Source organism: Microbulbifer hydrolyticus, assembly GCF_009931115.1.
GTDB classification, from domain to species: domain Bacteria; phylum Pseudomonadota; class Gammaproteobacteria; order Pseudomonadales; family Cellvibrionaceae; genus Microbulbifer; species Microbulbifer hydrolyticus.
In genome coordinates, this window is record NZ_CP047491.1 from 4,096,028 (window position 1) to 4,153,698 (window position 57,671).

The window sequence follows — 57,671 nt, forward strand, 5'->3', positions numbered from 1 at the left end:
CATGAACGCCTCAATCGCCGGCAATGCCTTTTGCTCCAATGCGGGCGCCAGCGATTCTTCTTGCCCGCACACCTGAATAGCGGCAGCACCCTCGGCAACGATTTCCAAAAGTGCTTCCACAATCAGACTGCGGCGTTGTTGTTCAATATATTTGGCTTTGACCGGTAACATGGTTTCGCCCGCCGCAAGGTAGGCGCGACTAAAGCTCTCTACGCCCACGGACTCCCGCGCCATGGCAATTAGCTCGCGCACTTTCTCGCTTTGGGTAACAGCGCCATTGCGATCAATGGACATCAGGTAGGTGTAATCATCCGGTGACAGACGCGCTGAAATGGATTGTGTTTTATTGAGCATGGCATTCCCTGACTTGCGATGTATACAAAAGTACACACGAAGCAGTTGCTGGTCAATTACACGTGGTTACAGCGTCTTGAAATGGGCGTTTTTAGCTCAACTTGGCTAAACCTTCGCCCAGCTGAACATATTCCGGGCTTAACCTGCGTACTAGGAGCACGCCACGCCGTGAAATAGCCAGCGTAGGGATGTGAGGGGTTAGGTATTGTGTCGAAAGATATTTATTTGTGTAGGGAGGGAGCCGCGCTAAAGGGGCGTGACGATCCTGGCCACCATATCGCAAAGAGCTCAGCGGAAGGCAAGGCCCCAATCGACGGCAAGATACTTACCCGCTGGTGAATACGCGATTGCCAACAATCTTCGCCGGATTATCTTTCACCAATGCCCAGGCCGCCTTTTCGCCGACAAGCTTTTCGGCGGCCATACGCCCCTCCGCGAGGTTCGGTGGGCGCCGCTGAATATGGTGTGTATCTGTAGCCAGCACTGTCGCCAGGCCCCGCTTGAGAATTTGTTCAGCTCGCACCCGTGCAGGCTCGCCAAATTGCCCTACGAGCGCACCGGCTGTTACCTGAAACAGACAGCCAGCATTTACCAGAGGCGTTATTTCCTCAAAATCTCGAATAATGTCTTTATTACGCTCCGGGTGCGCTATCAGGGGCCGGATATTCTGCTGGGCAAGCCAGCTTAGCAGCTTGATCAGGCCGGCGGGGATGTGGCTGTGTGGCATTTCCAGTAATACGAGAAGGTCCCCTTCCCAGTACCCAAGAGCAGGCAATTCATTCGCCGATGCAAGGTATATAAGCTCATCAGAGACCCGCACCTCAGCGGCCAACGCAAACTGGATCCCGAGATTCTCGTCAACGGGCAGAGAAATAAGGAAATTGCGAAACGCTTTTACTATTGAGGCTGACGTATTCGGGTAACGCCCGGGGTGGATATGCGGCGTTGCCACCATATGGGTGATGCCATTTTCCGCCGCAGCACGGACGAGCGCCAGACTTTGCTCTAAAGACTGTGGTCCGTCATCGATCCCGGGCAGAATATGGCTGTGTAGATCAATCATGGGCGCATGTTACCGCATTAACGGCGCGCCTACCCGGGGGAATTACGCTGCTTTCATAGAGGTTTACTGGATGTACTCTGGATAGTACCCATAGTATTCCTCGGAGCCAGATCCACGACGCTTCAAAGACATGCCGTTTAAAATCACGCCTTCGGGCTTGATGCCCAGGTTCATCAGGCGGGAAACGCCCGCCCGGATAACGCCGATTTTCGTCTCTTCTGCTCGTACCACATACAGGAGCGAGCAAGCCAGCTTCGAAATTACGAGAACATCACTGACCGCCTGCACTGGCGGCGTGTCGATGATGATCCGATCGTACTTTCCTCGCAGCTCCTTCAATATATTTTGAAATTCTACGGATCCCAGCAGGCGCTGTGGATCTTCCGGGCGTATCCCTGCCGGTATCAGGTCAATTCCACTTTTTTTGTCAGGAACAATGCATTCATCAATGGAAAAGCGACCCGAAAGGAGGTCGGCAAGCCCCGGCCTACTCGCGGCTATTTCAAATCTACGTCCCAGAGACGGACGACGCATGTCAGCGTCGATCAACAATACCTTTTCCAGCTGCCCCAACGCGAAAGACAAATTTATGGATATGGTTGTCTTTCCCTCTGCCGGTGCTGAAGATGTAATGCAGATCACTTCCGCTTTATTATCAAGTCTCGATAAGACAACGCCTGTCCTGAGCGACCTAATCGCCTCAGCGAATTGAAGTTGTGAGCCATCAAAGTAGCTATACAGAGGCAGCGGCTCATCGCCTTCCGAGCGAACTTCTGGCACCATACCCATAAGTGGCAAGCCGAGTTTCCGGCTCACATCCTGAGGATCACGTATTCCACTCTTAAGAAGATCCAGTAAAACAATAATACCTACGCAAAGACCAGCACTAGCGACAAACGCAAACAAGACTAGCAAGCGCTTTTTAGACGCCAGTGGTCGCCGTGGCGTAATCGCGGGGTCCGCCAAACGAGCTGCTGCAGACTCAAATCCAGCTACCTCTCGGGTTTCCTTGAAGCGTGTCAGGAACGTGTTGTAAAGCTGACTATTAACCTCAACTTCTCGCTTCAGCTCATCGTAACGGATTTCTTTTTGTGCGACGGTCTGCAAGTCAGATTTTGCACCGCTAAGCTCGGCCTCAAGATCACGCACTTTATCCCGGGCCTGGCGATAATCGATTTCAATACTGGCGACAAGCTTTCTGATTTCACTGCGCAACTGTGCTCTCGCACTTTCAAGCTCGTCTTGGGCTGCCTGCATCGTTGGGTGCTTGGGTCCATATCTGCGCGCCAGCTCTGTGACACCAAGCTGGGCACTGGTTACTGCCTGGCGTACCGTCTGAATTAATGGGTGATTGAGCACTTCAGGCTGACTAAGTAGCGATTCTTCACTTACATCCTTACGTCGAACCTGGTTATACAACACCTGTACATCCTTGAATTCACGCCTCGCTTCAAGGAGCTGATTCATGGTCTCATTCAATTCTTGCGAAGCAAGCCCACGCACCCCCTGTAGATCCACCAGGTCTTCTTGCTGCTGGAACTGATTCAGAGCATGCTCAGAAGCTTCGAGCTTGTCACGCAGACCCTCAAGCCTCTCGCTGAGCCAGCTCGTGGCTTTTTCGGTTACATCAGTTCGGACACTCTGCTGTTCCGCAATATAGGCGTTCGCAACTGCGTTCGGTATGCCCGCTGCCAGTTGAGGAGAATAGCTCTCATAGGACAGCTTAATTAGCTGCGTATTACGAATCGGTGATACCTTAATATTATTAACAATAATATTGACGATACGTTCGCGCTTTCTTCGCAACTCGGTGACCGGATCTTTTTGAGGCTTCTCATCCTCAAGGCCGATCCAGCGTTTAAGCTTTGTTGTGAACGTTGGCGTAGGTGGACGGTTGAACTCAGGATGGTTTTCGAGATTGAGTGCGTCAACAACGCGCTCCGCGATACCACGGGACTGCAACATCTCGACTTGCGTCATCAGGAACTCTCGACGCTGGCCTCCCGCCTCATACACATCACGAATTGACACGAGATTAGCCTGGTTTCCTGCGAGCAATAATGTCGCTGTCGCTTGATATCTATCTGGAATATTTTGAACTGAAAAATAGGTCGCAGTAGTAGCGAGTAGCGCAAAGGCCGCTATGTACCACTTTTTTTCATAAACGGCAAAAAAAAGGGCGATAAGGTCAATATTACCCAGTGGCGAAGACTCCGCCTCGTCTGCGATATTTGTAGTTTGCTCCATACGAGTATTCAGAAAAATCCCTGCTCAATAGTTACCACGTCTCCGGGCTTAAGTTTGGTCGACATGTTGACCCGCTCTCTTTCCTCATCGGTCTTTCCCTCTCGGGTAAGGAATATTCGGCTTTCAGAACCTCGCTCAGTTAGCCCTTGGGCAAGCGCAGCCGCCTTACCGACTGTGAGGCCCGGCTGATAGCTATATCCACCGGGAACTTGCACTTCACCAAAAATAAACACCTGACGATATTGCGCTATCGACACCGTAACGCTTGGGTTAATCAGATAGTCGCCCTCAAGCCCCTTCACAATTAAACTCTCTAGTTCCGAGGGCGTAAGTCCGGTTACCTTGAGCTCGCCCAGGAAGGGATAGTTAATACTGCCTGATTCATCCAACATTGCATCTACGTTCAGGTCGCTCTCGCCATACACCCGGATAGAAATCCTGTCACCGGCATTCATGCGATACTCAGGCGTATCTGCTGCGACAGGATATGCACATATGTAACCTACAAGCGTGAAAGCAGCCGCTAGTAAGTAACTTTTCAGTTGATGCATAACCATACTCCCTGATTGAATTGGACCGCCCTAAAGCGGAGCTTCAATCCCCAAAATATAACGATTAGTTTCGATATCAATATCAGACAAGGTGGTACGATTTTCTACGTTAACCGCGCCAATACTTAGACCGAGCCACTCCATAGGCTGGTACCGAAGTGTAAAATTCGATCGCACCACGTCGTCGGATCGGTTTGTGCCAACAAATTCGCCACTCGTCTGGCTATAGGCCAATGAGCTGCTTAAACGTCCAGTCCATTGGTGCGTCCAAGAAACCACATTACTCTTAACATCCACGAAATCAGCTACGCCCACCGACTCTTGGATATTTTTACCCGTTGTAAATGAAAGGGTGCTGTAGCTTCTGGGGCTCCAGGTCACTAGTATGTCCCAGCGTGGCCCCGTGAAATTTTCCCGAACTCCAGGAGCAAACTCTCTGTCAAGCCGGCCAGCTCGGACCAGTAATTGTGTTTTCGGTAATCGATATTCCGCGGTTGCCATCAGAACTGTTTCGTCACTGTCTCGTGCGGGCACACCCGCAATATCACCATAGTCAAGCTTCGTGTCGCTAACCTGAACACCGGCAGTGAAGCGACTACTGACTGAATAGCTCGCGCTTATCGTTGAATAATCGGCAGAAAAATCCCGGGTGGAATCATCAAATTCGTTTTTCTGCTTTCCTTGGCGAAGTATCCCCTGGAATTTCCCACCCTGCCTTCCAAATACCAAGCTGACTTCCGCACTTGGCCGGCGTGTTCTTTCGGCCTCAAGCAACACCGGATCCAATCCACCGTCCTGACTTCCCAAGATCGACTGGGCAACATCTGAATAGCTGGCCGATGTGTGGACCTGAAGTAACGAAGCCGCACGCCACTGCCATTCAACATTTCCCGCATAGTCATTGAAATTTTGCCGCGTCCCGTTCCTATAGTTGCCACGAGTGATGGTCAAGCCCCCGAAGAAGCTAGTGGCGTCACCCTCTCTTTCAAGACTCATCGATGGCGAAACCCTGGTGAGCCAGTCATCCTGAGGACTCTCACGACTCAGGAATACATTGTCATCATACTGCAGCTCTACATTAACCGTGCTGGTCAGCTCCGCGTTTGCCGGAAGATCAATTGTCACGGCATGTGCGACTTGCCCTATAGTGACCAAGCTACTCACTAAAGTAGCCCGAGCCCAAAGCGGGCTCTTTCTTTTATCGCGAATTTCGCACATTGCGACACCGACTGCTGAATTCATATCTATCTACCGCGCTCATTAAGACTGGTCATTGAGGCTAGAATTGACGGCTAATAAGCGTTCTTATGATAAAAGCCTCGATAGATGGTTAGAAAGATGATTCTAAGATCGAGCAGGATCGACCAACGACGAATGTATTCCAAGTCGTACTCAACACGCCGGCTCATCTTGTCCAGCGTATCCGTCTCGCCTCTAAAGCCCTTTATTTGAGCGAGGCCGGTAATGCCGGGTTTTACTTTATGACGAAGCATGTAGCCATTGACACGACTGCGATATTCCTCATTGTGAGCAACAGCATGCGGCCTTGGCCCGACAATCGACATTGTTCCCTGAAGTACATTGAAAAACTGTGGCAATTCATCCAATGACGTACGACGCAACACCCTACCCACCGAAGTGATTCTTTGATCGCCTTCCTTGGCTTGCTCAACTTTATCGCCATCATCCATGGCAGTCATACTGCGGAACTTCCAAACATAGATAGTTTGCCCATCAAGCCCGTAGCGCCGCTGTTTAAAGATAACTGGTCCCGGCGAAGAGAATTTCACTGCCGCTGCCACAAGTAGCAGGACAGGCGATATTAAAGCCAGAATGATTGTTGCCAGGACCAAGTCCTCGAGGCGTTTCAGCCAGCCATCAAAACCCTGGATTGGCGTATCGAATACACTAAGAAGACTGCTACTTCCAACCTGATGCCAGCGCGCATGCAGCATTTTTGCCACAAAGAAATTCGGAAGAATGTGTACTGTCGCTGTAGTATCAGAGAACTTATCCAAAGTTTCGCTAATGACATCTTCAGCGCGCATTGGCAATGCGATAAAGACCACATCAAGTTTGCCTGAGCGGCCTTTTTCAACGGCGTCATCGACCGAACCAAGGATCGGAAACCTGGACGTATCACCGATACAAGAGATACGGTCCTTAAATTCAGGGACTTCGTAGAACCCATCTACGTGAATACCCAACTGAGGGTTTGCTGCGAGGTCCTTGGCGAGCTTATAACCGGAGTCTGTGCAGCCGATAATGACCGCTCGTCGCGTATTGCGACCATGCAGGCGAATGGAGAAAAGGAACTGGCGAAGACAAAAGCGCCAAAATGCCAGGCCAAAAAAGGTAAATACCAACCAGGCGGCCGCAGCTGGTCGCATATAGTCTGCCGCAAACGCATTGAACGAAAAGGCAAGTAATATAAGAAAAATACATACGGCGACCCAGGCCACCGCCACAGTGCCAAGAATTCGCTTGAAGGTCTCACCGCGCCACGACCGATAAAGCTCAACAGATTCAGCAATAAATGCAAAACTGATTGCGGCCAGCAGGCCGGCAATAATCCAGTCTTTTCCCGGTGTTACTTCAAAGTGTGCGAGACTGGCGTAAAGAACGCCCTGAATAAGTAAAACGTCGAACAACCGATAAAGTGCGGTTATTCCGCCCCGACGACTGCGGATCCATCCTTGTTCCACAATTACCCCTCCATTAGGTAATGGCTTAACTAGCCCGAAACTATTCCCTGTAGTACTCCACAACGGTAATGACACCGATGCCGCTGGGCCGAAGCTCAAAAACTTCACCGAACTCTTGTTACACCCCTACAACCACGACGTCGGCTATGACAATGCATATACCGGGCCGATTTTCCTTAAAATCGAGGGAACTTCTGCAACAGGAATGAACGCACGGCTAGCTCATACCAGCGGCAATGATTATCCGCCCAAAATGTGATGTAACTCAACTATTTATGGCGCGGACCTCTACCAGAGCACTAAAAGAGTGAATTATGGCGGAAATTTCAACCTGCACGCCGTGTGAATTTTCCGCAGAGGGATAAGCATGCCAATCTCATGCCAAAGCTTCTTCATAGCACGAAATCTTTATGTGCACTGCGCACAGTTTTCTAAATCGGCGGCCTTAATGTATTTTTTTTGTGCGCCAGTTCGCGGTATTTTCCTGTTGACATTATTTTCAGCGCTGCCATATTAGTGCCTGTTCGCCGCAGTCTTTGCGGCAAGGGAACCAATTTTTCTATTTCGGGGGACATGGAATGTCTAAAGTCAGCAGAGTTGACCATATTGCCTATGCGGTTGCGGAAGGAATGATCGAAAAGTGGGCTTGGTACCATATTGAAGTTGAGGGTGGCAAACTCACCAAACGCGTCGACGACGTACGCCCGGATGACCCGGATAGCAGTATGAAGCTCTGGTGCATCGACTTCGAGTCCTTTGGAGTTGTGCTGGTTGAAGGCATAGATCGCAACAAGAAAAGCCAGGTCACCGCTTTCTCCGATCGTCACGGTGACCACAGTGTTCAGCACATCGCTTTTGACACAGAAAACCTTGAGCAGTTCGTATCCCACGCAATCTCAAATGGCGTTAACTTACGCGGCAAGCAACTCGTAAGTAATGACGGTTTTGGTGATCTCAAGCAGCTGTTCGGCAAGGGATACGCAAAACAGAACGCTGCGGAAATGTCATTTCCCGAATATGTCGAGCGCCCAAAGCAAGGCGCCAGCATGAGCACCAGTGTCCCGCAGAACACCGGCAAGAATTTTTATCAGCGTATCGAACATGCGCGCAATACCGGTGATACATCAACGCTTCTCGATTTCTCACGGATGCCCACTGATTGGGAACCGGAGGTGGCGTCAGAAAATGCGGCCAACCGCGCACCCCACCCTAGCAACCAAGGTGAAACCATTCCGGCGTAGCCGTTTTGTTTCTTCACGATGCCAAGCAACAAAAATCTCTCGGTTTCCGCATGACGCCAAATGGCGCGCTGCGGGCTTGGTCACGGCGAATTTCGCTTGAATCCAACCTAGCGTGTTTCAGTAATGCCTATCGACAAGCTCAACGCGGCAACTAAACCTTTGGATAGTGCGGATCGATTGATTGACTCCGCCGCCAGGGTCGCGACCGATAAATTTGGTACAAAAAACAGAGCAATCCCTGTAATCAGGCAGATAGAGCTCAACGCAGAAAACAATCCGGATGATGTAGCGCTTGTTTTCCGGGGACAGCGCACATCATACGAAGCGGTAATCAGCTCCGCGAGGCGGATCGCAAGTGGCTTAAAGCAACTCGGTGTGGAGCCCCATAATCGTGTCGCTGTGCTGATGCACCCTTGTCCAGATCTGATTTTTTGCTTGCTTGGCATCCACATGCTTGGAGCCACCTATGTTCCGATAGATCCAGGGTTTCCGCGAGCGAGAATTGAAATGATTCTAGAGGATATCGAGCCCGCCGCGGTAATATGTAGTCACGCAGATTTATCTGGGTTAAACGATAAGCTTTCATTGGAGCATTCAGGGAAGATTTACTCATGCAAGGCCCTCGATGAGATTGGAGAAAGATCGCTGGAGGGCTTCAAAGCGCACCCAATTACGCTAGATGATGAATCGCATATTTTCTTTACTTCGGGAACTACTGGACGACCCAAGGGCGCCATTTCTTCCCAAGAAAACCTCGCCCATGGTATGTCCTCCTCCGCGCATTGCTTCGAGCTTGAAAGCGGGCATGGAATTCTGGCTGTAGCAGGATCCTCCTTCAGTATCAGTACATTTGAGCTTTTATCATTGCTTACGCGTGGTGGATACACTTCTATCGCCGAGCGGGCGGATGTTCTCAGCGTCGATAAATTGTATGAAAGGGCCAAGCAAGTATCAGTTTTACACCTGGTTCCTACATTACTTGCCAGGTTAATCGAGTATGCAGAACAAGCGCCTGAACGAGTTCACGCACTCACTTCACTCGAGCGCATACTAACGGGCGGGGACAATGTGCCGCCTGACCTTCTTCGAAAAATTCGCCAAATACTACCTTCTGCCAAGCTATACGTTAATTACGGGGCAAGCGAAACCAATTGTATGGTGACATACTGGCCCGTATTGGATCCCTCACCAAAATCGACGAGAATCGGCGCACCGCAGAGAAATGTAAAACTATTGGTGCTCGATGATACGCGCGAGCCGGTATCGCCCGGTCAAATTGGGGAATTATTTGTGGCAAGCCCAGGAGTTATTCCTGGATATATTCACCGAGAAGACCTCAATAGTGAAAAGTTTACTACCATAGACGGCTCAAGATATTTCGCCACAGGCGACATGGTCCGGACGGACGAGAACGGGCTCTATGAAATGCTTGGGCGTGAAGACTTCCAAATACAGCTGAATGGCAACCGCGTTGAGCTACTAGAAGTAGAAAGCACGCTAAAGCAAGCGCCGGGGATAAAAGACTGTGTTATCGCAGCCATTGAAACACCGCCGGAAGGCAGCGCATCAATCTTAGCCGCTTACATCGTAGCGGATGATTCTGCCCCTGCAAACGTCAACGATATAAAATCGTTCATGAATGATTATCTTCCAGGTTACATGGTGCCCACTCTCTACCTGTCAGTGGAAAGTATACCGACCAACCATAATGGAAAGGTCGACAGAGTAAATCTTCCGAAGCCAGCCGACTGCAAAATTATTGAGTCTAACCAGGAACAGCCACTATCCGGGCCAGTCGAACAATGTGTAGCTACAATTTGGCGCGACGTTCTGTTGGCGCCGGCTATACATGCAAATAGTGATTTTTTTGAGCTCGGTGGAGACTCTATTAAAGCTGTTCAGGCAATTTCAAAGATATCTACAGAGCTCGATTACCGATTTTCGATTGCGGACATCATTTCGAACACCACAGTCAGAAAATTATCAAGATATATATCAGATTCTATAGGAGAGGGCGACACCTCCAAAAATATCGTAGAAGCCGCTGATAATGGTTACCTATTGCTGAAGAAGGGAAGCCCTGATTTATCGCCGATTCTTTTATTGAATGGGGTGGTTGAATATCGGGAACTTGCTAAAAACCTGCGTACAGATCGAGCAATTTATGCCGTATATTTGCCTGAAGAAGTTGATCTAATCGTCAACGGTGCGCGCTCTGAAGCGACTGCAAGAACTGACTCGATTACGAGCATCACCCAGCTCTACCTCTCCATCATCAAGGCCCTGCAACCAACCGGACCATATTTCTTATTAGGAAAATCATTCGGCGGGATCATTGCAATTGAAGTTGGTCGAGAGCTTGAAAAAGACGGGCACGATGTGTTATTTACCGGGCTACTCGATACGATAGTCCCTGAGGCATTTACTGCGCATAAAAAGCTTTCGTTCCGAATAGCCGAACACATGAGGAAAACGCTACAACAAGGTCCCGGCTATCTTGTATCGCGACTATCGAGGCGATATTTTAGTGGCAATTCAGCCCCGAGTAGCAGTGCCGGGGCAGCCACTATTCATACCGAACCATCGGATAATATTCGAGTACGACATCAGGTGCGGAAAAACGCAATATTCACGACTCGTTTATCGCCTGTTGACAGACCTCTTTTCTTGATTAAAGCGCGTGACCGGGAATATCTGTATGGGGAGCGCCCATCACAGGACCTTGGCTGGAGTAAGTATTGCGAAAAATTGACGGTCTTTGAAGTACCCGGAGATCATCACTCTATTTTGATGTCAGAGCATGTTGCCAACGTAGCGCGCAAACTTGAGCCGCTCCTCCAGTAGCCCCATATAAGCGTCGTTATGAATACATTCGCCCAATAATTATGGCCATGACCCAGCGTGCTATTTAATTCAATACCATTTATTCTGGTTTTTCTGCCGGCAGTGCTCATCGGCTACTACGTGCTACGTTATTTCAGCCTATTTAGAGTGTCTCTAGGCTGGTTAGCGGTCGCCTCTTTATTTTTCTATGCCTGGTGGAACCCGAAATATTTACTCCTTCTTCTGACGTCTATTGTTTTAAATTTTTACCTTGGTAAGAGCATAGCCAATTCGCGGTATAAACGGCCTTTGTTGATTATTGGGATTTCGGGGAACCTAGCCGCTATCGCGGTATATAAATACCTGGGTTTCTTCGCCTCAACTGTCGCACAATTGACGGGGGCTGAAATTGCGGTACCTGAACTGCTGTTACCTCTTGCAATTTCTTTTTTTACCTTTCAGCAAATTGCGTATCTGGTAGATACATACCGCACAGGGTATGCGGAAGAAATGTTCGATAGATACCTCCTGTTTGTATCTTTCTTTCCACAGCTAATAGCAGGCCCAATTGTCCACCACAAGGAAGTCGCCCATCAGTTCTCACTACTTTCAGTTCGTGCAGGCAGGATAGACCAAGTAAGCACAGGCCTGTTTTTATTTTCTATCGGCCTCGCGAAAAAGGTACTAATCGCTGACAACCTGGCGCCCTTTGCAAATCCTGTGTTTTCAGCCGTCGACTCAGGGGCTACCCCTACTTTTCTAGAAGCGTGGGGCGGACTGTCGGCATATACTTTTCAGCTTTATTTCGATTTTAGCGGCTATGCGGATATGGCTGTAGGCCTTGCCAAGCTGTTTGGCATAGATTTACCTATCAACTTCAATTCACCATATAAATCGCGGAGCATTATAGAATTTTGGCGTCGCTGGCATATGACGCTATCACATTTCCTGCGAGACTACCTGTATATTCCACTTGGTGGAAGCCGGAGGGGATCAAGGTCGCTCAATCTTCTTGCCACGATGTTGCTGGGTGGCTTATGGCATGGTGCAGGTTGGAATTTTATAATATGGGGCGGGCTACATGGTGCATTTCTGATTGTGAACCATCAGTGGCTGCTGCTAAAGACATTAATCCGCTCCAACCTCCGGGTTGCATATGGCGGATCGTTCACTGAAAACAGCGCAGGCTCTCCAGCAGAAAAGAGCTCCCAACCTACTCATGAGAGCGTCAATCGCGTTGCTCGCGCCAGAACCTGGTATCCGAGCTATTTGGGAACTCTATTCTCTGCGACGCCGGGCGTAATCGCTACTTTTCTTGCAGTTTCGGTTGCCTGGGCTTTTTTCCGTGCGGAAACCATTGACGGGGCAATATCTATGCTCCGTGGAATTTTTGGTCTACAAGGCCTCGTTATTCCCGAGAAAATATACCAAATAGCGCCGGGCTTCTTTTCAAGCTTTGCAAATGCGTCGCCTGGACTCGCATTAGGGTCGTTCCCACATATTAAGGGCTTTGCGGTGATTTTCATCGCTATGCTTCTAGCTTTTTTTGCGCCCAACTCCAACGAGCTCGCGCAATGGATCCGTGGTCGACCCGGTGAACCATACCAGTCTCAGACACGTATCCTACTTGGCTTAATTGCAATGACCATTACTGGAATCTTATTTGTAGTTTCTCTCAAGATAATATCAACGGTGCCTGACAGCGAATTCCTCTACTTTAATTTTTAGTCATTATGCGTCAAATCGCGGCTTTTTCAGTTGGTACTTTCATTGGCATAGCCATGCTGATCACTCTTGTCCATTTTCAGGAGGGAATCCCCACATCCAGTTCGAAATGGGCTCACGACCTGTACCGGGTGAAGGAGTCGCATGCGGCGAAGTCTCATTCTCAGAAACTGCTGATCGTAGCAGGATCAAACAGCCTTTTTGGCCTTGATGCAGCACAGATTGAAAGAAAATATCAATTACCGACCACAAATTTTGGTGTGCACGCAGGACTGGGATTACGTTATATCCTAGACCGCAGTAAACGTTCTCTTAGGCCGGGAGATATTGTCTACCTTCCACTGGAGTACGCTCTTTATCAACAAGAGCCAGCGCCATCAACTCAACTAATGGATTTTATACTTGCTCGAGATCCGGCTTATCTTCACTCTCTGCCATTATTAGAACAGTTTCTCGGATATACCAACGTCTCTTTCGAACGCATTATCGAGGGATTACGAGGTGGAAATGATAACTACATGGGCAGCTCGTCAAGCACTTACAACGTCGCAAACGTAGATTCCTCTGGAAACCAACTGAATAATTCTTCCGAACGTGCGGCCGACTATAAGGATAAATTAGACAAACTGCAGGCAAAAGATATTGGCAACGGAGATATCTCAGGTTACTCAAAGAAGGTACTCGGAGAATTCTTTATTTGGGCAAAGGAAAACGATGTTTGCGTAATCGGTGCGCCACCCAATCTATTAAAGTTTGACGAATATGATGCTGACAGGTTCGTTAACTTTGTTACGAAAATTCGGAACTTTTATCTTGAAAACGATACTTCTTTTATCGGAAATCCAACGGACTACCTTCTTCCAAAGAAAATGTTTTTTGACACAGAATATCACCTGAATGAAATAGGCGTTGCAACCCGGACACGCCTCACACTCAATGATCTCGGTGACCAATTAACCGCTCATTGCGTAAATCAGCCCAGATAATCTGGCGTCAATCGGCACTAATTTGCGAAAGTTTTGCGAGTGCCGAATACCAAAGCCACTTTACCAATCATACGATTGAGTGCGCCCACTCCAAGATTAATATCCGGATCAACAATAACCGGTTTGCGACTTAAAAAGCGCATAATGATTCGCGAAATTGCGTGCATGCTACGCCTTACTCGTATGGAGGGCCTCTTCCCCAGAGGAAGATCGCCTAGCAACACATCCGGATATAGATCGAGTGCTTCACTCATCGATTCAGGATAGGTATCACCGATCGCGGTATATCTGTACCCTTTTTTCGCACAATCGATGATATGTGATTCATTTGCTACACCAAAATTTTCACCAAGAGGGAACACCTTTACTTCTTTTTCTGGCTTTATCGGATCCGGATACTCAAGCTGCTCCAAGGCCTCACAACAAATAAGTGAGGCGGCTCTAGCAACGTCCACATCAAGATTAGACCGCCAGCCGTAGACGTTCTGGGCAGTTATTTTCTTGTCGATGTCACTTTTCCAGGTCTCCGAAGCAACTCGAACGAGGTTTGCGCCTTCCCTGTCAAGCATTGATGGCTCAAATTCCTCGCCGATAAAATCGCATATGGAAGCGATTTGTTCCTCTGTATTTGTTACCAGGTCTTCGTAACGAATAGTGATGCTATCTGGATCTTTACGAAAGAACGGCTCACTTTTAGCATATACGGATGCCCATCGATAGAATTCTCCCACAAGCGACGCAGAAAGGCCTATATTTTTTATTACAGATGGAATCGAGTCTCGTGGATCCCTAATGATTCGAATGATTTTTGCATCGGGAAAAACTCTACGAATCTCATCCACATAAAATAAGTGTCGAGGTGTTTTTTCCGCCCAGCGCGCCTTGCCCTGTGTATCCGCAAAAGCTGCCGGTATCGAGGAATATATCACTTTCGCTGATGCGGCTTGATTTGACAAATGCTCGCTCAACTGAACTCTTGTCAGGCCAAAATGTGCTGCAATACTTTTTCCGTCGGGATATTTGATTTCTTCCATTCGCTCGGTGGCTTTTTCACACCAATTTTCGCCGGTGACAATTTGCTCGACGTCACGCAGGGGAAGCGCCCTAAAGAGATCCGTCTCCGGGCCACAAGCAATATTACTGTGGCTACCAATAATAGCAGACAGGAGAGATGTTCCTGAACGGGGCGGTCCTACTATGAAGATAGGTGCTTTTTCACATGACGAATGATTAGGCATATTTACTGCTGCTCCATATCTAGTTGGTGAAAAATTCAATGGCCCACAGGAAAAAATATCCGGCAGCAACGCCAGGTATTATAAATAATGTATAGGCAACTTCTTTGTAAACATTCATCAAACCGGCTCGGGTTTTAAGATACAACTGCAGTGGAACCACAAGCATTGGATATATCCCCAGAAAAACTACAGCCCCAAAGAAGTCGTACTCATATAGCGCCATAGGCAATCCGATTGCCAGTAGTACAGCCCGCGTCAGAGCAATAGGCATCATCTGTTTCGGTTTTCCTTCGGCCTGGTAGTACAATCCGAGACCACGATACCTGTCGGCCAAAAGCCCTATCGATAAGAAGGAAAGAAAGGTGCCGGCTTCACGGTATCTGTCGTCGTAAAGCGTCCAGATGACCTGTTCGCCAGCGACAATCAGAAAACCGCTCAGACTGCAGATAAGAAGATCGAGCGGCAGGCGGAACCGATAATATATCGTGACGCAGTCGCTGCTCTCGCGTAGAGCCTGGCTCATCGCTGGATACATCACTTTTTGCATGAGGCTGTTGATGGCACCCCTGAGTGAAGAAACGATAAATACTGCTATCGAATAGATCCCCATCTCGTACGCGCTAATATCAAAACCAAGGATTAACCTGTCTCCATTGAGCACCCAGTAGCTAAGTAATGAGGTTGCAAAGATCCACTTTCCAAAATGAAATATTTCTTTTGCGAATTCCAGGTCGAAGCGAAACCGGTTTTGGTGCCCCGGAAGAAGCATATACTCGATACAGATTCGGTAAATGGCAGATGTTATTGTACCCGCCACCAATGCCCAGACATTAGGCCAATTACTGGCCAAGATGACCATTACAACGATCGAAATAATCTGTCCGGACAGGTCTATGGCTGTAATTTTTGCCATATCGAGCTGCCTGTTCGCGACAGCAGATTTTGTAGTACGGAAGCCACTGATAATAAGGCTGCTGGCGAGAATCAATAGAACTAGAGGGAGATCAGGGTTTGCGTATACACTCTCCGGGCTGAAGCTTGGTCCAGCGAACCAAACCGCGGCGGAAATCCCGGCAATAATAGCAGCCAGCGAAATTCCACGAAAAATCTGCATTACCCATGCCGTGTCCAGATATGTCGTATCCGTGCCCTTTTTACTTTGAATGATGTTTTTTTGGATCCCCATGTCGCTTAGCATTTGGACGCCAGCAACAACGACATTCGCGATCGCCATAATCCCAAACATTTCCGGGGCCAGTAATCTGGTTAGGATCAGGTTACTTAACAGCCTGAGAAACTGCGCGCTGACGTAGCCACCAAAGACCCAGCCAGAGGCCTTACGAATCGACTTGGTATTGAAAGAGCCCTGGTCTTTTAACGAAACATCTGTGGTGATACTCATATTAAGACACGGGACTCACTAGCTGGTTGTTTTTTGATATCTTTATCAAAGCATTCTCAAACTTTCTATACGAGCTTTCCCAGCTGCTATTTTCAACGGAACGCATTGCCGCTGCAGACATCTCGGACCAGCTGCTGTCTGAAAGCGCCAATATACTGCGAAGCCCGTTTGCCTGAGATTCAGCATCGTCAATATCACTCAAGTATCCATTTACTCCGTCGGTAATGTATGACGGCGCACACCCCGCTTTTGTTGCAACGACAGGGCAGCCACAAGCCAGTGCTTCCAGGATCGGTAAACCAAACCCTTCGCTTCGGCTACTAAAAATATATGCGCGTGATGTGCTGTATATTCGTCGAAGTTCACTTTTACTTGGTGCCAGCACAAACTCTGCGCCTTGTGGCAAATCAATGTCAGGCGCAACAGGCTTTGCGCCAAATAGAATGAGCTTGGCATCTTCATTATCTTTCCGCAGCTTCCTAAATGCCGAAAAGGTAATATCCATACCTTTAAACTCTGACCTTGAATACATCGCGCACACGGTTACTCTATTTTCAGGTTCAGGTTTGGGTTCCCGGAAAAACTGATTTTTATCTACGGCATTGGGCACCAGGATCGTGTCGCTGTCACCGTACTTCTTCTCCATTACGTCTGCGATCCACTCAGCGATCACTATTTTCGGAAAATCAGCGCGGTATGTGTTGATTACACGTTCAAGCGGTTGCTCCTGATGAGCTTCATAGTGCTGAACGAAATACGCTTTTTTCCCTTTCGATGGCGGAAAACCAGAAATCCATTCCGCAGTCTTCCACCAGGTGGCCACCAATACATCGGCGTCAGGATAAAAACGGGAATCATTGATCCGGTCGGGGGAGACGAATTGAACCTCAACGCCCTTAAGCTCGCTGAAGTGCGAATTCTTTAAACGCTTTTCGGTGGTTATCCCACCCCGCAACAAGCGTTTGAACGATGTGACTACGCCGCCATACTTGAAACCGGGGCAGACTATGGTGACGTGGTGCCCGGCATTGACCAGCATCTGGGCATAAATAGCGACGACGCGGCAGCCACCACTCAAAGAGGGCGCCGGAAACGCAAAGGTAATATTCATCCGTGAATTCACTGTTTCATTTAGAAATAAATTCTATAGACACGCGGGCGGCGTGTAAATCATGTTTACTTTTTGAGGCAAAGTCGTGCCTCCTGTACCGATATAGTACCTTTTCTTTTTGCCACTATCGCTTCCTAGCGTGCGCCCGTCGGTTTTTTATGAAAAATTTTTGGTTTAGTATTGCCCAGCCTTCTAGCTTCCCCTGACGACCAACGCGGGAAGGATGAATTTTCTGCCAAAACCTAATTTTTGCAATTTAATTGCCAATATTACGGCCGCAACTAGAATGGTGCCGTTTGCGGCGGTCACGCTTAACCTTTTCTTTTAATTATTCACGGTTTTACCATGAAACGGGTTCTCTCTCTTATTTTAGTCAGTCTAGTATTCACGGGATGCGGCGGTAGCAGCGGAAGTGGCGGGAGTAGCAGCCAACCCCCAGGCGGCGAAAATAGTGCACCCGTCGCGAACGCGGGCAGTGACTCCAGCACCACATTGGGGCAAGAGGTCACTTTAAGCGGGGCAGCCAGCTCCGATGCTGATGGGGACAGCCTCAGCTACAGCTGGGAAATTGCGGCCGCACCCAGTGATTCAAACCCATATTTTTCGGCTAGCACTCAGGTGGAAACTGCGTTTTCTGCGGACGTTGCTGGCACCTATGAAATCGAACTTTCCGTTTCAGATGGCACTGCCAGTGCGGTGGATACCGTTATTGTGACGGTTACCGGTGAAGCAGGCCTATCGGCCAATGCAGGAAGCGGATATTCGACCCCTGAAGGACAAAATATCGCGCTTGACGGTAGTGGAAGCGTAGCCCCAAGTGGCGACACATTAAGTTTTAGCTGGACAATCATTTCTACCCCTCCCACCTCGACTGCAACACTTCAAAATCCCGGCTCTGTGTCCCCCGTGCTCCTAGAGCCTTCCGTGGGCAACTATGAAATTCAGCTCGAAGTACGCAATGAAAGCGGCGAGTCGTCGATAGATACCACATCCGTGTTGGTACATGATTACCTCCCGATCATTGATCCACCTGAACACTACACCGCGATCACCCCCGCACCCGATACTAAAATCGTCTATGTGAGCGAGTCCCTGGGCGATGATGCCAATGACGGCATGTCCTCAAACAGTCCCGTAAAGAGTATAGAGAGAGGAAAAAGCCTGTTGAGAGACGGCTTTCCCGACTGGCTGGCGCTTAAAGCTGGTGATGTATGGGAAACGGGCCTTGGTGGCTGGAGCAAATCGGGCCAAAGCGAGTCTGCTCCGATGGTAATCACCAGTTACGGGCAGGGTACAGATAGGCCGGTGCTGAAAACCCTAGATCGGGACGCCCTCAGGTTTCAAGGTGGGGGCGGTAGCCCGGAATACGTCGACTACCTCGCAATTTATGGTATTCATTTTTATGCGGCATCCCGGGATCCCAATGCTCCTGAATTCGACCCTGAGATATCTTCCAACAGGGGCATAGTTTGGCTGCGTGGAACCCGAGGTCTTCTGATTGAAGACAATAGGTTCGATTTTTATAAAGATGCCATTACTCTTCAAGAGGTTGACGGCTTTGATATACGTAACGTGCTTATCAAAAACAATGTCATACTCGATTCGTACCATTTAGCCGGTGGATCCCACGCACAAGGTATATATCTCTCAGAGACCGATACCGTGCGAATCGAACGTAATGTGTTTGATCATATAGGCTGGAATGAGACGGTCGCTGGAGCTGATAGGACTAAATTCAACCATAGTATTTATGTCCAATCCGACAACAGGGATATCGAGATCGTAGATAACATAATGGCTCGCAGCTCCAGTCATGGCGTCCAGCTGCGGTCGGGCGGCCTTATGGAGGGCAATGTTGCGATAAGGAATGCCATTGGCTTGATGCTGGGCGGCAATTCTGGACAAGGCGATCCGGGAATAATTAGAAACAATGTGGTCCTCCAGGGTCGTGATATTTCTAGCGAAGACCTGCTTGGCTGGGGAATCGACCTGACAAGCGGAATTGTTTCCGCCACGGTTGAAAACAACATCGTTGCACACGAAGCGTCTGAAGCGTCGAATCCAATGGCGATCAGAGAAAGCAGTCTATCCACTCAATCGAATAACGCTATTTACAACTGGGGGGATCAGAGCCAGCCCGCCAGTGCCTTTGCCGACCCAACCAGGACCATTCTTTCATTCGACGCGCAAGCGGGTGGCGACGGAACTATGGAGTCCTTTATAGCGAATATTCGATCCAAGTCTATGCGAGCGACAAATGATGCTTACGATGTAGAGAATATAAGGGCCTACTTCAAGGACGGCTTCGCACCTGCCCAGTAATCCAATTAGCCAATGAGCCAACGGCTCATTGGCTAACCTGGATTAAGAGCCAAAGCCATTCCTGAAAAACTGCTTAATTTTCTCTATCGAGTAGTCCGGGTTCCAATCCAATCTAGATTGAGCCCGGACGTTATCGATAAACGAGTCAAATGTCCCCTCGCCCCCCATTAGGGCATCATATTCCTCGATAGTGCGCTCCGGATCCGGATAGCTTTTTGGATCGCTGGTTCCCTCTCCCCATTTATAGACAACATTATTTTTATAGGTCGCGCTCGCCCATTCTTTAATGGCAAAGCGGCTTCCTGAATCGCTGTATACATGTGCCACAATGTTATTTTCGATAGTTGCGTTAATATCTCGGCCAAAATCAATACCCCACCCGCGACGCATATCACCTGGTCCGATATCATTACCATTTAGGACAATGTTTCCGGTAACACTCCCGTCAAATTGATCGACATCGGAACGCCCGAGGAAAATTGATATTGGATTTCTAATCAAGAAATTTTCAGAAATAATCCCGCCGGGCCTCAATTGCATTCCGTGACTCGAACTTCTGGAAATGATATTTTCCCTAATTTCTACGTTTAGGTTGTTTCCCTGTATGTATATCGAATGATTGAACTTTGTTGGCTGCGCGCCAGGAAAGCTTCCATGCCATCCGTTGTGATCAAATATGTTTTCTTCAATCAGCACTCCCTCAGTTTTCGCGACATACATACCCTGAGAGTGAGCATCAGTAGCAAATGAATCAACAATCACGTTTTTACGTATCACCACGCCACTGATATTTAGATCATCCAGGTCATCAATCTGAATACCTTCCTTGTAGCCCTTAAAATAATTATCTTCTATCAAAAGAAAGCTTGTTCCCCTAAACCAGTTAATCCCTCGGCTATTGGTAACCTCGGAAAAGTTACTGGACTCTGGGTCCCTTCCGTTCGCATAAAAATGCAGCCCAGAAATAACGAGATTGTTAATAGTTTTTGGGGTTCCACCTCCACCTGAAACTCTGAGTCCGTCCCTCGTCCCAGACTCCAGCCGCGGGCGCTGGTTTCCTTCGCCGTACGCCGTAACGACCATCGGCTCACGATCCGACCGACCGCTTTTCGTCCATCTTCCAAGGCCCTCAGGCCAGCTGTCCCCTACTTTCAATAGCATCCAGTCAGGGCTTCCGTCCCGGAGGAGCTTCTTACCTCTGGAAATAGTTTTTACAGGGCTCTCCGGTGACAGCCCATCATACGAATCGTCACCCCGTGTCATACTTACGTAAATTAGCCGGGAATTTGATGAGGGCAAGAGAGTGGTAAATCCTTCCTTGTCATTTGTAATTGGTATGTGCGCATACGGCGAAGGCTTCGCAACAACGGTCACTACCCTCGTTTCGACTGCCTGCTCTCCTGCACTGTCGTCTACGCGATACTGAAGTTGATATTCGCCAAGTTTCTCGACGTCAACGTTTCCTGACACTTCAACCCGGGCAGAGAGATCACCATCTTCTGGATCGCTCGCAGTGGCACCCGGATCTTTAAATACGGAAGATTGAATAACTTCAAGAGACGCTCCACCATTTAGAGAGAGTACAGGCGGGTAATTTTCTCGAACGATTACTGTGCGCTTCGCACTGGTTTCCGCACCATCGCTATCCGACACCTGATACTGAACAATATAGTCACCGGGGGTCGTGGACGGAATTGGCAGACCGGCCGTGACTATTTGATCAGTAATATTGCCGTCTTCCGTATCGGACGCCGTCGCTCCTGCATCTTGGTATTCCTCCCCGTACCGTAACTCCACATTGCTATCGCCGAGCAATGTAATTTCCGGCGGAGATTTTTCCGGTCCTCCCTGGGGTGGCGGAGTCGGTGCATTCCCCCCCCCACAAGCTGTACAAATTAGCAAAATTATTGCGTACATTATGAACTTTCCCACTAGATACCTCACTGTGATTTGTACGAAAAGGCCCAAAAAGTATGGAAGACACTTTTTGTATTTCCACAGTGGGATTGATATCTACATTCTGTAATTGAAAAAGTGTGATTTGTTAGCCGCTCTGGACACGACATCATTTGTTTGCTGAGAACAAACTACTAAGCGCTCTCTTTCACTTCCGCACCAATAGTATGCAAATTCTACATGTGCAGTCCTCTTTTGGATCATAGTCGGGCATTTAGTTATGCGTAAATAAGCTTTCTATAGCGTTACATCACCGAATTTATCGTCTTTTGAAATCAAACGAATGGATGGAAGATGTTGGCTATACGCTTCCATGTTGATTTTCACGCCGTCCGTCAGCCCTCCCTAACAACTCCGAATATTTTGCGTTCGTATTGCGCCCCTGCACGCATAGCTGCATGGCTGATGGCACAGTTTGAAAGGTTCACATGTGGTACTATTTCACATTATCAGATCTATTGCCTCTATGGGGCCTCGCAGAATAAGGAATTTCTATGGGAGTACAGTCAGGGATGGCAAGAATTGCTGTTATGACCTTTGCTTATGAGGGAGACAAGTCCATTGGCTTTGAGTTACTCGAGTCACTTGTCAGTTCCTTTAAAAACACCAAGTTTGATCTGTATTTTACCGATGATGCTTCAAGCTCCAGGCTCGATAGGAGCGTAGTAAAATGGGCCGAAAGTAAGGGAATATCCGCATATGGTGTCCGCTACGACCATAACCTTGGCTTCCGCGGAGCTGTCGAACGCACTTTGAGACTGCTGAAGCTTATTGCACAGCAGCCGCGAGACTACGATGTCATTTTACGTATCGATACAGATGCCCTCGTTATTAAAGAAGGGCTCGACCTAGAACTATTGCAGCTCTGTACCGATCCTAAAGGCCTGTATGGTGTATTAAAAAATATGCGCCCCAAAGACCGTCTTGGTTATCTCCTGGATCTGCTGCCCTTCGGGTTTAAACGGGTTGCCAATAATGACCAGATTGGTAGTAAGTTTTCTATGTCACGGAAATCACCCGTCTGGTGGTGGCGTGAGGGTTTCAAGGCGCTTACAAAGGGCTTCCGATTTAAATACGTAGAGGGAAGCTGCTACATAATGGGTGGAGCTTTTCCAAAAGAACTCATGCGGCTTGGAATTCTCGACAGGTTTGATCGAAATAGGCATGGCCTAATTACTAGTGAAGAAGACGTTGTAGTAACAACTTTGTGCCGGTCTGCAGGTCTCCCCCTTTACCAAACGAATGAATTTGACCCTCGCTGGAAACTTGTAAATATATTGGGCAAACGTGTTCTTGACATGCCGGTTGACGAGCTCCCTTTCGTCATACATGCACTTAAAGCGGACCCTGCCGGTAGCGCATTAAGAAAGAAAGTTCGAGCCAAAATGCCATTGTTTGATAGATCTAGAAGTCTTCCGTCAGGTGAAGCAATTTCACAGCCATGATTCATATCCAATGTAACTAAGGACAGCAAAGGAACATTTGATGCAAGGAAGTACACGTATCGGTATCCTGATACCGGAATTTCCCGGTCAAACCCACATTTTTTTTTGGCGCGAAATCGAGGCACTCAGGTCTTGTGGCGCGGATGTGAAAATCATTTCCACTCGCAAGCCCGGATCGGAAAATTTTCATGAATTTCATAATCAGGTCGGCGACACTTTCTATCTGACCACCTTGCCTGTATTAAGGATTCTGCTGTTTTTTGTTTGCAATATCTCCTGGTTGCTACGCAGTCTCTCGTACTGCTTCAAGCTCCATGGGGGGCTTCGTACAAAACTCCGCACCACCCTATTTATTCCATTTTCTGCAAATCTTATTATGTATTGCAGAAAGCACCATATAAATCATATGCATGTCCATTCCTCGGCCGACGCAGCTCATATCGTGTCACTTGCAGGCCTTTCAAATGAATTCACTTATAGCATATGCGTTCATGGAAACCTGAACCAGTATGGAGATAATCATGCGGCAAAATTCCGTAAGGCTTCATTTATCGTTACTGTCACAAACCCTCTGAGCCGAGAAGTCTCTTCAGTCCTGCCCGACATTCCATCTTCGCGTATACCAGTGATACCCATGGGTGTAGATATAGAAAAGTTCCGACCACGCACCCATAAAAATCAAAGTTCGCCTAACTTCGTCATTACCTCCGTGAGTAGGCTCGCTCACGTAAAGGGGCATAGCTTCGCTTTACAAGCGCTCGCCAAATTGCCGAATTCAATACGATTTCGGTATAACATTGTAGGCGACGGAGACATGCGTGAAGCGCTTGAAAGAGAGGCCAAGGATCTCGGCATTGCGGACAAGGTCGAATTTTTTGGATTTAAAAAAGAAGGGGAAGTTTACGAAATTCTTCAGCAGACCGACATTTTCATGTTGACCAGCTTTGGGTATGGCGAGGCAGCGCCGGTAGCTATCATGGAGGCTATGGCGTGCGGCGTTACACCAATCTGCTCTATTATCGGCGGGACCACCGATATGATTACCGACCGCCATGACGGCACGCTGGTAAAACAAAAAGATGTGAATCATATTACGGAAGCACTGATGTACCTGCTATCCGATCGGGACAGATTACAAGAGATTTCCATGAATGCACGAAAGACGGCAGAAACAAAATTTTGTCACCGCCGTTCAGCCTACAAACTTTTCGAACACATTCAGTCCGTTCATACTATTTAATTAGTAACGGCAGACACCGTAAGCTGGTCATATATTTTGGCCAGCGTCTTGCCCTTGTGACTCCAGGAAAACTGTTTGGCTCTATCCTTAGTTGCAGTCACCATCTGCTCGTATCTAGCCCGATCACGACTGAGCTCAACTATTTCTTGAGCCATTCGATCGACTACATTTCCTCTTCCTACGGGTGCGAGCTTCACGCCGGAATCGCTGGTTACATATTCACCAATCCCGCCATTATCTACGACGATACAAGGCAGCCCAGCCGCCATTGCTTCCATCACGACAGCACCACCAAATTCCCTTACCGAGGGAAAACAAAAAAGGTGAGCCGCTGCGCACTCTTCTTGAACTTCAGAATGATCTATCCAACCACAGAAGTGAACCTGCCCGCTTATACCGAGACGGCTTGCCATATCTTCCAGCCTGCCACGCTCGGACCCGTCCCCAACAATTGTTAACTCAAGATTACTTCTAATGGACTCAGGAACCTTGCTATACGCCTCCAATAACATGTCACAGCCCTTGTACGGTTCTAGCCTGCCTATAAACAATAGGCGGAACTTATCGCTATCACGGCCAGGAAAGCAATTCTCCGTTTTCGAGCTGATGTTATAGAAACTCTCGGGCACGCCGTTTTCATAGAGCAAATGTACATTTTCGGCACTTTCCGGAAATGTCGTTCTAATCCAATTCGCGGTGAAGGTAGAGCCGGCCAAAATCTTGTCCGCAGATTTATAGGTATATCTGTAACCAGGAACCACCCATGCACCAATTTTTCGGAGCCAATTCAAATATCCGAATTCTCGATTCGATATAGACTTGAAAGCTCCCGGGTAAGGCACACCGCCATTAACCGGGCCAAGTACAAACGGCGTTTTTCGCGGTCCGGACTTGCATGCTTTTGAAATTTTATACGGATATCTTGGCAATATCGGCGTCATTGTATGGACTACATCAAACACACCCTGGGAAACCGGTCGAGAAAACTTGTTATAAATATACCGATCAAAAAAGAAGAATATCGGGAACTGCAGAGCATGACGTAAGGGCCATATAATCCGCCCCCTAAACGAGGAGAGAAATGAGATCACACGATAGTATAATTTCTCACCAGCGCTCTCTTCGTAATAGGTTACATTTTCAATTATACCCTTACGAGTCAAGGCATCTCTATTGCGACAATGGGTCGCAAGATGAACATCCGCCACTTCACTTATGGCTCTGAAAAAATTATATCCGACGAGGGGGACAGAACTAAGTTCAGGATTACAGCTTTCTATCACCAGTAGTATTTTTTTCATTTTCACAGTCATTGAATCATGTGCCCGTCATTCCGCTTCTGATACCGGTATTTATTACTGGAGAATATTGTCCCATAAGCCGGGTAGCCAGCTTTGACGCCGCCATTATCCAGACCTTTTTTGGGTTGACTGGGAGAGAAATTTTCTCCTTTGGCGAGACGCCAATTTTACTTTCAACCCGGGCAATGAGGTTCCTGAAACTTTCCTCATCAACTAGTTCATCAAACTGCACGCTAAGGCTATCGGGCGCCACGACATTCCAGAACTCGTAAAATTTTTTCACTTCGCTTTGGTATTCAACAAAGTCTTCCGCCATGCCCCACGCATTAAGTGATTTGAAGGTTTCTTTGGCAGGCCTGTGAAGCAGGATTACATGCGAATCTACAGCAAGCTTTTTAATGACTTCCAATTTGTTATCCGGGATAGACTGAGGATAATGGGTCTTTACAATACACTGACCTATAGTGATCTCGTCATTCATGTATTTTATACGGTTTTCCTCGCCCCTAAAGTATTGGTCAGCATCGAGATACAAAGGCTTGGAGACCAAGGCTGGGAAATTATTAAGCAACATATCAATAGCGAGGTGTGTACCCGAACGCATCATTGAAGCGATGATGATGGTCTTCCCCTCGCATCGTGGAACCGGGCCTGGCGGACATACCACTCGTGGATTTTTAAATGGGACAATGTACTGTCCTGCCAGATTTACAAATTTTCTTATACTCATATTCCGGTAGTCTTATCCTTGAGTGTTTCACTATCTGACCTCAATTCCATCCGCGCATGGCGCTCCGAGATCATCGCTTTGCTGCTATTTTTGGAAAGGCTTCTGTTAGCAAAAAATCCCGTTGCTGCACCATATATAAACATTATCCAGCCGCTTACCGAGGCATTTGGTATCTGGTCGACAAGGATCATGCTTATTAGCAGGCAAAATCCCGCCATAATGTTTTTTTCCGATGAGCTAATCGATCGGCCCATCGATCGTAGTCCATTCTTTACGGCCAACATAGGCAGCCCAAACGCCACAAGGTATCCCAGCAAGCCAAACTGGGTGAATCGGATGATCCAATATCCGTCAGTTACCACTCCGTCAATTCGATTTCTATCCCAGCCGCCCCAACCGAACAGTATTTTATCCTTACCGTGCTCTAGCATAATTTCTTCGTTTCCGAACCTAAACGCCAATGAGCCGGCTTTATCGGGCCCAAATTTGAGCGCCAGTTCAAGAAGCGAGTCCTTTGGTATCAGCTCAAATATCGAAAGAATTGGATAAAGGAATACACATCCCGCGATTCCAAACGCAGCCAGCCCGATCATTCTCGCCGGTAGAAATATGATTATGACAAGCCCAAGAAAACCAAGTATCCAGGCGCCTACCGATTTACAAATAATCACCAGGAACAGACTGTAAATCAGGTAGATGAAGTTCGGTAAAAGTAATATCTTTTGCTTTGCCTTCCATAACGTCGCAACCGATATAAGAGTGGCCATGGCAAATATTGCAACAACTAATCCGTGCCCCATAAATACAACAGGACGATACCCACCGAAGCGCTCCTGTTGGCCGAATGAGTGAGGAAAGAAACCATAGATCCATGTGTGTAACTGCGGGCTAAGTAACACCTCCAAAATCATAAGAGGTGAGTAAATAATTCCCGCGATCGCCACCAATTTCAAAACCTGTGTTCCGTCGGAAGCATTTTTTACCAGCAATGCACCAAGAACAAAGGGCACCATAAACATGGCCATTTGTAACGTCATCGAGATGACATCCTGGGGGTTTAGAGCTGGCTTGACGCGCACGCCGGTAAAGACAGGGTCAAGGTTTGTAAAAACAGTGAAAGTTGACGTCAGTAACCCAACTATCACTAGTGTTCTGGCACCTGGCGCATTGGCTAGAAACCGAAATTTAACCTTTTTAACAACAAAACAGCCGACTAGCGCACTATATATGCCAATATTTTCTTTATTTATATTTGGTATTAAGGGCAACGTATAGCCTACTTTTTCTGGAAGAAACATGAATGCTCCAAATATCGTCCAGAAGGTAGCGCTTAGCGTACTGAAGCTCCGGTAGAGCAAGATCGAAAATAGAGGCCAACTGAGAATGGCTAAGTGTGCAATGATATTTGGCATCTAGCCGTCTCTCTAACGCTGGCTATCTTTCTTAATAACATTTTTGCATTCTCTGCCACGTCGAATTCAGACTGAACGAGGTCAATCGCTTGTGCTATTCTTTCTTGACGCTCAAACGCTGATTCTGCTATTGCTTCCTCGATTTCGACTGCAAGCGATTGGGCATTAGGCCCTGCCAATCTGCCTGTAAGATTCTTCTTCACTAATTCAGGTATTCCAGAAATCGAGGTTGCTATAACCGGAACCCCCCTCATCATGGCTTCCATCAGAACTACCGGTATTCCATCCATATCCCCGAACCTATCTATCTTCCCGGGAAAAACGAAATAGTCAATTTTTTCATACCAATGCGAGACTTCGGAGTGTGGCAGGCCGCCACCAAATGTTACGCTATCTTCGAGCTGGAGTTCCTTTGTCCGCATACGTAGCGATTCCTCCAGAGGGCCGTCGCCCATAATTTCGAGCTTCAGATTGACGCCCTTTTTTTTCAGAATATTGAGAGCGTTCAGAAGGACATCTACGCCCTTCTTTTCAACCAGCCTTCCCAGAAATCCCAACGTTTTAACTTCGCTACCTGAATCAGATTTCACTCTGGGCGGGAACTTATTGCGGTCTACGCCACATCTAACAAGTGCAAGTTTTTCTTCAGGTATACCTTTCTCTCTAAGAAACCGGATGTTGAACTCCGATATCGTAGCAACGAAGCTAGCACGCGCGCCTTTCTGCTTGAGCAAATAGCCTCGCTGAAAAATATCATTCGCGTGAGCGGTAAAGCTATACGGAATTCCAGTTATTATCGAGGCATACATTGCTATATCTGTTGCGATATGGGAAAAGTGACAATGTATATGTGATATTTTTCGGTCGTGCAGTTTTGTCACAAAGTATGCAGAGACAAAGAACCTGTAAAATATTCCTAACGCAGTATTCGGGCTCTTAAAGCATGTCATGGCGTCCCGCACACAGATGGCAAACGCCTTTACGTAATCAAGAGGAAACCAGGTAATAACTTTGAACTGCGCGGCGATCAAGTTAACTATCGAGGCCAGGTAAAGATACTCGCATTTGTCTGCGAGTTTTTTGACAGCTTCTCGGTTATTATTCGATTCTACAGAGTGAACAGAGAATGGCTCCACGTGAGCGTTATTCTTTTCAAGCTCAAATATCTCATTGTATACAAATGTGCTTGAGGCGCCCGGTATTTCTGGCGCCAAATATGCTATCCGGAGTGCGATGTTTTTTTCACTACTATGCATCGAGCTACAGACCTGCTTGACTAACTTGCGGCTGGCTCAACATGCTCACATCATCAGCCAATTGATTCCTTATTCTGCTATCCAAAACTTCCCTTCCACACTCCAGGTCCGTGGGGTCCCAGCGTGCACTATTTCTTTTTTCTGCCAATTCCGTTGCTCTGCGCTTTCCACGTAGCAAAGAGCTGATTTGAAATTTTCGTATTTCACCCACAAGAGCATGATCTGGATTGCGCAAGTTTCGCTTGAACATCGCTTTCACGTACCCGTAAAACATTGCAGCTCCCCCGATTAAAATTGGGTACTCGATAGCGCGATACATACATGTCATCAGCATATATACAATACCGGTACCCATATAGTATTGGCCAAAGCCATGTCGTGCCCTGCCGGTCAGAACACCATTCTGGCTAGAGCCCATGACTCTTAGGTGCAGAAAATTCAGTTCAGACTGATCCCAGCTCGCTGTTTTCCAACCCAGCTGCCGTGACTTGTGGCAATCAATCGCGTCCCACATAACCTCACGTATAAACCCACCGATTTGGATAAAGCAATCTCTGCGATAGAACTTGGTCATGCCTACCGACATTTCATCGCCTCGCCTTTCACTGACCCACTTTCCATTTACTTCGTTGTAGGGCTTACCACTGCAGCTGCCGAGGCGCGGATCCGCTTCCATCTTCTCGATTAATGTCAGAAAGTAAGTATCTGGCAACTCCAGGTCGAGATCGAGCTTGCAGATATATTGAAACTTATCGAGGTCAACCGTTTGTAAACCGGCGTAAAAGGCATCAATTACGCCTGGCCCGACACTTCGAAATCCCCGGTTTTCCCGAGACATGACTTTTATGAATTCGTAATGCCTCTCGTAATCCGCCAGAATTTCTTTAGAGCCATCAGTCGAGCCGTCATCGACAATTAGCCATAATGTGGGTGTCAACTTCTGGTTTACTACGCTCTCGAGAGTCCGCTTCATATATTCTGCTTCGTCCCGGCATGGAGAAATTACAACGTATTTCCGACTATCCATGTTCTCTGACTCCTAGCTGGGTCTCAGGTATGAACGCTCACACCCTGCGACCGCTTAAACTGTTTTTAATGTTCCAATAAATAGCAGGAATTGCCAACGCGTTTGAAAGATAGCGCTTGCCGAGCCTAACTGGACTTTGCAGCATTCGATATAGCCATTCGAGCCTGAGGCTTTGTAGCCACTGAGGAGCTCTTTTTTCTTCGCCCACTAGAAATAAAAGAGAAGCACCGATACACAATGCAACGCCTTTGAAGCGACGATCCTGGCATAATTTCCTTGCGAGAATTTCCTGCTGTGGCGAACCGACTGCAAGAAACACGTGTGTTGGATTATTCAGGCACACCAAATCGATTAGTTTTTTAACTTCGGCGTCTTTATATATAAAACCCATACTAGGATTATGGTGCTCGATATTTAGATCACCATATAAGGCCCTAATTTTGTTGGCGGTCGCATTCGTTCCACCAACGAGAAAGATCCTGTCATTCGCATGTAAGTCGTCATTAAATAGCTTTTCAGTTAGGGTGCTACCGGCAATAATTTCCGGTATTTTTTTCCCATTAAGTTTAATTATCAACTCAAGCACTCGGCTGTCACATAATGACAACTCTGCATTCTGATAGATTTCCCTGAGGCTCGATGCTCCATTTTTTGATAAAAGCCTCTGCAAATGATCGACATTTGGGGTAACCACATAACCTGTAGTGCCATTTTCTGACATACTTCTGATGTGCTTTATCGCACAAGCCATTTTCAATCTATCTAATCGGCACAATCCGATATTTAGTGGTTCTTGCATACTGGACATTATCTACCTGGGCTACTTGTACTCGATTATTGGTGTGGACTTTCCCGATAAGGTTCCGGCAGTAAACTTCAATACACCAAAGAACTGGGGAAATTTTCCAATTTGAGTAAGCCCGCTGAATATAAGAGATTTTCTTACTGAAGAACGCATTTTCATACGCCTTAAAAATATGCGAATTGTCATTAAGGGATACGCCAAGGCTAATGCGAATCCCAATACCGGCATTGTAGCCATGAACAAAACTATGGAGATCGGTAGAAACCCGCCCCAAAAGCAGATACTCAATAACTCTCTTTTGCAGTACGGCCTGATTCTTGTTGAATGCATTAACCAACGTTCGGCGTAAGCGAAACCGGCTCTCGCGTTTCTAAGCCAAAACTGCCGAAAACTTGTCATATCGGCGTCGTGGAGCGTCATTTCCTCATGGATACGCCAGATTGCCCATTTTCGTTTCCGAAGCCTCAGGCACATTTCAGGCTCTTCTCCAGCGATCATGGCCGGATTAAACCCTTTGACGCTGAGGATCGCCTCCTTTCTAACGAGAAAATCTCCGCCGCATGCTTTTGCTTCGCCTACGGGAGTATCCCATTCCATATCGCATAGCGCGTTGTATATGGACTTCTGCGGGTATACCTCTCGCCGTCGGCCACAAACAATTGCAACTTTCGGGTTTACGGCCAGAAACGCGGTGGCCTTCCCGAGCCAGCCCGGCTGGAGGGAGCAGTCACCATCGATAAACTGTATCAGCTCTACCTGGGGAAACTTGTTTATGAGCAGCTTTAACCCTTCATTTCTCGCCCTTGCGGCCGTAAACGGTTCCCTGAGGTCAAGCTCCAAGACGGTACAGCCTGCGGAAGTCGCATAGGTCACACTACCGTCGGTAGAGCCGGAATCAACATAGACAATTGGAAACACATCCGATGTTCCGCTCAAGTCCGGCCCTTGTTTTTTGTCTCGATTAATCAGCAGCAGTTGTTCGACTATTGAGTCGACGCAGTTGCGTAGTCTTTCTCCCTCATTCCTGCCAATTAAAACAAAACCGATGCAGGTATTTTGAATGGCTCCACTTTTTCTGTCTTTTTCATCCGCCATCAAACAACGCCTCCCTGGATGCCTTTTTTTTCTTATCCCAACCTGGACCTATATTGTGCACAACAGATTTGTAGTTTTCGGATGTTATCCTGACGCCTAACAGCTCTCCCAGACTTTTGAAATCGGAATTAATTCTCGCCGAAATTTTCTGCATCGATTTTTCATTGATTTTTGGCCTCTCACTCATCCGGTATTTTGATTTTACGAGACCTCTTATACGAGCTGGTATTAGGTTTCTTCGAATTTTCGAGAGTGCTTTGGAGTTAACAATGAAACTCATTAACGGTGAAAGCCTAAGTCGCTCCGCGGATATGTTGGTTTTTGTCGACGATTCGGTCCAGCGAACTTCACCTTTATATCCTATAAATCGGGATATTCTCTCCAGCTCATTTTCGGGATCCCTTTTGATTCTCTCGAAAAAAACAGGGAGTACGTTTTCCATCCCAAATCGTTCTATATACGGCTGGATTTGGTAGAAGTAGCAACTGTATTGAATGAGTTCGGGATGTTTTTCAACGGCTTCATCGAGGCTGCAGTTTATTTTTTTACATGTCCATTCGTGGATATATTGCGAGACCAAACGATCTATTGGATCTCTCATTATGTAAATAATTTTTATATCCGGAAGATGAAGGGCAATACGATCAACTGTATTTCCATAGGTGGGCAATTTTGTGTAATGCGTACTTGCTTCGCCAATAATATCGCTTTCTTTTGCGGCAAGAAATAGTGATTGATACCAGTCCATGCCACGATCAAATTGCTTCGGATCACTGAAGAAATTGGGCTCTTTCAATGCAGGCATGAATATCCCATCAAGGGATTTTAACTGCTCATATATCGTGGTTGTCGCAGACTTCATCGCTCCGACAATCAGAAAATCAGGAAGAACTTGCTTTTTTGTTTGTGGCATTATGGGCTACTTGTTACTAAAGTAATCTAATTTCTGCTTAACTGGCTTCTGCTTTTTGAAAAAATCCATCCATAATCCAGTCCACTCGCCAGGGATTGAAGGTCCCGGCTTTTTTCCCACCAACCGCTTTGTCAATCTAATTAGTCGGCCGCAGGTAAAAGCGATATTTGCGATTAAAAGTTTGCCTTTCCCACCGAGGAGAACAAAATATCGCGTTCTTGATCGATAGAAATAATCAGGAAGTTGTTTTTGTGCTTTTGAATTTTTCTTTACGTCAGACGTTCCGCCACGCAGGTGAACTACCCTTGCCCGCTTTTCCTGTTCAATCTTGTACCCCGCCCCTTTTAATCTAAGGCAGTACTCAATATCTTCGAAATACATGAAGAACTGGCCATCCATCAATCCGACCCTTTCTATCGCAGCTCTGGGTAGCATAACGCAAGCAAAGCTTATCCAGTCGATTTCGAGCGATTCCCTGCGATTTGCTATCGGGATATTTTTTCGCTTCAACAGTTTAGAAATTGCATCAATCTGCGCACCACGGATGAGCTCACTCGCTACGCTTCGGCGCCGGAAACAGCTGATCTGCGGCGTTCCATCTTCATATTCTAACTGTGGCCCCAGCGCGCCGATATTACGGTCCGTTCGGATTCTATCTAGAAGGGTCGAAATGGCATTTTCTCTGACCAGCGTATCGCTATTCAGCAACAGGTAGTATTCGGCGTTTTCCTGTATGATCCCCAGGTTATTCCCTGCGGAAAACCCTCCATTGATGGGCGATTTTACAAGATTGATTCGAGCATGGTAGATGGGGGGCTGTGTCGAAATCCATGCTTCAATTTTTGAGACCGAGTCATCCCCGGATGCATTATCTACAATCACCACTTTCGCATTCAGGGATTCAATTTGGGGGACTACGGTAGCAAGGCAATTATTTACTAACTCGGGCGTTTTGTAGTTAACAATTACTATACATAAGTCACGAGAATGCTCTTTTTTTTCTTCTTCCGTTTTTGTGTTTTCCATGAGCTTTCGTTCCCTCGAATCATCTCAAGTAGAGCTTATTTTTTTCACCTATTCTCAGGCGCACGTGATCAGTCCATTTCTTACTGCCGAACTTGCGTGAGATTATATTTTGCGCCCACAGTGACAAACCCCACTTCCGTATATGAAACATTGCGCGATAGTAGCGATTCTGAAAAAGGATATGAGTACGCTCTAGCCTACTCAATGGTTTATGTTTCGTGCTTGTGGGTTTATAGCCCTGTGTGACCATTGCCTCACCTGTCCGGAGTTCAACCCAGCGGATTTCCTTACCGGTCAGTTTTGTTTTCCACTGATAAGCGTAGCCGGCTGAGGGGAAGCCATAGGATGTATCGCTCTCTATCTCAAGCATGTTTTCTTCGAAGTCAACATTCAGGAAAGCGCAGATTTTCTTCAGCTCGCCAATGGGGTCGCTAACAAGTTGCTCATAATAAACGTTAAGATTATTGGCCGGATCCGTTCGCTGCCTTAATTTTGTCCGACGTGCTTCCAATGATATCCATACTTTAGCGCCCTCATAGACGTTACCGGCCCAACCCATGCCTATACATGAACGTGCCACATCGCGTGGATCGCGCATCAGTTGTATGTAGCGTGCTGATGGCCAGAGCTTTGGTAGCAGATCGACTCGTGAATGAATGGATGCTCCGATAATTTTTCCGGAGTTCCTCCGGTGGAGTTGCGTGAGGAAATCACGCACCAACTGCTCATAATCCAGCGATTGGTCGATGTCTAATTTGAGAGCGCTGGTCTGACGATCTGTCTTTACAAAACGCCAGTAGTCTTTGATATCCGGCCAGTTTTCGCCCTGGGCTTGGCTTACCGCACCCTCGAACTCTCCGAACATATTGATTTGTGAATGATGATCCAGAAGTAGTCGGAGTAAGGTCGAGCCGGAGCGCAGCGATCCAACAATAAATACCGGTGAGGCTAGCGCAGCATTATCTGGCTGCGTTTTGAGCTGAGACACGTCCTTATCCCCTAACGCCACAAACTGGAAACCAGTAGTAGTCCTTATGCTTATTTAACACACAGCGGTCTATTGTTACCAGAAATGCCGTCTAGCCTGCTGAACGGATTAGAGGCTTCCGGTGTAATGGTCAAGTCGTGTGCTGATTGTTTACGCAAACTATTACAGGGAGAGGGGGCTGGTGAGGCCTATTGAAAAAAGCCGCACGTATCACCAAGCCAATAGGAGGGTCATTTTGGTATGGAGAGACCTGACTGCATTCCCTGCATTTTCCGTCTTCAATCGCCGCTGCACTGGCAAGCAAATCCCTCATGCTCACGCCAGACTATCCTTCCGTCAGTTCACCAGGTTTATTTACAGGTATGCAACTGGTGGGCCATGATCACTACCAGCATGTGGAAAAAAGTGACCATTTCGCGACTATTCTCACACTTTACCAAGTAATCACGGCAAAGCAAAAAAAATTGCCAAATGACGGCAATTTACGCGCCATTTTGTTGGGGCGGCATAATTGTTTCTGGGCATCCAATTGTGGGCTTTTCAGGGGAGCGGGGCCAGCAGGCCCCAGGCTGAATGGTTTTTACTTTTCGACGAATGCCCGCTCAATAACATACTCATGGGGTATTCCCGCACGTGTCTCTTTAAACCCCCACTCATCCAGGATCCTGGTGAGATCCTTCAACATTGCCGGGGAACCACACAACATGAAGCGGTCCTCTTCCACATTCGGTGTGGGCAGATCCAGGTCGGTGAAAATCTTGCCAGAGAGCATCAAGTCAGTGAGCCGGCCATTATTGCGATAGGGTTCACGGGTGACTGTGGGGTAGTACCGCAAGCCCTCTTTTACCATCTCTCCAAAGTACTCGTGCTCGGGCAATTCTTTCTCGATGTAGTCCTGGTAGGCCAGTTCGGACTTGAAGCGTACGCCATGGGTTAAGATGACCTGGTCAAAGCGCTCATATACATCCGGGTCCTTGATGATACTCATAAACGGCGCAAGGCCCGTGCCGGTGGACAGCAACCACAAACGCTTGCCAGGCAGCAGGTGGTCTGCAACAAGGGTTCCTGTGGGCTTGCGGCTGACAAAAATTTCATCGCCCGGCTTGATTTTCTGCAACTGGGAAGTCAGCGGCCCGTCCGGTACTTTGATGCTAAAAAACTCCAGCTCATCTTCATAATTGGCGCTGGCAATGGAATAGGCTCGCAGCAGGGGGCGCCCACCAGGTTGCTCCAGGCCGATCATGGTGAAGTGGCCGTTTTCGAAGCGAAAACCCGGGTCGCGACTGGTTTTGAAGCTGAACAGGGTGTCATTCCAGTGATGGACTTCGAGTACTGTTTCTTTATTCAAATTTGACATAGCAATAGAACCACTTATTCCTGAGCTTTTTGCCCGGGTAATTCTAGCGCTGGCATATTTATTGGCAAAATGGGATATTTCGATATTCGTTATCCGGTTTATAGATATAGAGTTTTGCCATGCGCTATTCCCTGCGTCAGCTCGAAGTCTTCCTCGCCTGCGCCCACTTTCAGAATGTCAGCCGCGCAGCGGAAAGTCTCAGCATGTCCCAGTCAGCCGCCTCTACAGCGCTTAAGGAGTTCGAGCAGCAGTTTGATCTTCGCCTTTTCGAGCGTACCGGTAAGCGCCTGCGCTTGAATGAGCTGGGGCGACAGCTATGGCCCAGGGCGGAAGAGTTGCTCGAGCGCGCGCGGGAACTCGAAGTTACCTTACAGGCCCATGGTGATCTCGGGAGGCTGAAGATTGGCGCCACACTTACCATCGGTAATTATCTGGCTGCCGGTATCATGGCCCGCTATATGGAGGAACAGCCGGGCGCTCGGGTTGAGCTCGAAGTGGCAAACACGGCGGCCATTGCCCAGGGTGTGCTCAATTTTGAACTGGATCTGGGCCTGATCGAGGGGGAGCTCAATCACCCCGACCTGGAAATGATTCCGTGGCGCGAGGACGAGCTTGTCGTGTTCTGTGCTCCGGACCATCCGCTGGCGAAATATCCACACCTGGGCGACGAAGAGCTGCGCACCGCAACCTGGATACTACGCGAAACCGGCTCTGGTACACGCCAGACTTTTGAGCGCGCACTGGCGGGGCTGGTACCCGAGCTGAATATCCGTCTGGAGTTACAACATACCGAGGCGATCAAACGCGCAGTGGAAGCCGGTCTCGGAGTAAGCTGCCTGTCCCGGGTGTCCCTCACGGACGCCTTCAAACGTAGCGCACTGGTGGAATTGCCGGTTCCTCACCGGGATTTCCACCGCGAGTTCTACTTTGCCCTGCACCGCCAGAAATACCGCAGCGCCGGTATCGAGCGCTGGCTGGAGTTATGCCGTCAGTTGACGCCATAATTTATGAGGCAATCTGGCCTGCCCTTCGCGCATCGAGTCGCCGTATAAATTCCTGCAGTATCAGTCTGTACAATTCCTTACCCAGATATTTGTCTTCGACACCACTGTCAATGGATGAGTTGTCGTTAACCTCGATCACGTACCCCTTTCCCGCGGATTCCTTCACATCCACCCCGTAGAATCCATTTCCTATAGGCTTGGTTGCCTTCAACGCCGCCTGCAACACCGGTTTCGGTACTTCAAACGTAGGCAGGGTGGTGAAGCCACCGCTGACCGTTTTCTTGCTACCGTGGTTGTAGATTTGCCAGTGGTTCTTCGCCATGTAGTAGCGACAGGCGTACAGCGGCTTGTTGTCGAGCACACCGATCCGCCAGTCAAACTCGGTGTAGAGAAACTCCTGGGCCAGAAGAAGGCTGGATTCTTCAAACAGCTCGTTCAACTTGGTATGCAGCTCTTCTTCGGAGTGCACTTTCACCACACCGCGGGAGAAGGAGCCATCGGGGATTTTCACCACCATTGGCAGGCCCAATTCTTCCATCGCGGCTTTCAGGCCGTCTTCATCGCCCCTGCGCAGGATGCATGTGCGCGGCGCCGGGACCTTGTTGTTACGAAACAGATCCGCGAGATAGATCTTGTTAGTACAGCGCAGGATACTGGTGGGGTCATCGAGCACCACGAGCCCTTCGGCCTCGGCCTTTTTGGCGAAGCGGTAGGTATGGTGGTCAATCGCCGTCGTCTCGCGGATAAACAGGCCGTCGAACTCTGACAGGCGCATGTAGTCACCCGGGCCGATCAGCTCTACCGACAGGCCCAGCTCGCGGCCTGCGCTGACGAATTTCTTGATCGCCGCCCCATCCGACGGTGGCAGCGCCTCCTCCGGGTTTACCAGAATCGCCAGGTCGTAGCGGGTATTACTGGGTTTTTTATGCTGTCGCCATACCTTGTTGCTGAAGTTGTCCAGGGCCTCGGCGAACTCTGTCTCCTCGGACTCATCGAGGTCGCGATGGGAACAGATCTTGAGTTCGACGATTTCCCATTGGGGGTCCGCCCGCAGGTGGATCTCCAGCACCGGGCAGGCGAAGCGGTCGAAAAGCGCCCGTGCCAGCGGCTGCAGCTCCGGATCCGCGCAACGGCCGAAGTAGGACTTCACCACCCGCTCAGACCCCGGCGCCGGTACTGGCAGCTTTGCCAATGCCGGAATTGCATGGGACAACTGCAGCTTGTACAGCTGGGGCAGCGACAGGTCGTTCAGGGTTCGCACACTTGGAAGCACATTATGGCTGCGGGCTTCGGCAAGCAGAGAACAGTAATAGCCCTCGCCGCGGTAGTCGTAACTGGCGCACAGGTTGATCACCCGCATCCGCTGTTGCTGGCGGGGTGGCAGGGCGAGGTAGTCGGCAAAGGTAATCACCCGCTCGCTAGGGTAATAGGGAGCCCAGTCGTCGGGCTCGTCGATCACGATAAGGACCTGTGACATGAATAGATGTAGCGCCTCAATGGTTTGCCGGTTGGCAAAATGGGGGAAGAGTGAGACTGGTACCGAATGGGTACCGGGCCGTGCAGAGCTGATCGGCCAGACAGGCGAAAGATAGAAGAGTTTTGCCTTGTTGCCTAATAATTTTTTTCGTCGGTATCTGGTTTTTTTCAACCGGTTTGCTAACGTGCTCAGGCCGCGCTTTTGCGGCGCCCTGCCCCGGTGATGCAACCCGCCATGCCCACACCCTCCCCTGTAGATTTCCAGCTGCGGAACGCCCTCGAGAGCGACGTGGACCCCCTGTTTGCACTGGAGGAACAGAGCTTTTCCGGCGACCGCCTGAGCCGCCGGCGCCTGCGCCACTGGGTACGCGCGGACAACCGGGTATTCCTGGTCGCCGAGGCGAAAGAGGGCCTGCTCGGCTACGCGCTGGTACTGCTGCGTCGCGGTACCCGCCTCGCCCGGCTCTACTCTCTCGCCGTCGGCCCCGGGGGACGCGGCCGGGGGATCGGTAAGGCGCTGCTGAGCGCCGCAGAAGATGCCAGCAGCCGCAGTGGGCGCTTATACATGCGCCTGGAAGTAGCGGAAGCCAACACCCCCGCCATCTCCCTGTACCGCCAGCTGGGTTACCGGACCTTCGGCAGTTACACCAATTACTACGAGGATTCCGGCAATGCCCTGCGCATGCAGAAACGCATTCGCTACCGCCCGGAAAATCTGCACACGCTGGATGTCCCCTGGTACGGACAGCGCACCGAGTTCACCTGTGGCCCGGCGGCCGCGATGATGGCGATGGCGGGGCTGAACGCTGCTTATGAGGCAAATGCCAGCGATGAGCTGGCGCTGTGGCGGGAGGCCACGACCATCTTTATGACGTCCGGCACCGGCGGCTGCCACCCTATTGGCCTGGCGCTGGCGATGCAGAAGCGCGGCTTTGACTGTGCCGTGTACCTCAACCAGACCGGACCGCTGTTCATTCACAGCGTGCGCAGTGCAGAGAAGAAGTCCGTTATTGAACAGGTGGACGCAGACTATCGCCAACAGGCTGCGCGCTCGGGCCTGCCGGTGGTTACGCAAGACTTTACCCAGGAACAGTGCCAGCAGTGGCTCGAGGACGGTGCACTGGTACTGCTGTTAATCAGCACCTTTCGCCTGGACGGCAAGAAAGTCCCACACTGGGTCACCCTGACGGGCATGGATGACGAGTGCTTTTACGTGCACGACCCGGATGTGGACGATGAAGACAACCCGCTGGACAGTCAGTATCTTCCCATTGCCCGGGAGGATTTTGCGAAGATGTCACTGTTCGGTAAAGAGCGATTACGCACTGCGCTGGTCATCCGCAATCGTCATTGAGGGGTGTTGTCGCATGCCTGTCGGCGGTTAGTTTTTGGCAGCTACAAATGAAAAAGCGGGCTGACGCCCGCTGTTTCACTTCAATCTGAATTCTTATTCTTCGGTATTCTCGGCAAGAACTGTGGGCTTTTCTTCCCGCTGCTCTGGATGCGTCCAGCTCGGCAACAGGTTTTTAGCCAAAGTCTGGCCGGCAATGAAGGGGTACTTCGCTTCCAGCGCTTTCATGTCTTCGGCATAGTTGTCCGTAATGCTTACCTCGAAGGTACCATTGGAAAAGCCAACTACGGCCTGGTCGATCAGAGGTATTACCAGACCGGCTCGCGGCTGGTCATCTTCTCTCGGCTTGATGACGGCATTGATATTGCCAATATAAACCACCTGATTCGCCGGCACGTCAATTTCATACTCAAATGGCAGATCCGCCATGGCATTCAGCAGAAGCGGCACCTGACGCATAAAGCGCGCCAACTTCAACTTCGCCTTACCTGGCTCGACCGCCATGCTGATGAAATATTCTTTGCCGCCCTTATCGAGATCAGCTACCAGTGCAGGCTTCGTAAAGGAGAAGTCTTTTTCGTTCTGATTTACAAACACTGCCAACAGATCAGGTTGGTGGCTTGGCTTGTTATCATTTCGAATGGAGAGCTTACCAACCAGAATGCTCTTTTGTGAGGTATCGACGGCGGTAGCTTTATCATTCAGCGGCATTTTACTGACGTTCGCACAACCGGCAAAGACAACCACTGTGAGCAACAATACGATGCGGGATAAAATTTTCATTTAATATTCCAAAGTTTTTATTGATATTTCTGGATTATTTGGTTGTAGCGAAAACATTAATACAGCACCCAAAATTTTTCACTACATCGACAAATGGCCCCTGAAACTGCTCGGAGCCATATTCTGTCCATAAAGAAACGGGATCAATTGAGCGGAATCAATTGAGCTTTGGCTTCTTCAGTCAGCTGATGTACCGATGCGATCTTCAGAGATTCCAGGCCGGTAGCAGCGGTAACTGGATGTAGTGAGACATTGGCGGTTTCAGGCAACTTCCACATAGCACCTGTCGCCGGATCGACGATCAGCATTCCGATCAGACCGCCGAGGAGGATATTGCCGATATACCAACCGTCCATGCCCGCGCGTAGCTGGAAGTTCTGCTCCTGATAACCGGCCATCTGGAATTTCACGGTATAGCTGGCGGAAGAAAAGTAGCCATCGGAAGCCGAGAGAGTGATGGTGTCTGGTGTTACGCCGCTATGCACATCGAAACCAGATTCATTCACTACAACAAAATTGGCTCCGGCAGGATTACTGCTGATCGTTACTGGATAATTACTATCACTGACGATACTCGCACAACCCGATACCAGCCCCAGCCCTGCAATGGCCACCCCTAAAGTCAATTTGTTCAGCATGTTGAAACCCTAAAACTATCATTTTGTTTGTAGACACCGCTGGATCGAATCACCGCCAGCGGCGCGCAAGGTTATCATGTAAATCAACATGCAGAAGACAAACAGTCATTACACGCCATTACACGAGGGCGCGCAGATCATACATTGGGCAGAAGCGCGACCCAGTGTCGGCCAAGTTCAATCGACTGAATACAGGTCGCCAAAAAAGTCGCCCCGATTCCAGCGCGGCTTTCTGTCCGCATCCGTGATCTCCCGGGCAATCGCGTAGTTCACCTCGGCAAACTGCCGGGCGGCGGTGTAGTTGATCTGCTCATCAGCTTCGTCACTGGGGCGGTGGTAGCGGGTGCGGAGGAATTCGACCTGGGCGTCGGTACCATTGATGCTCTGGTCGACGGCTTCGCGGCCGGAGATCAGGTAGATCGCCGGCACGCCCTGGCGTACGAAGCTGTAGTGGTCGCTGCGTACAAAGATCACCTGCTCCGGCATCGGGTCCGGGCTCAGTTTCAGTCCCGCGCGCTCGGCGGCGTGTTCGGCGGTTTTGCCCAGGCTGGAATGCTCTGCGCCGAAGGCGATCACATCCCTGAACGGATACAGCAGCATGGGCATGTCCAGGTTGATGTTTGCCACCATGGATTTGGGTGACACCGGTGGGTGCTGGGCAAAGTAGTCGGAGCCGAGCAGTCCCTCCTCCTCAGCCGTAACCGCGACAAAAAGGACCGAGCGGCGCGGCGCGCGGCCGGACTCGGCAAACAGCCGGGCCACTTCCAGCATCACGGCAATGCCGGCGGCATTGTCCTGGGCACCGTTATTGATCCGGTCATGCGCATCGGCACCAGTTTGCTCGCTGTGTTCACCCTCACTGACACCGATATGGTCGAGGTGTGCTGAGAAGATGACGTACTCGTCTTTCAGTTTCGGGTCGCTGCCGGGCAGCATCCCCACCACGTTGGGGCTCACGATCTTGCGGTGCTCGGCGCTGCTGGTCAGGGTCGCGCTGTAGGGCAACGGGAAGCCCTTGGGCACCACACCGCTTTTCATCTCGGTATACACGGTATCCAGACTGCGGGCGGCGCCCATAAACAGCTGCTTGGCCGCGGGCATATCCAGCACCACGCCCGGGTGCAGGCCGGGAATGGCATTGCCCGGAATGTCGTCCGCACGCAGCCAGTCGAAGCTCGGGTCATTCAGATGTGCGGCGGAGCGGGCGAACGGCCGGCGAGCTTCCCGGGCCGGGGTGTTGAGGCTGATAAATCCCACGGCGCCGTGGCGAGCAGCGGTATCGCGCTTGGTGCGACCGGAGGCGTAGTGTGCGCCCACTTCGTTCGGCATCTGCGCGGGGCGGCCGTCGACTACCACGACGATCTTGCCCTGCACGTCCAGCTCCGCATAATCATCGACACCGTATTCCGGCGCTTCGATGCCGTAACCCACAAACACCAGGCCCGCGGAGGTGGCGGTGTCCTCGCCGATGGTGGGGGGCGACGCGAGGAAGTCCTCACCCAGTTCAAAGGCAATGTCCCCGTCACGGCCGTGCAGCATCAGGGTTGCCCGCTGAGTACCCCAGCTGGCCTCGCGGAACGGGACCGGCTGGAAATAGTCATTGCCGGTAATCGACTGCAGGCCAAGCGCCGCAAAGCGGGCGGCAACGTATTCGGCGGCCTGTTGATACCCTGGCGAACCGGTCTGGCGCCCGGCAAGTGTATCGGCGGACAGGTATTCCACATCCGCGCGTAGTTTTCCCATATCCGCACGGGGAATTGGCAGCAGACCAGCAATACTGGTACAGGAAGTAATACCGGCGCTGATCAGCGCGGTCAGGAAACCTGCCGCAATCGCGCGGCCGGTGAAACGCTTTATTCTCATGTCGGGCTCGTCAAGATCGGGAACGCAGCGAGCTTATCATGCCCGCTGGGGCGACCACCGACGATTGGGAGGCATCAATGACGTGGGGCAAGTCTCAGAAAGCTGCTGGCAACCGCATTTTCGGCGAGTTCGTGGGCACGGTCCGCACAGAAGTCACCATGCCCTCCGAGGAGGTGGTAGAACGGCAGATTGAGTAGACGCTGAAAATCCGCCGCCAACCAGCGCTGGTTGTTCTCGTGGTCCGGGGTAGCGCGACGGCACCACCCCGGCGCCACCTGCATTCCCTGATGTACCCCACTTAAACGCAGCATCCATTTGCCGGCCCAGCTACAGCCAGTCCAGCCATTCCAGAATTGCAGTGCGTCGCAGGTGAGCAGCAGCCCCCCGGACAGGGGGAGCAACAGCGCCGCTTCCGGCACGCGGCTGTTACTGAATTCGAATACCCGACCGCCAGTGACCGGGCAGGTTCCACCGTCGGTCAGAAACTGGTCTGCAGGGGGTAGCGGGTAGCGGTCGGAATGGGCCTGGCGCCAGAAGAAGACATTGAAGCGATCGCGATAGTAGAGGTCGTCGCAACCGTGGTAGTAGCCGAGTCGCACCGCCTGACGCACCTGCCCCAGTTCGCACAGCCGCTCTTCCTCCAGCCGGCGCAGGCGCACCGGATTCACCAGCAGCAGGTCATCGCCATTGCGCACGATACCCATATTGCGGTTGACGAATACCCGCGGAGCAATACGGGCCGTTCCGCGCACCACAAAAAAATCCGGCAACACCTGGCGAATGTGGCCGTGTGGTAGAGGTGCGGGATAGGCGATATGCATGGTCTCAGGAAGCTCCTCAGCGGCGCTCCCTGCCGGATAACTGGTTGTTAGCCGAGCTGTTACCTGCGGCTAGCTGTACTGCAAACGGTTGCCTATTCCATACAGGATCTGCATGGCCTGGGTGGCATCATGCTCGCTTACCAGCAGGTGTTCGTGGCAGCGTGCGGAAACCACATTGGCCTGGATACCCGCTTCCGCCAGTTCACGAACAACAATAGCCGTGAGGCCGGGCACCTGCAGGCAAGCAGAGTACTGCAGGGTGATCTGGCGATAGCCACCCTCATCAGGCAATGACGCCCGCTCGGCAACGTCTTTCGGCAGCAGTGCGGAGATACCTTCGCGCTCGCGGAATATACACAGGCACTCCTTCAACAGTGCGCGCAATTGCGCTTCATCCAGCTGGCACATCACCAGTGGCTCGCGGTTCAGAATCGGTGTCAGGCGCAGTAGCAGCTGGTCGATTTTTACCTGGGCATTCATGGTGACTCTCCAGTGTTTTGGCTCACTCGGAGCCCGCTCAATTTTTTCCGCGACTTTTGGGCTTCGATGACTGGTCTTTTACGCGGGCCTTGGCCGTGTTCTTGCCCTGTTGCGGGAGTTTGCCGCTGGGGTCTTTCGGCGCTGGGCCAAATTTTTCGCCTTCGAATTCCGGCTCGCCCTCGACCGGGGTAGTGTCTACCAACTCCTGCTTCACCGCCGCCTCCATCTCCCAGCGATCCAGCGCGATATCGATATCTTTCTCGATATCCATACGCGGAAATTGCGGGCAAGGGGCATCTTTTTCCGGGTTGTGCCAGCCGGACAGCGGAGCGACAAACACTACCAGGGACTTGTGCAGGTAATTGCGACCGATGCTGGCTTCTGTCCAGGTGGTCTGCCAAGCGTATTTACCTTTTACCGCGTAATCGCTCTCGTAGGATTTCAGTGTCAGGAAATACGGATACAAACGGCCGCCGCGACACACAATCCGGCGCTCGGTCTTGATGTTGGCCATTTGAGTAAAGGGATCGAAGTACCAGCGGATATCGTAGCCGTAGGCAAACTTCATGTCGTCGCCGCGCTTGCTGAACGCATAGGACCGGCCGGTGCCGTCTTTGTTCAGGCTCCACACATGTTGCGCTTCACCATCGCGGGAGATGAGCCAGTTGCCCACCCACTGGTCGGCTTTCAAGCGAGAGTCTGCACCCCAGCCCGGATACTGGGCCTCTTCGACCTGTTGTGCGGGGCGTTCCGCATCGGGGTGCGGTTGGTCAGCCGCCGTTTTGTCATCGGCCTGCGCATTGAGACAGAAGCCGACAATGGCAGTGACCGCGGCCCACAGCACAGGCCTGAAAAATCTCGAGGGAACAAAGCGATGCTGCTTCACAGCCTGTCTCCGCTTGCGCTTTATTCGTCCCTGAAGGGTTGGTCGCTCGACAGGGCTACCGGCAGGTCGCTCCTGACCTGGCCGGCAGCTGGGCGCTGAGTATTGGACCTTCACTATCCGGGTCTCGGCACTCAGTTACCCGCAGACGCAGTCTGCTGGCTCTCCTTGTGCTGATCCTCGTACAGGTTCGGGCACTCGGCACCGTGATTAGGGGTTTTCCAGTCCGGCAGGCGGCGCTGGAAGGCCAGAATGCCGCCGTTGTGCTGGCGCCAGTGACGACCGTCAATCACGTTGAAGTCTAGGGTGACAGGACTCCAACCGGTAAATTGCGCGTACACCATGCCACTGTTGCAGTGCAGGGTGCCGCCGGTGCGGATACGCACCGTGTCACCATCGATACGCCAGGAGATGGCAAAACCATGGGTGAGCTGGCCATCCTTGCGGAAGCCATGGGCAAACCCGGTGCCGTCAGACTTGAGCTGCCACACCAGTTGCTCGTCACCCTGCCCCACCACCAACCAGTTTCCCGCCCACTGGCGCGCGGTAGACTGATCCGGGGTCTGGTTCTGGGCGTTGGCGAGCATCGGCACGAGGAAAAAGACCGCAAGCACCAGGACATAGGCCTGCAGCAGGGATAGGAACACGGGACGGAAGGACAACTGACGCAACAACTTCATGCGGCACTCTTCTCTGTTGGGTTCTACGACTGGCGGTTATTTGAACAACCTATTTAAAGCCTAGTCGTAAATCTCAACAGTGGCAGCAGATGCGACAATTTTCTTTGTTTCCACGCCACAGGACACTAAGGGTCCTGTTTTTTGCGCGGGCGACGTAACCGGTACCACAGCAGTGCGCCTACGCCGAGCGCAATGATAAACTGCAGCGCTGCCCAGCCATAGATCGCGCTACCCGATGAGGGCTGCAGTTGCTCCCTCGCCCGCACGACATTGGCTTGCAGGCGCTGAAATTTTTCGATCACCTCGTTGCCGGGCGCCCGGTCAAGAATGGACTGGCGCAGCGCCTGCCATTCCTGGTCGAGCTGCGCGGTAAGTGCCGGGTTGCTCTGTGCCAGCTGTGGGCGCGCCTGGACATAGCCCTCACGCAATCCCAGCATCAACTGGTGGTAGGCGCTGGCGGTATCCCCCGCCTTATAGGCGGCCTGGGCCAGGTAGAGAAGTCCGGCAGCTCTCGCCAGAGGGTGCTGCAGGTGCGCCGTTTCCTGCGGGTGGGCGCGCCACCACATCAGCGCGTCGCGCGCTTCCGGGGGCAGCTCCGCCGGGCGCAGTACGGCCATGCCTGGCAGTCCCACCAGCGCGGGGAACTCCTGGGCGCGTTTGAGCGGAGGTGCCATTTCCGGTGCCGCGAACCCGGCCACCATCACAGCCAGCGCCCAGCGCTCGCGGCTGCTCAGGTCGCCATCAATGTCAGAATCGTGTGCGTCGTTGCGGGTGGGTTCGAGCACGTTGTAGAAATCGTACAGGCTCAGGTTGGCCATACGCGCGGGATTATTCAGCTGGCGCTCCGCCTGACGGGCGTCGCCGCGGTCTCCATGGCAGTGTCGACAGCGGTCCTGGTACAACGCCAGCGCCTCCTGCGCGGGAGGCAGGGACTCTGCCGGGGAGCGGGGTAGCTGGTACAGCGCGGCAAAACGGTCGGCGGCGGCATTTGCCCGTTGCCGTATTTGCGCCGCGGGTGCACGCTGTTCAATGGCACTGGCCAGGGCTCGCAGGTTGTCCTGTAGCTGGGTGCGGCCGGGCTTGTCGGGCAACTTTTCCAGCAACGCCGCTGCCGCCTCCACATTTCCTTTCTGCTGGCGGTAAAGGCCGCGATCGCGAACAGCACCCTCCTCCACCGCTTCGGGATAATCCACGGCGACAAATGACAGCAGGTTCACCGCGCGTGCGGCGGTGTTTCGATTCTCCTGATCGACTGCGGGCTGCGCCCACGCCAAAGCGCCCCCCAGCCAGAGGGCGAGAACAAACAGACAGAACAGATTCGGCGTTTTTCTGGGCATGTTGGCTGTGGCGGAAATTTTTGCGATACCCCGTTTTAGCCTAGCACCGCTGATCTGCGGCGCCGCCGGCGATGCTGTTTATGGATAACTGGCAGGCATAAAAAAACCCCGCTGAAGCGGGGTTTTGCGGACCGGGTTGATCAGCCTTTCTCGGCGCGCTCTTTCTCGATCAGGTAGTCCACCACTTCCAGCATCAGCTGCTGGCCATTGGATTTACCTTTCAGGCCCGGCAGCGACGTGCTGACGCGGTACTTGCCAGCAACCACCATTTCGGGGGTGCCACTGAGCTTGTAGGCGCGCTGCTTGGCCTGGCCCTGCTTGATCTTGCTGTTAATGGCGAAGGAGTTCAGCAGCTTGGCCGCCTTATCACCATCGGCGCCATTGTCTGTGAAGATCGCCGCGATGGCCGCATCATCTGGCTTCCAGGCACGGCCGTCACGGTCTGCGAACATTTTGCGCTGCTGGGCGATGGCGCTGAAGATCGGGTCATGCACCTTGTCGAGCGCACCCATGGCGTCCGCGACATAGAACATGCGCGCATGCACTTCCATCACCGGCTGCCAGATGGCCGGGATCTTCTTCAGAGCAACGTCGGCAGGCATGGTTTTCTGCCATTTCTTCAGCGGGGCCTCGAAGTGGTAACAGTGACCGCAGCCGTACCAGAACAGCTCGGTGACTTCGATTTTGCTGTCGTCGTCCTGGGCGACGGCCTGCGGCAGTACTTCGTAATGCTGACCTGCTTTGAATTTACCCGGGGTATCCTGGGCGCAGGCTGCAAGGCTCAGCAGCATGGTGAAAAGGGCGACAACGGCTCTCATAGGGACTTACTCCAAACTTTTATTCTGGGTGACGGGGCCAGTATGGTCTCCCCTAGCTGACGCCCGGCTGAATATAGACCGCCGAAATTATTGAAGTTCCCGGAGTCCGGTGCAACCCGGGTGCGGCAGCCAGAAACAAAAAGGCCGGTCAGCGACCGGCCTTTGGTGAACGGGCACCAAAATCGGCTGCCCGGTCAGTAAACGCTTACTCGGTCACGCCAGCCACATAGTTGGCCACCGCCTTGATCTCGGCATCGGACAACTGCTTGGCCGCGGTACGCATGATGCGGCTCTCGCCGTCGTTAGCACGGGTGCCTGCACGGAATGCTTTCAGCTGCTTTTCCACATACTCGGAATACTGGCCAGACAGGCGCGGAAAGCCTGCCGGGGCATTGCCCTGACCGGTCGGCGAGTGGCAGCCCATACAGGCGGGAACACCGCTGGATGCGTTACCGGCGCGGTAGATTTTGCGGCCCAGCGCCAGACCATCGACGTTGTCGCCGTTATTCAGCATTACCGAGAACGCCTCGGAGCCCGAAATCTGGATATTCTGGGAAGCGAAGTAGGCCGCGATGTCCGCCAGGTCCTGCTCGCTCATGTTGTCGAGCTGGCCGACCATCTCGGGTATCTGGCGATCACCGCTCTTGATGTCGTGCAGCTGCTTGAGGAGATACTTTTCACCCAGGCCGGCGATTTTCGGAAAGGTCGGTGCCGGGCTGTTGCCGTCTGCACCGTGACAGGCGGCACAGGCGGCTGCCTTCGTTTGCCCCACACTGGCGTCACCAGCGGCGTACCCGAACTGGGCAAATGCCACCATCCCCAAAGCCAGAGCGGCCTTCTTTATAATGCTGTTCATACGTCGTCCTGTTGCGCGCTGAAATTTTGCATCCGATCTTCGTTGCTGGCGGCTTACCATACGCCCGGCAGCCATCAGCGACGTTAAAACCGCGGCATTATATACTTGCGCGCCATCTGAGTGTACCGGGAAGACTCATGTCTGAATCCAATGTAGAACGAATCAATTTCCGCCGTGCGGAATTTTTAACCAGCGCGCCGACTCTGGCGGAGTGTCCGGAGGACTCCGGCGCCGAAGTGGCCTTTGCCGGGCGCTCCAACGCCGGCAAGTCCAGCGCCATCAATGCGCTTACCGACAACGGCAAGCTGGCACGTACCTCCAAGACCCCGGGCCGCACCCAGCTGATCAACTTTTTCACGTTGAGCGAACAGCAGCGTCTTGTCGACCTACCGGGATACGGCTACGCCAAGGTCGCGCGCTCGATGAAGGACGAGTGGCAACGGCACCTGGCCTTCTATCTCGAGCAGCGCCAGTGCCTCAGGGGCCTGGTGCTGCTGATGGACATCCGCCAGCCACTGAAGGAGTTCGACCTGCACATGCTCACCTGGGCGGTCAATTCCGGTCTGCCCGCGCATATCCTGCTCACCAAAGCAGACAAGCTGAAAAACGGCCCTGCCAACAATACCCGCTTCGCGGTCGAAAAAGAGCTGAAAACCCTGGAACTGGACAAGAACGTGACGGTTCAGATCTTTTCCGCGCCCAAGCGCAAGGGGCTGGACAAACTGGAGGCGCGCCTGAACCAGTGGCTGGCTCTGACGCCGGAGGGTAGCGGAAACGAACCGGCGGAGGGGGAGAACCCCGGCGAAGCGTAAGCGCTGGCAAGTCACTCAAGTAGGCGCGCAGGGTCGCCAGTTCCTGATCCAAATTCCAACGGGGGAGCAGACAAAGCCCGCTCTCCGGGTCCGCTGGGCAAAATACCCTGCAGCCCCGCACCGGATGTGAAATGGTCCGCCAGATTTCTACTAAACTGAAAACAACGGCGGCCAGAATCGTCTGGTAAGCGATGCGGGCGTGTCGCCATTGACACTCTCAGCACGCGGAGTCCGCGGTTTGTTCCGTTACCGGGCCGGTGACGCGGGCAAGAAATGACGGGCAAAAAAAAGCCGGCAGATTGCAGCTGCCGGCTAGGGGTCAGTGCCCTTGGGGACGGGCACCTTGGGGAACACGCCCAGGGGGACGGGCGCGCTCTTGGGTTCTCACCCAAATTCCACTGCATCCGATGCGTTTCCTTCAATACAAAGACTAAGCTGGGCCGCTGGGGTTCCCCACTCTTTTTCTTCGTGTTGCTCTCCGGTATTCGGATACCGGGAATGTATCCCACAAGCCTGCCCCGCTGGGATAAAAAATTCTGTTATTGAGACTTAATTCTCCCGGGCGGGCTAAATTTTCACTGACTCGTGCAATAAATCGACACGGCCACCGTCTTGCCGTGTCAACAGGCTTTCGCGAGATGTACAAATTTTGGGCAAAAAAAAGCCCCGATGGGGGTAGCTTCGGGGCGAGGGGCTTCTGACTAAGCTTTGGGGGATGATGCTTCAATTCAACGATCTTGCTTAGTTAGAGGGGCGGTTTCCGGTGGAGTTCCACCGGAAACCGAAAAATCGCAAAAAAATGGAAATTTTTAGTGCGCCTCGTCCCAGTTGGCCCCTTCCCCGAGGTCCGCTATCAGCGGCACATCCAATTCCGCGGCGGCCTGCATCAGTTCCGGAATTCGCTTGACCACCAGATCCCGCTCGTCGGCTGGCACTTCCAGTACCAGTTCATCGTGCACCTGCATGATCAGGCGGGACTTGAGTTTTTCTTCACGCAGCCACGTATCCGCCGCGATCATCGCGCGCTTGATAATGTCCGCTGCCGTGCCCTGCATCGGTGCATTGATCGCGGTGCGCTCCGCCGCCTGGCGCTGCATGCCGTTGCGAGAATTGATCTCCGGCAGGTACAGGCGGCGCCCGAACAGGGTTTCCACATAGCCCTTCTCCGCCGCCTGTTTGCGGGTGCTCTCCATATAGTCGAGTACACCTGGGTAGCGCTCGAAGTAGCGGTCGATATAGGTCTGGGCATCCGCACGCGGGATATCCAGCTGCTTGGCGAGGCCAAATGCACTCATGCCGTAGATCAGGCCGAAGTTGATTGCCTTGGCGCGGCGTCGCTGCTCATCGGTCACCTCGTCGGCCGGCACTTCGAATACCTCGGCGGCGGTGGCGCGGTGAATGTCGGCACCTTCGGCAAACGCATCCAGCAGCCCCTTGTCGCCGGACAGGTGCGCCATGATGCGCAGTTCAATCTGCGAGTAATCCGCGGCCACGATCACGCTGCCACCGTTAATCCGCGGATCAGCCACAAACGCCTGACGGATACGGCGGCCTTCTTCCGTACGAATCGGGATGTTCTGCAGGTTGGGGTCGGAGGACGACAGGCGGCCGGTGGCCGCCACCGCCTGGTGGTAGGAGGTGTGTACACGGCCGGTTGCCGGGTCGATCATCTGCGGCAGTTTGTCGGTATAGGTGTTCTTGAGCTTGGCCATGCCGCGGTACTGCATGATCAGCGCCGGCAGCTTGTGCGACAGGGCCAGTTCCTGCAACACCGGTTCGGCGGTGGAAGGTGCTCCCTTGGGGGTTTTCTTGATCACCGGGATCTCGAGTTTCTCGAACAGGATGGTGCCCAGCTGTTTGGTGGAGCCGAGATTGAATTCCTCGCCGGCTTCCTCATACGCCTGCTGTTCCAGCTCGCGCATTTTCTGCTCCAGCTCGCCGGACTGTTTTTTCAGCATCGCCGCGTCGATATAGGCCCCGTTGCGCTCGATATGCACCAGCACCGGCAGCAGCGGCATCTCGATCTCGTCCAGCACCTTTTCCAAACTCGGCTCTTTGGCCAGGCGTCCACTCAGGTCCTGGTGCAGGCGCAAGGTGATGTCGGCATCTTCCGCCGCGTAGGGGCCTGCCTTGTCCAGCTCGATCTGGTTGAAGGTGAGCTGTTTGGCACCCTTGCCGGCGATATCTTCAAACTTGACCGTGGATTCGCCCAGGTACTTCTGCGCGAGGCTGTCCATATCGTGGCGGCTGGCAGTGCTGTTGAGAATGTAGGATTCCAGCATGGTATCGCGTGCGATGCCACGCAGCTGGATATCGTAATTGGCGAGAATATGGCTGTCGTACTTGAGGTTCTGCCCCACCTTTTTGAGGCGCTCGTCTTCCAGCAGCGGTTTCAGTTTTCTCAGCGCGCTGTCGAAATCAACTTGCGCCGGAGCCCCCATGTAATCGTGGGCCAGCGGTAAATACGCGGCCTCGCCGGCTTCTACGGCAAAACTCACCCCTACCAGTTTCGCCTGCATGTAGTTGAGGCTGGTGGTTTCTGTGTCAAACGCGAAGATGTCAGCGGATTTCAGCTTTTCCAGCCAGAGATCGAGCTCTTTCTCATCGGTGATGATGCTGTAGTTTCGCTCCACTACGAGTGCTTCCGCCGCAGAGTCCGCGTCGTCACTGCCACCGAGTTCATCCACCCAGCTGCGGAATTCCAGCTCGCTGAACATTTCCCGCAGCTTGTCCGTATCCGGCTCGCTGTTGGCCAGTGTCTCCGGCCGGTAGTCCATTTCCACATCGGTCTTGATGGTGGCGAGCAAATAGGACATGTCTGCAGCCTGTTTGTGCTCCGCCATTTTCTTCGCCAGCGTCTTGGAACCGCGGAAGCCGAGTGGCGCGATTGCATCCAGGTCCGCGTAAATGTCTTTCAGGCTGCCCAGGTTCTGCAGCAGCGCCAGCGCGGTTTTCTCACCCACGCCTGGCACCCCCGGGATGTTGTCGGACTTGTCACCCATCAGGGCGAGGAAGTCGATGATCAGCTCCGGGCCAACGCCGAACTTTTCCTTCACCCCTTCCACATCGAGCACGGTGTTGGACATGGTATTCACCAGCGTCACCCCGGGGCGCACCAGCTGGGCCATGTCCTTGTCACCGGTGGAGATGATCACTTCGATGCCCTTGTCGGCAGCTTGCAGGGCCAGGGTGCCGATGACGTCGTCGGCTTCCACACCCTCGATGACCAGACGCGGCAGACCCATCGCATCGATGATGTCGTGGATCGGCTGGATCTGCGCACGGAGGTCGTCCGGCATGGGCGGGCGATGGGACTTGTAGTCTTCGAACAGCTCGTCGCGGAAGGTCTTGCCTTTGGCGTCAAAAACGACGACCACCGGGCTGTCCGGATGCTCCTTGAGGTGCTTGCGCAGCATGGAAATTACCCCCCGCACCGCGCCGGTGGGCTGGCCCTGGCTGGTGGCCAGCGGCGGCAGGGCATGAAAAGCACGGTACAGGTAAGAGGAGCCATCTACCAGGATCAGTGGCGCAGAAGAAGTCTTGTCGTTGCTCATATACAGAAGGGAAGCCAGATTGTGATTTGCAGGTCTTTTGTGGGGCGACAGGATAACCGCGATTGCATCTTTTCGCTCGCACCGACCACCCAGAATCAATCCGTCCACCGATACAGCGGCGCCAGTCATCGCACTGTCGCCCACCTCTCTCCGCCACCTTCTAGGCTTTGTATAGGGAAATTATGCAGAGGTTATCGAGATGGACGCCCGCTCTTTACTTTTGGGGCTGTTGGCCAGTGCACTGACCTGCGCGGCCTTCGCCACGGAAGAAACCAGTACCCAAGTATCCGGCACTGCGAACACACCGGAAACCATGGAACATGTGGAGGTCATTGGCTATCCGACGCCAGCGCCTTCCGCACAGGAAGCCGCCACGGACATACCGTCCAGTGCCGAACAGCTTGCACAGCAACAGCGACAGGAGCTGTTACGCGCGGCACGCCAGGCGCAATTGCAGCAACTGGAGGCGTTCCAGCTGGAAGGCAAACGCCTTGAAGGCGAGGAAGTGGCGCAGCAGGCCCCGGAACAGCTCAAGCAACTGGAGCCGGCCGCGCTGAAAATCGAGGCGGACAGCGAGCTGGAAGAAGAAGCCACCGCGATCGAGCCGACACAGGAAAATCAGCCGGAACAGGAACCACTGCAGGAACCCAGCTGAGCGCAGTTACCGGCTGCGATCGGGAATCGCACCCAGGCATTTGCGCGCATCGGCGAGCAACTGCGCCATCAGCGCAGGGTAATCCGCATCCGCCGGCAGGCGCGTGCCCAGTGGGTCCAGCGCCTCATAGCCGAGATTCAGGTGCCCCGCGGTCTGTCGATCCCGGTCGTTGGCAGGTACCTCACCGAACAGGCATCCGCGCGCCTGCCCGTTTTCGGACAATTCATGTGTCTCCAGCATGGCGCGGGCCCCATGCTGATGGCTGGCAGAGCTGCCGAGGCTATCCACCTTCACGCCGGCGGGGCCAAAAAACTGGCTGTATGCGGTGTGGGTGGAAACGATGGGGACGTCCCGATAGGCCCACAGAGCCCGGTCCTGAACTTTCTGCAGGTTCGCCATGGCGCGGGAAAAATCGCGCGCACGGGCGCGAATTTCCTCCGCCTGCGACGGGTTCAGTGCCGCCAGGCGCGTGGCGATATGTGCGGCCATCACCGCCGCGTTGCGGGGACGCAGCCAGATATGCGGGTCAGCCGCATCCGCGCCGTCAAATTCGTAGCCACCGGCCGCCAACAACCCCAGCTGCTTTTCCGCCGGCAACAATGCCATCTGCCGCGCCAGCACCGATTCCATTTCCGGCCCCAACCAGATCACCAGCTGTGCCGACTCCATCACCATGCGGTCGCTGATCTTTGGCGCATAGTGGTGGGGGTCTCCATTGCGCACCAGCTGCTTGATCGACACCTGTGGCCCGGCGACTTCACGGACAATCATTGCCAACGGCCTTATGCTGACCACGAGGGTCGCGGCTCCGTCACCGGGGCTTGCCTTTCCAACCGTTTCCACCGGTTCACCTGCATTCTGCTTTCCACAGGCGGCGAGAAAGAGTGCCAGGACGGCGATGAAAATCAGCGGGAATACAGATGTCGTCGGACGAATCTCGTGACTACCAGGCAATGTGACCACCACAGTTCGGTTTCCGGCGCTTGGCCGGTTGGGGTGAAAAAAAGTGCGATATAATCACACCCAGCGTACACTCGCCAGCCATTCACCCCACACCGCCGGGTTCGGGTAACGGGTAGCTCTCCGCCCCGTCTTTCATTCGTCAATCCACCGTCAGATCACAGGAGTCTCCCCTGACCGACAGCCAGCCGCTTATCCGCGCCCACAATCTCGGCCTTGAAATTGCCGGGCGGCAACTGCTCCGGGATATAACTCTCGAGTTGCAGCCCGCGGAAATCGTTACGGTAATTGGCCCCAACGGCGCCGGCAAAACCACCCTGTTACGCCTTCTCCTCGGTCTGACCCGCCCGACTTCCGGACGTGTTGAGCGTCGCGCTGGCCTGCGCCTGGGCTATATGCCCCAACGCCTGCAAATCGACGCCACCATGCCCATGACTGTTGGTCGTTTTCTGCAGTTGGGTATTAATGACGTAAAGGTTGCGGACGCTCTGGCGCGTGTAGGCGCCCCCCACTTGGCTGGTGCGCGCCTTGCAGATCTGTCCGGGGGAGAGATGCAAAGGGTATTACTGGCCCGCGCGGCGGCGCGAAAACCCCAGCTTCTGGTGCTGGATGAGCCCACGCAGGGTGTGGATGTCGGTGGCCAGGGCGAGGTGTATCAGTTAATCGCCCAGCTCCGCGACGAACTCGGCTGCGGCGTTTTGCTGGTTTCCCACGACCTGCATCTGGTGATGGCGGCTACCGACCGCGTGCTGTGCGTCAACCAGCATATCTGCTGTCATGGCCACCCCGAACAGGTGAGTAAGGATCCCGTGTACCTGGAAATGTTCGGTGACAAGCTTGCGCTCTACACCCACCAGCACAACCACCACCACGATCTCAGCGGCGAAGTGGTGGACGACTGCTGCGACCACGGTCATCTGCAGCATACGCACGGCGGCGACAAGTCGGATAGCAGTGATCGAGGCGAGCCGTGAGCGAGTTTACCCAATTGTTATACAGCCAGTTTCTCTGGTACGCCCTCATCGCCGGCCTATTGGTCGCGCTGGTCAGCGGGCCCCTGGGGTGTTTCGCAGTATGGCGACGGATGGCCTACTTCGGTGACACCCTCGCACACTCCGCACTCCTCGGGGTAACCCTGGGTTTTGTACTGCATGTCCAGCCGACCCTGGCCGTGGGCGCAAGCAGCTGCCTGTTGGCGCTGCTGCTAGTCTATTTCCAGCGTCGCCAGGACCTTTCGGTGGACACACTATTGGGGATTCTTTCCCACTCCATGCTGGCGCTGGGGATCATCACCATCAGCCTGCTGGATATCAATGTAGATCTGCTGTCTCTGCTGCTGGGCGACCTGCTGGCGGTTTCCCCCCAGGACCTGACCCTGATGGCTGCCGCCTCTGCGGTTATCGCCGTGCTGCTGTTAGTACTGTGGCCCAAACTGCTGGCGTTTACCCTGCACGAAGAGCTCGCGGCAGTGGAAGGCGTTCGGGTTGAGCGAATAAGACTGGCACTGATGTTGATGCTGGCGCTGCTGATTGCCATCGCCATGAAGGTGGTGGGCGTACTCCTGATCACTGCCCTGCTGATCATTCCAGCCGCCGCTGCCCGCCGGATTTCCACAACGCCCGAACAGATGGCCGGCTTCGCCTCGCTGATCGGCTGTATATCCGTACTGATCGGCCTCGCAGCCTCGGTACTCTGGGACACGCCGGCAGGTCCATCCATCGTGCTGGCAGCGGGCGCTCTTTTCATGCTCGGCCAACTCCGAAGGGCCGACAGCTAAGACGCTTGCTCTAGCGCCCGGCACCGCGCCGCCTATTCTGACGCTGCTGAACTCGCTCGCTGCCAGCGCGGTGAAATCCATACACGGTAAGTCCGATGCCAATCAGCATCAGCACGAACACGGCCAGGCCCACATAGAAAATTAGCGCGTCAGACATGTTGCTACCGATGCGCCAGGAGCGCGGATACTTTCACGTAGATACCGAATGCCAGAATTGTGGGAACCCACAACGCGGTAAACAAACCCTGCTCACGATATCCGTTGAACCAGAGATAGCAGGACAGTGCAAACGCGATGGCTACCGCGAGAAAGATAAACAGATCGGATAACCGGAACATGTACGGCTCCTTGTCCTTCAGAGATTTAATCTTGCCAGAACCCGATGGCGGCAATTAGCAGACCCGCTATGGCGATCGAGGCCGGAATTCTCAGGCCGGGAATGCCGAATACTGCCACCATGGATGGCGCCCATCCGAACAGCCCCAATACCAGCCAGACCGCCCATGGCAACACCACGACAAGCCCGGCATAGCCGAGCCAACGCCGCCTGTTTAGCACGGGCCAGTGCCTGAAAATCGAATCTGTGTACGCATCGTCTAACCAC

At 51.9% G+C, this 57,671-nt stretch carries 50 protein-coding genes (1 of these 50 cut by a window edge); 13 read left to right on the top strand and 37 right to left on the bottom strand.

Going from position 1 to position 57,671, the window contains the following annotated elements:
• The 6 genes from GTQ55_RS17250 to GTQ55_RS17275 all read right to left on the bottom strand — a co-directional run.
• On the bottom strand, nt 1-354 hold the 5' portion of the coding sequence (locus tag GTQ55_RS17250) for a hypothetical protein (protein WP_161859843.1). The gene continues 102 nt to the left of window position 1, outside the view; 354 of the gene's 456 nt are visible here — the first part of the coding sequence; the start codon lies at nt 352-354; its stop codon lies off the left edge, out of view.
• A 325-nt stretch (nt 355-679) separates the two neighbouring features.
• The gene (locus tag GTQ55_RS17255; protein ID WP_161859844.1) at nt 680-1,417 is read right to left on the bottom strand and encodes a tyrosine-protein phosphatase; all 738 of its coding nucleotides are present in this window, start codon (nt 1,415-1,417) and stop codon (nt 680-682) included.
• A gap of 63 nt (nt 1,418-1,480) precedes the next feature.
• Nucleotides 1,481-3,664: a GumC family protein gene (locus tag GTQ55_RS17260; RefSeq protein WP_161859845.1), complete on the bottom strand. Its 2,184-nt coding sequence runs from the start codon at nt 3,662-3,664 to the stop codon at nt 1,481-1,483.
• Between the two features lie 8 nt (nt 3,665-3,672).
• Entirely contained in the window at nt 3,673-4,215 is a 543-nt protein-coding gene (locus tag GTQ55_RS17265) for a polysaccharide biosynthesis/export family protein (RefSeq protein ID WP_161859846.1), read from the bottom strand.
• Between the two features lie 30 nt (nt 4,216-4,245).
• Complete coding sequence (locus GTQ55_RS17270) at nt 4,246-5,457, bottom strand: outer membrane beta-barrel protein (protein WP_161859847.1); 1,212 nt, start codon at nt 5,455-5,457, stop codon at nt 4,246-4,248.
• 50 nt (nt 5,458-5,507) lie between these two features.
• Nucleotides 5,508-6,920 (bottom strand): undecaprenyl-phosphate glucose phosphotransferase, encoded by a 1,413-nt coding sequence (locus tag GTQ55_RS17275; RefSeq protein WP_161859848.1) that lies wholly within the window; start codon nt 6,918-6,920, stop codon nt 5,508-5,510.
• A 578-nt stretch (nt 6,921-7,498) separates the two neighbouring features.
• Here GTQ55_RS17275 and GTQ55_RS17280 point away from each other — a divergent pair.
• The 4 genes from GTQ55_RS17280 to GTQ55_RS17295 all read left to right on the top strand — a co-directional run bounded on the left by GTQ55_RS17280 (nt 7,499) and on the right by GTQ55_RS17295 (nt 13,695).
• Nucleotides 7,499-8,161, top strand: coding sequence for a VOC family protein (locus tag GTQ55_RS17280; RefSeq protein ID WP_161859849.1), 663 nt, complete (start codon nt 7,499-7,501; stop codon nt 8,159-8,161).
• Nucleotides 8,162-8,284: 123 nt separating this feature from the next.
• The gene (locus GTQ55_RS17285; RefSeq protein WP_161859850.1) at nt 8,285-11,005 is read left to right on the top strand and encodes an AMP-binding protein; all 2,721 of its coding nucleotides are present in this window, start codon (nt 8,285-8,287) and stop codon (nt 11,003-11,005) included.
• A gap of 57 nt (nt 11,006-11,062) precedes the next feature.
• A complete protein-coding gene (locus GTQ55_RS17290; protein WP_161859851.1) occupies nt 11,063-12,712 on the top strand; it encodes an MBOAT family O-acyltransferase in 1,650 nt (549 codons plus the stop codon).
• Between the two features lie 5 nt (nt 12,713-12,717).
• Nucleotides 12,718-13,695 (top strand): hypothetical protein, encoded by a 978-nt coding sequence (locus GTQ55_RS17295; protein WP_237567742.1) that lies wholly within the window; start codon nt 12,718-12,720, stop codon nt 13,693-13,695.
• Between the two features lie 17 nt (nt 13,696-13,712).
• Here GTQ55_RS17295 and GTQ55_RS17300 read toward each other — a convergent pair whose 3' ends face one another.
• From GTQ55_RS17300 to GTQ55_RS17310, 3 genes are read right to left on the bottom strand one after another with little or no spacing between them, the layout of a single operon-like run.
• Nucleotides 13,713-14,933 (bottom strand): sulfotransferase family protein, encoded by a 1,221-nt coding sequence (locus GTQ55_RS17300; protein ID WP_161859853.1) that lies wholly within the window; start codon nt 14,931-14,933, stop codon nt 13,713-13,715.
• A 19-nt stretch (nt 14,934-14,952) separates the two neighbouring features.
• Nucleotides 14,953-16,335: an oligosaccharide flippase family protein gene (locus GTQ55_RS17305; RefSeq protein WP_161859854.1), complete on the bottom strand. Its 1,383-nt coding sequence runs from the start codon at nt 16,333-16,335 to the stop codon at nt 14,953-14,955.
• A 1-nt stretch (nt 16,336) separates the two neighbouring features.
• Nucleotides 16,337-17,446: a glycosyltransferase family 4 protein gene (locus tag GTQ55_RS17310; protein ID WP_161859855.1), complete on the bottom strand. Its 1,110-nt coding sequence runs from the start codon at nt 17,444-17,446 to the stop codon at nt 16,337-16,339.
• A gap of 345 nt (nt 17,447-17,791) precedes the next feature.
• Here GTQ55_RS17310 and GTQ55_RS17315 point away from each other — a divergent pair, with 345 nt between their 5' ends.
• Nucleotides 17,792-19,768, top strand: coding sequence for a PKD domain-containing protein (locus GTQ55_RS17315; RefSeq protein WP_161859856.1), 1,977 nt, complete (start codon nt 17,792-17,794; stop codon nt 19,766-19,768).
• A 42-nt stretch (nt 19,769-19,810) separates the two neighbouring features.
• On the opposite strand, the gene GTQ55_RS17320 is transcribed toward GTQ55_RS17315, so the two are convergent.
• Nucleotides 19,811-21,685, bottom strand: coding sequence for an immunoglobulin-like domain-containing protein (locus tag GTQ55_RS17320; protein ID WP_161859857.1), 1,875 nt, complete (start codon nt 21,683-21,685; stop codon nt 19,811-19,813).
• Nucleotides 21,686-22,218: 533 nt separating this feature from the next.
• Between GTQ55_RS17320 and GTQ55_RS17325 the strand changes: the two genes are divergently transcribed.
• The gene (locus GTQ55_RS17325) at nt 22,219-23,169 is read left to right on the top strand and encodes a hypothetical protein (protein WP_161859858.1); all 951 of its coding nucleotides are present in this window, start codon (nt 22,219-22,221) and stop codon (nt 23,167-23,169) included.
• A gap of 40 nt (nt 23,170-23,209) precedes the next feature.
• Nucleotides 23,210-24,409, top strand: a complete 1,200-nt coding sequence (locus GTQ55_RS17330) for a glycosyltransferase (RefSeq protein ID WP_161859859.1) — start codon at nt 23,210-23,212, stop codon at nt 24,407-24,409.
• Here the strand turns inward: GTQ55_RS17330 and GTQ55_RS17335 are convergent.
• From GTQ55_RS17335 to GTQ55_RS17390, 11 genes are all read right to left on the bottom strand, one after another.
• A complete protein-coding gene (locus tag GTQ55_RS17335; protein ID WP_161859860.1) occupies nt 24,406-25,710 on the bottom strand; it encodes a glycosyltransferase family 4 protein in 1,305 nt (434 codons plus the stop codon). The genes GTQ55_RS17330 and GTQ55_RS17335 overlap by 4 nt on opposite strands.
• 16 nt (nt 25,711-25,726) lie before the next feature.
• The gene (locus tag GTQ55_RS17340; protein WP_161859861.1) at nt 25,727-26,440 is read right to left on the bottom strand and encodes a hypothetical protein; all 714 of its coding nucleotides are present in this window, start codon (nt 26,438-26,440) and stop codon (nt 25,727-25,729) included.
• On the bottom strand, nt 26,437-27,738 hold the full coding sequence (locus GTQ55_RS17345) for a hypothetical protein (protein ID WP_161859862.1): 1,302 nt from the start codon (nt 27,736-27,738) through the stop codon (nt 26,437-26,439). The genes GTQ55_RS17340 and GTQ55_RS17345 overlap by 4 nt, the downstream gene beginning before the upstream one ends.
• Nucleotides 27,739-27,827: 89 nt before the next feature.
• The gene (locus tag GTQ55_RS17350) at nt 27,828-29,108 is read right to left on the bottom strand and encodes a glycosyltransferase (RefSeq protein ID WP_161859863.1); all 1,281 of its coding nucleotides are present in this window, start codon (nt 29,106-29,108) and stop codon (nt 27,828-27,830) included.
• Between the two features lie 4 nt (nt 29,109-29,112).
• A complete protein-coding gene (locus GTQ55_RS17355; RefSeq protein WP_161859864.1) occupies nt 29,113-30,135 on the bottom strand; it encodes a glycosyltransferase family 2 protein in 1,023 nt (340 codons plus the stop codon).
• Nucleotides 30,136-30,172: 37 nt separating this feature from the next.
• Nucleotides 30,173-30,934, bottom strand: coding sequence for a WecB/TagA/CpsF family glycosyltransferase (locus tag GTQ55_RS17360; protein ID WP_237567743.1), 762 nt, complete (start codon nt 30,932-30,934; stop codon nt 30,173-30,175).
• 21 nt (nt 30,935-30,955) lie between these two features.
• A complete protein-coding gene (locus GTQ55_RS17370; protein ID WP_161859867.1) occupies nt 30,956-32,035 on the bottom strand; it encodes a glycosyltransferase family 2 protein in 1,080 nt (359 codons plus the stop codon).
• Nucleotides 32,025-32,948, bottom strand: a complete 924-nt coding sequence (locus tag GTQ55_RS17375; protein ID WP_161859868.1) for a sulfotransferase family protein — start codon at nt 32,946-32,948, stop codon at nt 32,025-32,027. Before GTQ55_RS17375 ends, GTQ55_RS17370 begins: the two co-directional genes overlap by 11 nt.
• A gap of 6 nt (nt 32,949-32,954) precedes the next feature.
• On the bottom strand, nt 32,955-33,974 hold the full coding sequence (locus tag GTQ55_RS17380; RefSeq protein WP_161859869.1) for a glycosyltransferase family 2 protein: 1,020 nt from the start codon (nt 33,972-33,974) through the stop codon (nt 32,955-32,957).
• A gap of 19 nt (nt 33,975-33,993) precedes the next feature.
• Nucleotides 33,994-34,962, bottom strand: a complete 969-nt coding sequence (locus tag GTQ55_RS17385) for a sulfotransferase family protein (protein WP_161859870.1) — start codon at nt 34,960-34,962, stop codon at nt 33,994-33,996.
• A gap of 580 nt (nt 34,963-35,542) precedes the next feature.
• Nucleotides 35,543-36,319 (bottom strand): ferredoxin--NADP reductase, encoded by a 777-nt coding sequence (locus GTQ55_RS17390; RefSeq protein ID WP_161859871.1) that lies wholly within the window; start codon nt 36,317-36,319, stop codon nt 35,543-35,545.
• A 119-nt stretch (nt 36,320-36,438) separates the two neighbouring features.
• On the opposite strand from GTQ55_RS17390, the gene GTQ55_RS17395 reads away from it, so the two are divergent.
• Nucleotides 36,439-37,323 (top strand): LysR family transcriptional regulator, encoded by an 885-nt coding sequence (locus GTQ55_RS17395; RefSeq protein WP_161859872.1) that lies wholly within the window; start codon nt 36,439-36,441, stop codon nt 37,321-37,323.
• 1 nt (nt 37,324) lies between these two features.
• On the opposite strand, the gene GTQ55_RS17400 is transcribed toward GTQ55_RS17395, so the two are convergent.
• The gene (locus GTQ55_RS17400; RefSeq protein WP_161859873.1) at nt 37,325-38,800 is read right to left on the bottom strand and encodes a RimK family protein; all 1,476 of its coding nucleotides are present in this window, start codon (nt 38,798-38,800) and stop codon (nt 37,325-37,327) included.
• A 234-nt stretch (nt 38,801-39,034) separates the two neighbouring features.
• On the opposite strand from GTQ55_RS17400, the gene GTQ55_RS17405 reads away from it, so the two are divergent.
• Nucleotides 39,035-40,153: a GNAT family N-acetyltransferase/peptidase C39 family protein gene (locus GTQ55_RS17405; RefSeq protein ID WP_161859874.1), complete on the top strand. Its 1,119-nt coding sequence runs from the start codon at nt 39,035-39,037 to the stop codon at nt 40,151-40,153.
• Between the two features lie 93 nt (nt 40,154-40,246).
• Here the strand turns inward: GTQ55_RS17405 and GTQ55_RS17410 are convergent, their stop codons facing one another.
• The 10 genes from GTQ55_RS17410 to GTQ55_RS17455 form a co-directional block, all read right to left on the bottom strand.
• The gene (locus GTQ55_RS17410; RefSeq protein WP_161859875.1) at nt 40,247-40,933 is read right to left on the bottom strand and encodes a hypothetical protein; all 687 of its coding nucleotides are present in this window, start codon (nt 40,931-40,933) and stop codon (nt 40,247-40,249) included.
• Nucleotides 40,934-41,076: 143 nt separating this feature from the next.
• Nucleotides 41,077-41,571 carry a hypothetical protein gene (locus tag GTQ55_RS17415; RefSeq protein WP_161859876.1) on the bottom strand — a complete coding sequence of 165 codons (495 nt, stop codon included), beginning with the start codon at nt 41,569-41,571 and terminating at the stop codon, nt 41,077-41,079.
• Nucleotides 41,572-41,748: 177 nt separating this feature from the next.
• Complete coding sequence (locus GTQ55_RS17420) at nt 41,749-43,434, bottom strand: M28 family metallopeptidase (RefSeq protein WP_237567744.1); 1,686 nt, start codon at nt 43,432-43,434, stop codon at nt 41,749-41,751.
• Nucleotides 43,435-43,508: 74 nt separating this feature from the next.
• Complete coding sequence (locus GTQ55_RS17425; protein ID WP_161859877.1) at nt 43,509-44,255, bottom strand: hypothetical protein; 747 nt, start codon at nt 44,253-44,255, stop codon at nt 43,509-43,511.
• Between the two features lie 69 nt (nt 44,256-44,324).
• The gene (locus tag GTQ55_RS17430) at nt 44,325-44,735 is read right to left on the bottom strand and encodes an ACT domain-containing protein (RefSeq protein ID WP_161859878.1); all 411 of its coding nucleotides are present in this window, start codon (nt 44,733-44,735) and stop codon (nt 44,325-44,327) included.
• A 37-nt stretch (nt 44,736-44,772) separates the two neighbouring features.
• On the bottom strand, nt 44,773-45,621 hold the full coding sequence (locus tag GTQ55_RS17435; protein ID WP_161859879.1) for a hypothetical protein: 849 nt from the start codon (nt 45,619-45,621) through the stop codon (nt 44,773-44,775).
• Between the two features lie 131 nt (nt 45,622-45,752).
• Nucleotides 45,753-46,298: a hypothetical protein gene (locus GTQ55_RS17440; protein ID WP_161859880.1), complete on the bottom strand. Its 546-nt coding sequence runs from the start codon at nt 46,296-46,298 to the stop codon at nt 45,753-45,755.
• Nucleotides 46,299-46,423: 125 nt separating this feature from the next.
• The gene (locus tag GTQ55_RS17445; protein ID WP_161859881.1) at nt 46,424-47,635 is read right to left on the bottom strand and encodes a hypothetical protein; all 1,212 of its coding nucleotides are present in this window, start codon (nt 47,633-47,635) and stop codon (nt 46,424-46,426) included.
• A gap of 140 nt (nt 47,636-47,775) precedes the next feature.
• Nucleotides 47,776-48,453: a thiol:disulfide interchange protein DsbA/DsbL gene (locus GTQ55_RS17450; protein WP_161859882.1), complete on the bottom strand. Its 678-nt coding sequence runs from the start codon at nt 48,451-48,453 to the stop codon at nt 47,776-47,778.
• A gap of 205 nt (nt 48,454-48,658) precedes the next feature.
• Entirely contained in the window at nt 48,659-49,309 is a 651-nt protein-coding gene (locus tag GTQ55_RS17455) for a c-type cytochrome (protein WP_161859883.1), read from the bottom strand.
• 137 nt (nt 49,310-49,446) lie between these two features.
• On the opposite strand from GTQ55_RS17455, the gene yihA reads away from it, so the two are divergent.
• Nucleotides 49,447-50,121, top strand: coding sequence for a ribosome biogenesis GTP-binding protein YihA/YsxC (yihA, locus tag GTQ55_RS17460; protein WP_161859884.1), 675 nt, complete (start codon nt 49,447-49,449; stop codon nt 50,119-50,121).
• Between the two features lie 809 nt (nt 50,122-50,930).
• Here the strand turns inward: yihA and polA are convergent.
• The gene (polA, locus tag GTQ55_RS17465; RefSeq protein ID WP_161859885.1) at nt 50,931-53,675 is read right to left on the bottom strand and encodes a DNA polymerase I; all 2,745 of its coding nucleotides are present in this window, start codon (nt 53,673-53,675) and stop codon (nt 50,931-50,933) included.
• 199 nt (nt 53,676-53,874) lie between these two features.
• Between polA and GTQ55_RS17470 the strand changes: the two genes are divergently transcribed.
• Entirely contained in the window at nt 53,875-54,330 is a 456-nt protein-coding gene (locus GTQ55_RS17470) for a hypothetical protein (RefSeq protein ID WP_161859886.1), read from the top strand.
• 6 nt (nt 54,331-54,336) lie between these two features.
• Here GTQ55_RS17470 and GTQ55_RS17475 read toward each other — a convergent pair whose 3' ends face one another.
• Nucleotides 54,337-55,284, bottom strand: coding sequence for a metal ABC transporter substrate-binding protein (locus GTQ55_RS17475; RefSeq protein ID WP_237567745.1), 948 nt, complete (start codon nt 55,282-55,284; stop codon nt 54,337-54,339).
• Between the two features lie 242 nt (nt 55,285-55,526).
• On the opposite strand from GTQ55_RS17475, the gene GTQ55_RS17480 reads away from it, so the two are divergent.
• Together GTQ55_RS17480 and GTQ55_RS17485 are read left to right on the top strand one after the other, a co-directional pair.
• A complete protein-coding gene (locus GTQ55_RS17480) occupies nt 55,527-56,264 on the top strand; it encodes an ATP-binding cassette domain-containing protein (RefSeq protein WP_474167543.1) in 738 nt (245 codons plus the stop codon).
• A complete protein-coding gene (locus GTQ55_RS17485; RefSeq protein WP_161859887.1) occupies nt 56,261-57,067 on the top strand; it encodes an iron chelate uptake ABC transporter family permease subunit in 807 nt (268 codons plus the stop codon). The genes GTQ55_RS17480 and GTQ55_RS17485 overlap by 4 nt, the downstream gene beginning before the upstream one ends.
• A 10-nt stretch (nt 57,068-57,077) precedes the next feature.
• Here the strand turns inward: GTQ55_RS17485 and GTQ55_RS17490 are convergent, their stop codons facing one another.
• Genes GTQ55_RS17490 through GTQ55_RS17495 form a run of 3 tightly spaced genes read right to left on the bottom strand, consistent with a single transcriptional unit; the run spans nt 57,078 to nt 57,625 of the window.
• The gene (locus tag GTQ55_RS17490) at nt 57,078-57,224 is read right to left on the bottom strand and encodes a hypothetical protein (RefSeq protein ID WP_161859888.1); all 147 of its coding nucleotides are present in this window, start codon (nt 57,222-57,224) and stop codon (nt 57,078-57,080) included.
• A 4-nt stretch (nt 57,225-57,228) separates the two neighbouring features.
• The gene (locus GTQ55_RS17810; protein ID WP_183946630.1) at nt 57,229-57,405 is read right to left on the bottom strand and encodes a hypothetical protein; all 177 of its coding nucleotides are present in this window, start codon (nt 57,403-57,405) and stop codon (nt 57,229-57,231) included.
• Nucleotides 57,406-57,430: 25 nt separating this feature from the next.
• Entirely contained in the window at nt 57,431-57,625 is a 195-nt protein-coding gene (locus GTQ55_RS17495) for a hypothetical protein (protein ID WP_161859889.1), read from the bottom strand.
• Nucleotides 57,626-57,671 lie beyond the last annotated feature (46 nt).

Coding starts and splice junctions, on each gene's coding strand:
- GTQ55_RS17490 (WP_161859888.1), bottom strand. CDS start 57,224: ATGTCTGACGCGCTAATTTTCTATGTGGGCCTGGCCGTGTTCGTGCTG.
- GTQ55_RS17370 (WP_161859867.1), bottom strand. CDS start 32,035: ATGGCGGATGAAAAAGACAGAAAAAGTGGAGCCATTCAAAATACCTGC.
- GTQ55_RS17450 (WP_161859882.1), bottom strand. CDS start 48,453: ATGAGAGCCGTTGTCGCCCTTTTCACCATGCTGCTGAGCCTTGCAGCC.
- GTQ55_RS17445 (WP_161859881.1), bottom strand. CDS start 47,635: ATGCCCAGAAAAACGCCGAATCTGTTCTGTCTGTTTGTTCTCGCCCTC.
- GTQ55_RS17350 (WP_161859863.1), bottom strand. CDS start 29,108: ATGCATAGTAGTGAAAAAAACATCGCACTCCGGATAGCATATTTGGCG.
- GTQ55_RS17810 (WP_183946630.1), bottom strand. CDS start 57,405: ATGTTCCGGTTATCCGATCTGTTTATCTTTCTCGCGGTAGCCATCGCG.
- yihA (WP_161859884.1), top strand. CDS start 49,447: ATGTCTGAATCCAATGTAGAACGAATCAATTTCCGCCGTGCGGAATTT.
- GTQ55_RS17325 (WP_161859858.1), top strand. CDS start 22,219: ATGGGAGTACAGTCAGGGATGGCAAGAATTGCTGTTATGACCTTTGCT.
- GTQ55_RS17270 (WP_161859847.1), bottom strand. CDS start 5,457: ATGAATTCAGCAGTCGGTGTCGCAATGTGCGAAATTCGCGATAAAAGA.
- GTQ55_RS17425 (WP_161859877.1), bottom strand. CDS start 44,255: ATGCATATCGCCTATCCCGCACCTCTACCACACGGCCACATTCGCCAG.
- GTQ55_RS17375 (WP_161859868.1), bottom strand. CDS start 32,948: ATGCCACAAACAAAAAAGCAAGTTCTTCCTGATTTTCTGATTGTCGGA.
- GTQ55_RS17255 (WP_161859844.1), bottom strand. CDS start 1,417: ATGATTGATCTACACAGCCATATTCTGCCCGGGATCGATGACGGACCA.
- GTQ55_RS17395 (WP_161859872.1), top strand. CDS start 36,439: ATGCGCTATTCCCTGCGTCAGCTCGAAGTCTTCCTCGCCTGCGCCCAC.
- GTQ55_RS17295 (WP_237567742.1), top strand. CDS start 12,718: ATGCGTCAAATCGCGGCTTTTTCAGTTGGTACTTTCATTGGCATAGCC.
- GTQ55_RS17345 (WP_161859862.1), bottom strand. CDS start 27,738: ATGTTTCTTCCAGAAAAAGTAGGCTATACGTTGCCCTTAATACCAAAT.
- GTQ55_RS17285 (WP_161859850.1), top strand. CDS start 8,285: ATGCCTATCGACAAGCTCAACGCGGCAACTAAACCTTTGGATAGTGCG.
- polA (WP_161859885.1), bottom strand. CDS start 53,675: ATGAGCAACGACAAGACTTCTTCTGCGCCACTGATCCTGGTAGATGGC.
- GTQ55_RS17300 (WP_161859853.1), bottom strand. CDS start 14,933: ATGCCTAATCATTCGTCATGTGAAAAAGCACCTATCTTCATAGTAGGA.
- GTQ55_RS17340 (WP_161859861.1), bottom strand. CDS start 26,440: ATGAGTATAAGAAAATTTGTAAATCTGGCAGGACAGTACATTGTCCCA.
- GTQ55_RS17420 (WP_237567744.1), bottom strand. CDS start 43,434: ATGAGAATAAAGCGTTTCACCGGCCGCGCGATTGCGGCAGGTTTCCTG.
- GTQ55_RS17265 (WP_161859846.1), bottom strand. CDS start 4,215: ATGCATCAACTGAAAAGTTACTTACTAGCGGCTGCTTTCACGCTTGTA.
- GTQ55_RS17280 (WP_161859849.1), top strand. CDS start 7,499: ATGTCTAAAGTCAGCAGAGTTGACCATATTGCCTATGCGGTTGCGGAA.
- GTQ55_RS17320 (WP_161859857.1), bottom strand. CDS start 21,685: ATGTACGCAATAATTTTGCTAATTTGTACAGCTTGTGGGGGGGGGAAT.
- GTQ55_RS17315 (WP_161859856.1), top strand. CDS start 17,792: ATGAAACGGGTTCTCTCTCTTATTTTAGTCAGTCTAGTATTCACGGGA.
- GTQ55_RS17440 (WP_161859880.1), bottom strand. CDS start 46,298: ATGAAGTTGTTGCGTCAGTTGTCCTTCCGTCCCGTGTTCCTATCCCTG.
- GTQ55_RS17455 (WP_161859883.1), bottom strand. CDS start 49,309: ATGAACAGCATTATAAAGAAGGCCGCTCTGGCTTTGGGGATGGTGGCA.
- GTQ55_RS17390 (WP_161859871.1), bottom strand. CDS start 36,319: ATGTCAAATTTGAATAAAGAAACAGTACTCGAAGTCCATCACTGGAAT.
- GTQ55_RS17430 (WP_161859878.1), bottom strand. CDS start 44,735: ATGAATGCCCAGGTAAAAATCGACCAGCTGCTACTGCGCCTGACACCG.
- GTQ55_RS17470 (WP_161859886.1), top strand. CDS start 53,875: ATGGACGCCCGCTCTTTACTTTTGGGGCTGTTGGCCAGTGCACTGACC.
- GTQ55_RS17410 (WP_161859875.1), bottom strand. CDS start 40,933: ATGAAAATTTTATCCCGCATCGTATTGTTGCTCACAGTGGTTGTCTTT.
- GTQ55_RS17305 (WP_161859854.1), bottom strand. CDS start 16,335: ATGAGTATCACCACAGATGTTTCGTTAAAAGACCAGGGCTCTTTCAAT.
- GTQ55_RS17380 (WP_161859869.1), bottom strand. CDS start 33,974: ATGGAAAACACAAAAACGGAAGAAGAAAAAAAAGAGCATTCTCGTGAC.
- GTQ55_RS17260 (WP_161859845.1), bottom strand. CDS start 3,664: ATGGAGCAAACTACAAATATCGCAGACGAGGCGGAGTCTTCGCCACTG.
- GTQ55_RS17405 (WP_161859874.1), top strand. CDS start 39,035: ATGCCCACACCCTCCCCTGTAGATTTCCAGCTGCGGAACGCCCTCGAG.
- GTQ55_RS17360 (WP_237567743.1), bottom strand. CDS start 30,934: ATGCAAGAACCACTAAATATCGGATTGTGCCGATTAGATAGATTGAAA.
- GTQ55_RS17415 (WP_161859876.1), bottom strand. CDS start 41,571: ATGCTGAACAAATTGACTTTAGGGGTGGCCATTGCAGGGCTGGGGCTG.
- GTQ55_RS17330 (WP_161859859.1), top strand. CDS start 23,210: ATGCAAGGAAGTACACGTATCGGTATCCTGATACCGGAATTTCCCGGT.
- GTQ55_RS17400 (WP_161859873.1), bottom strand. CDS start 38,800: ATGTCACAGGTCCTTATCGTGATCGACGAGCCCGACGACTGGGCTCCC.
- GTQ55_RS17335 (WP_161859860.1), bottom strand. CDS start 25,710: ATGAAAAAAATACTACTGGTGATAGAAAGCTGTAATCCTGAACTTAGT.
- GTQ55_RS17310 (WP_161859855.1), bottom strand. CDS start 17,446: ATGAATATTACCTTTGCGTTTCCGGCGCCCTCTTTGAGTGGTGGCTGC.
- GTQ55_RS17355 (WP_161859864.1), bottom strand. CDS start 30,135: ATGGATAGTCGGAAATACGTTGTAATTTCTCCATGCCGGGACGAAGCA.